The sequence below is a fragment of the Bradyrhizobium sp. WSM4873 genome (assembly GCF_055811355.1).
This window is the reverse complement of sequence record NZ_JBVVPS010000023.1, coordinates 55,240-110,031: the sequence shown is the minus strand read 5'-3', so window position 1 is coordinate 110,031 and position 54,792 is coordinate 55,240. Positions and strand designations below refer to the sequence as shown.

At 63.5% G+C, this 54,792-nt stretch carries 53 protein-coding genes and 1 tRNA gene (1 of these 54 only partly in view); 23 read left to right on the top strand and 31 right to left on the bottom strand.

Going from position 1 to position 54,792, the window contains the following annotated elements; genetic code table 11:
• A partial coding sequence (locus AC0L21_RS26670; protein ID WP_473264705.1) for a Hint domain-containing protein occupies positions 1–1,944 on the top strand: 1,944 nt, incomplete at its 5' end.
• Between the two features lie 712 nt (positions 1,945–2,656).
• Here AC0L21_RS26670 and AC0L21_RS26665 read toward each other — a convergent pair.
• Complete coding sequence (locus AC0L21_RS26665) at positions 2,657–2,893, bottom strand: helix-turn-helix domain-containing protein (RefSeq protein WP_473264704.1); 237 nt, start codon at positions 2,891–2,893, stop codon at positions 2,657–2,659.
• A 409-nt stretch (positions 2,894–3,302) separates the two neighbouring features.
• On the opposite strand from AC0L21_RS26665, the gene AC0L21_RS26660 reads away from it, so the two are divergent.
• The 5 genes from AC0L21_RS26660 to AC0L21_RS26640 all read left to right on the top strand — a co-directional run bounded on the left by AC0L21_RS26660 (position 3,303) and on the right by AC0L21_RS26640 (position 7,790).
• Positions 3,303–3,530, top strand: a complete 228-nt coding sequence (locus AC0L21_RS26660; protein ID WP_473264703.1) for a hypothetical protein — start codon at positions 3,303–3,305, stop codon at positions 3,528–3,530.
• A gap of 1,056 nt (positions 3,531–4,586) precedes the next feature.
• Complete coding sequence (locus AC0L21_RS26655; RefSeq protein ID WP_473264702.1) at positions 4,587–5,237, top strand: hypothetical protein; 651 nt, start codon at positions 4,587–4,589, stop codon at positions 5,235–5,237.
• 1,131 nt (positions 5,238–6,368) lie between these two features.
• Positions 6,369–6,734: a hypothetical protein gene (locus AC0L21_RS26650; protein ID WP_473264701.1), complete on the top strand. Its 366-nt coding sequence runs from the start codon at positions 6,369–6,371 to the stop codon at positions 6,732–6,734.
• Entirely contained in the window at positions 6,731–6,895 is a 165-nt protein-coding gene (locus tag AC0L21_RS26645; protein ID WP_473264700.1) for a hypothetical protein, read from the top strand. The genes AC0L21_RS26650 and AC0L21_RS26645 overlap by 4 nt, the downstream gene beginning before the upstream one ends.
• Positions 6,896–7,199: 304 nt before the next feature.
• Entirely contained in the window at positions 7,200–7,790 is a 591-nt protein-coding gene (locus tag AC0L21_RS26640) for an ATP-dependent DNA ligase (RefSeq protein ID WP_473264713.1), read from the top strand.
• 47 nt (positions 7,791–7,837) lie between these two features.
• Here AC0L21_RS26640 and AC0L21_RS26635 read toward each other — a convergent pair whose 3' ends face one another.
• The 6 genes from AC0L21_RS26635 to AC0L21_RS26610 all read right to left on the bottom strand — a co-directional run bounded on the left by AC0L21_RS26635 (position 7,838) and on the right by AC0L21_RS26610 (position 11,501).
• Entirely contained in the window at positions 7,838–8,083 is a 246-nt protein-coding gene (locus AC0L21_RS26635) for a PilZ domain-containing protein (RefSeq protein WP_473264699.1), read from the bottom strand.
• Between the two features lie 545 nt (positions 8,084–8,628).
• Entirely contained in the window at positions 8,629–8,955 is a 327-nt protein-coding gene (locus AC0L21_RS26630; protein ID WP_473264698.1) for a hypothetical protein, read from the bottom strand.
• Positions 8,904–9,320 carry a hypothetical protein gene (locus AC0L21_RS26625; RefSeq protein ID WP_473264697.1) on the bottom strand — a complete coding sequence of 139 codons (417 nt, stop codon included), beginning with the start codon at positions 9,318–9,320 and terminating at the stop codon, positions 8,904–8,906. The genes AC0L21_RS26630 and AC0L21_RS26625 overlap by 52 nt, the downstream gene beginning before the upstream one ends.
• A gap of 44 nt (positions 9,321–9,364) precedes the next feature.
• On the bottom strand, positions 9,365–9,592 hold the full coding sequence (locus AC0L21_RS26620; protein WP_473264696.1) for a hypothetical protein: 228 nt from the start codon (positions 9,590–9,592) through the stop codon (positions 9,365–9,367).
• Between the two features lie 814 nt (positions 9,593–10,406).
• Complete coding sequence (locus AC0L21_RS26615) at positions 10,407–10,865, bottom strand: hypothetical protein (protein ID WP_473264695.1); 459 nt, start codon at positions 10,863–10,865, stop codon at positions 10,407–10,409.
• Between the two features lie 414 nt (positions 10,866–11,279).
• Entirely contained in the window at positions 11,280–11,501 is a 222-nt protein-coding gene (locus AC0L21_RS26610; RefSeq protein WP_473264693.1) for a helix-turn-helix domain-containing protein, read from the bottom strand.
• Positions 11,502–12,273: 772 nt separating this feature from the next.
• Here AC0L21_RS26610 and AC0L21_RS26605 point away from each other — a divergent pair.
• Positions 12,274–12,828: a hypothetical protein gene (locus AC0L21_RS26605; protein WP_204511240.1), complete on the top strand. Its 555-nt coding sequence runs from the start codon at positions 12,274–12,276 to the stop codon at positions 12,826–12,828.
• Between the two features lie 316 nt (positions 12,829–13,144).
• On the opposite strand, the gene AC0L21_RS26600 is transcribed toward AC0L21_RS26605, so the two are convergent.
• From AC0L21_RS26600 to AC0L21_RS26590, 3 genes are all read right to left on the bottom strand, one after another.
• The gene (locus AC0L21_RS26600) at positions 13,145–14,374 is read right to left on the bottom strand and encodes a tyrosine-type recombinase/integrase (RefSeq protein WP_473264692.1); all 1,230 of its coding nucleotides are present in this window, start codon (positions 14,372–14,374) and stop codon (positions 13,145–13,147) included.
• Positions 14,375–14,534: 160 nt separating this feature from the next.
• Positions 14,535–14,624, bottom strand: a tRNA-Ser gene (locus AC0L21_RS26595).
• 281 nt (positions 14,625–14,905) lie between these two features.
• Positions 14,906–15,232 carry a hypothetical protein gene (locus AC0L21_RS26590; RefSeq protein WP_275172536.1) on the bottom strand — a complete coding sequence of 109 codons (327 nt, stop codon included), beginning with the start codon at positions 15,230–15,232 and terminating at the stop codon, positions 14,906–14,908.
• A gap of 530 nt (positions 15,233–15,762) precedes the next feature.
• Between AC0L21_RS26590 and AC0L21_RS26585 the strand changes: the two genes are divergently transcribed.
• Positions 15,763–19,173: an autotransporter outer membrane beta-barrel domain-containing protein gene (locus AC0L21_RS26585; RefSeq protein ID WP_473264691.1), complete on the top strand. Its 3,411-nt coding sequence runs from the start codon at positions 15,763–15,765 to the stop codon at positions 19,171–19,173.
• 1 nt (position 19,174) lies between these two features.
• Here AC0L21_RS26585 and ilvD read toward each other — a convergent pair whose 3' ends face one another.
• The 12 genes from ilvD to pncA form a co-directional block, all read right to left on the bottom strand.
• A complete protein-coding gene (ilvD, locus tag AC0L21_RS26580; protein ID WP_473264690.1) occupies positions 19,175–21,025 on the bottom strand; it encodes a dihydroxy-acid dehydratase in 1,851 nt (616 codons plus the stop codon).
• A gap of 143 nt (positions 21,026–21,168) precedes the next feature.
• On the bottom strand, positions 21,169–22,029 hold the full coding sequence (locus AC0L21_RS26575; protein ID WP_473264689.1) for an ABC transporter permease: 861 nt from the start codon (positions 22,027–22,029) through the stop codon (positions 21,169–21,171).
• Positions 22,030–22,042: 13 nt separating this feature from the next.
• Positions 22,043–22,972 carry an ABC transporter permease gene (locus AC0L21_RS26570; RefSeq protein WP_456764320.1) on the bottom strand — a complete coding sequence of 310 codons (930 nt, stop codon included), beginning with the start codon at positions 22,970–22,972 and terminating at the stop codon, positions 22,043–22,045.
• The gene (locus tag AC0L21_RS26565; RefSeq protein ID WP_473264688.1) at positions 22,972–23,964 is read right to left on the bottom strand and encodes an ABC transporter ATP-binding protein; all 993 of its coding nucleotides are present in this window, start codon (positions 23,962–23,964) and stop codon (positions 22,972–22,974) included. The genes AC0L21_RS26570 and AC0L21_RS26565 overlap by 1 nt, the downstream gene beginning before the upstream one ends.
• Positions 23,961–24,944, bottom strand: coding sequence for an ABC transporter ATP-binding protein (locus AC0L21_RS26560; protein WP_473264687.1), 984 nt, complete (start codon positions 24,942–24,944; stop codon positions 23,961–23,963). The genes AC0L21_RS26565 and AC0L21_RS26560 overlap by 4 nt, the downstream gene beginning before the upstream one ends.
• 3 nt (positions 24,945–24,947) lie before the next feature.
• Positions 24,948–26,585, bottom strand: coding sequence for an ABC transporter substrate-binding protein (locus AC0L21_RS26555; protein WP_473264686.1), 1,638 nt, complete (start codon positions 26,583–26,585; stop codon positions 24,948–24,950).
• Between the two features lie 30 nt (positions 26,586–26,615).
• Positions 26,616–27,431, bottom strand: coding sequence for a sugar phosphate isomerase/epimerase family protein (locus AC0L21_RS26550; protein ID WP_473264685.1), 816 nt, complete (start codon positions 27,429–27,431; stop codon positions 26,616–26,618).
• 463 nt (positions 27,432–27,894) lie between these two features.
• On the bottom strand, positions 27,895–29,160 hold the full coding sequence (locus tag AC0L21_RS26545) for a DUF1236 domain-containing protein (protein ID WP_473264684.1): 1,266 nt from the start codon (positions 29,158–29,160) through the stop codon (positions 27,895–27,897).
• A 109-nt stretch (positions 29,161–29,269) separates the two neighbouring features.
• Positions 29,270–29,656 carry a GrlR family regulatory protein gene (locus AC0L21_RS26540; RefSeq protein WP_473264683.1) on the bottom strand — a complete coding sequence of 129 codons (387 nt, stop codon included), beginning with the start codon at positions 29,654–29,656 and terminating at the stop codon, positions 29,270–29,272.
• A 14-nt stretch (positions 29,657–29,670) separates the two neighbouring features.
• Entirely contained in the window at positions 29,671–31,704 is a 2,034-nt protein-coding gene (locus tag AC0L21_RS26535) for an NAD(+) synthase (protein ID WP_473264682.1), read from the bottom strand.
• 140 nt (positions 31,705–31,844) lie between these two features.
• Positions 31,845–32,960 (bottom strand): alpha/beta fold hydrolase, encoded by a 1,116-nt coding sequence (locus tag AC0L21_RS26530; protein ID WP_473264681.1) that lies wholly within the window; start codon positions 32,958–32,960, stop codon positions 31,845–31,847.
• A 16-nt stretch (positions 32,961–32,976) separates the two neighbouring features.
• The gene (pncA, locus tag AC0L21_RS26525) at positions 32,977–33,615 is read right to left on the bottom strand and encodes a bifunctional nicotinamidase/pyrazinamidase (RefSeq protein WP_473264680.1); all 639 of its coding nucleotides are present in this window, start codon (positions 33,613–33,615) and stop codon (positions 32,977–32,979) included.
• Between the two features lie 254 nt (positions 33,616–33,869).
• Here pncA and glk point away from each other — a divergent pair, with 254 nt between their 5' ends.
• The 3 genes from glk (at position 33,870) to AC0L21_RS26510 (ending at position 35,494) form a co-directional block, all read left to right on the top strand.
• Entirely contained in the window at positions 33,870–34,841 is a 972-nt protein-coding gene (gene glk, locus AC0L21_RS26520; RefSeq protein WP_473264679.1) for a glucokinase, read from the top strand.
• Positions 34,842–34,983: 142 nt separating this feature from the next.
• Positions 34,984–35,187 (top strand): hypothetical protein, encoded by a 204-nt coding sequence (locus tag AC0L21_RS26515; protein ID WP_018457896.1) that lies wholly within the window; start codon positions 34,984–34,986, stop codon positions 35,185–35,187.
• Positions 35,188–35,329: 142 nt separating this feature from the next.
• Positions 35,330–35,494: a hypothetical protein gene (locus AC0L21_RS26510; RefSeq protein WP_473264678.1), complete on the top strand. Its 165-nt coding sequence runs from the start codon at positions 35,330–35,332 to the stop codon at positions 35,492–35,494.
• Between the two features lie 61 nt (positions 35,495–35,555).
• Here the strand turns inward: AC0L21_RS26510 and AC0L21_RS26505 are convergent, their stop codons facing one another.
• A complete protein-coding gene (locus tag AC0L21_RS26505; protein ID WP_473264677.1) occupies positions 35,556–35,933 on the bottom strand; it encodes a response regulator in 378 nt (125 codons plus the stop codon).
• 112 nt (positions 35,934–36,045) lie between these two features.
• A complete protein-coding gene (locus tag AC0L21_RS26500; RefSeq protein WP_473264676.1) occupies positions 36,046–36,837 on the bottom strand; it encodes a Spy/CpxP family protein refolding chaperone in 792 nt (263 codons plus the stop codon).
• Between the two features lie 484 nt (positions 36,838–37,321).
• Here AC0L21_RS26500 and AC0L21_RS26495 point away from each other — a divergent pair, with 484 nt between their 5' ends.
• From AC0L21_RS26495 to AC0L21_RS26470, 6 genes are all read left to right on the top strand, one after another.
• The gene (locus tag AC0L21_RS26495) at positions 37,322–38,662 is read left to right on the top strand and encodes an ABC transporter substrate-binding protein (protein ID WP_473264675.1); all 1,341 of its coding nucleotides are present in this window, start codon (positions 37,322–37,324) and stop codon (positions 38,660–38,662) included.
• 148 nt (positions 38,663–38,810) lie between these two features.
• Positions 38,811–39,749 (top strand): carbohydrate ABC transporter permease, encoded by a 939-nt coding sequence (locus tag AC0L21_RS26490; protein WP_354047776.1) that lies wholly within the window; start codon positions 38,811–38,813, stop codon positions 39,747–39,749.
• Positions 39,749–40,660 (top strand): carbohydrate ABC transporter permease, encoded by a 912-nt coding sequence (locus AC0L21_RS26485; RefSeq protein ID WP_018457902.1) that lies wholly within the window; start codon positions 39,749–39,751, stop codon positions 40,658–40,660. Before AC0L21_RS26490 ends, AC0L21_RS26485 begins: the two co-directional genes overlap by 1 nt.
• Positions 40,661–40,666: 6 nt before the next feature.
• Positions 40,667–41,767 carry an ABC transporter ATP-binding protein gene (locus AC0L21_RS26480; RefSeq protein WP_473264674.1) on the top strand — a complete coding sequence of 367 codons (1,101 nt, stop codon included), beginning with the start codon at positions 40,667–40,669 and terminating at the stop codon, positions 41,765–41,767.
• Positions 41,768–41,800: 33 nt separating this feature from the next.
• Positions 41,801–42,790: a hydroxyacid dehydrogenase gene (locus tag AC0L21_RS26475; protein ID WP_473264673.1), complete on the top strand. Its 990-nt coding sequence runs from the start codon at positions 41,801–41,803 to the stop codon at positions 42,788–42,790.
• Positions 42,791–42,976: 186 nt separating this feature from the next.
• Complete coding sequence (locus AC0L21_RS26470; RefSeq protein WP_027517997.1) at positions 42,977–43,474, top strand: hypothetical protein; 498 nt, start codon at positions 42,977–42,979, stop codon at positions 43,472–43,474.
• 33 nt (positions 43,475–43,507) lie between these two features.
• Here the strand turns inward: AC0L21_RS26470 and AC0L21_RS26465 are convergent, their stop codons facing one another.
• Positions 43,508–44,005, bottom strand: coding sequence for a DUF1993 domain-containing protein (locus AC0L21_RS26465; protein WP_473264712.1), 498 nt, complete (start codon positions 44,003–44,005; stop codon positions 43,508–43,510).
• A 138-nt stretch (positions 44,006–44,143) separates the two neighbouring features.
• Between AC0L21_RS26465 and AC0L21_RS26460 the strand changes: the two genes are divergently transcribed.
• The 3 genes from AC0L21_RS26460 (at position 44,144) to AC0L21_RS26450 (ending at position 46,543) form a co-directional block, all read left to right on the top strand.
• Positions 44,144–44,926, top strand: coding sequence for a transporter substrate-binding domain-containing protein (locus AC0L21_RS26460; protein ID WP_473264672.1), 783 nt, complete (start codon positions 44,144–44,146; stop codon positions 44,924–44,926).
• A gap of 172 nt (positions 44,927–45,098) precedes the next feature.
• The gene (locus tag AC0L21_RS26455; protein ID WP_473264671.1) at positions 45,099–46,013 is read left to right on the top strand and encodes a DUF2147 domain-containing protein; all 915 of its coding nucleotides are present in this window, start codon (positions 45,099–45,101) and stop codon (positions 46,011–46,013) included.
• A 179-nt stretch (positions 46,014–46,192) separates the two neighbouring features.
• The gene (locus AC0L21_RS26450) at positions 46,193–46,543 is read left to right on the top strand and encodes a hypothetical protein (RefSeq protein ID WP_007590916.1); all 351 of its coding nucleotides are present in this window, start codon (positions 46,193–46,195) and stop codon (positions 46,541–46,543) included.
• A 62-nt stretch (positions 46,544–46,605) separates the two neighbouring features.
• On the opposite strand, the gene AC0L21_RS26445 is transcribed toward AC0L21_RS26450, so the two are convergent.
• Complete coding sequence (locus tag AC0L21_RS26445; protein WP_473264670.1) at positions 46,606–47,010, bottom strand: (R)-mandelonitrile lyase; 405 nt, start codon at positions 47,008–47,010, stop codon at positions 46,606–46,608.
• A gap of 25 nt (positions 47,011–47,035) precedes the next feature.
• Positions 47,036–47,734, bottom strand: coding sequence for a ribonuclease activity regulator RraA (locus AC0L21_RS26440; RefSeq protein ID WP_007590912.1), 699 nt, complete (start codon positions 47,732–47,734; stop codon positions 47,036–47,038).
• Between the two features lie 247 nt (positions 47,735–47,981).
• Between AC0L21_RS26440 and pxpB the strand changes: the two genes are divergently transcribed.
• From pxpB to AC0L21_RS26425, 3 genes are read left to right on the top strand one after another with little or no spacing between them, the layout of a single operon-like run.
• Positions 47,982–48,713, top strand: a complete 732-nt coding sequence (gene pxpB, locus AC0L21_RS26435) for a 5-oxoprolinase subunit PxpB (protein WP_473264669.1) — start codon at positions 47,982–47,984, stop codon at positions 48,711–48,713.
• Positions 48,710–49,747, top strand: a complete 1,038-nt coding sequence (locus AC0L21_RS26430) for a 5-oxoprolinase subunit C family protein (RefSeq protein ID WP_473264668.1) — start codon at positions 48,710–48,712, stop codon at positions 49,745–49,747. The genes pxpB and AC0L21_RS26430 overlap by 4 nt, the downstream gene beginning before the upstream one ends.
• A gap of 32 nt (positions 49,748–49,779) precedes the next feature.
• Positions 49,780–50,550 carry a LamB/YcsF family protein gene (locus AC0L21_RS26425; RefSeq protein ID WP_473264667.1) on the top strand — a complete coding sequence of 257 codons (771 nt, stop codon included), beginning with the start codon at positions 49,780–49,782 and terminating at the stop codon, positions 50,548–50,550.
• Here the strand turns inward: AC0L21_RS26425 and AC0L21_RS26420 are convergent, their stop codons facing one another.
• From AC0L21_RS26420 to AC0L21_RS26405, 4 genes are all read right to left on the bottom strand, one after another.
• Positions 50,551–50,703, bottom strand: coding sequence for a hypothetical protein (locus tag AC0L21_RS26420; RefSeq protein WP_007590908.1), 153 nt, complete (start codon positions 50,701–50,703; stop codon positions 50,551–50,553).
• Positions 50,704–50,903: 200 nt separating this feature from the next.
• Positions 50,904–52,523 (bottom strand): sulfite reductase subunit alpha, encoded by a 1,620-nt coding sequence (locus AC0L21_RS26415; RefSeq protein WP_473264666.1) that lies wholly within the window; start codon positions 52,521–52,523, stop codon positions 50,904–50,906.
• Complete coding sequence (locus AC0L21_RS26410; RefSeq protein ID WP_473264665.1) at positions 52,520–54,298, bottom strand: NirA family protein; 1,779 nt, start codon at positions 54,296–54,298, stop codon at positions 52,520–52,522. The genes AC0L21_RS26415 and AC0L21_RS26410 overlap by 4 nt, the downstream gene beginning before the upstream one ends.
• Before the next feature lie 332 nt (positions 54,299–54,630).
• A protein-coding gene (locus AC0L21_RS26405; protein WP_473264664.1) for a CmpA/NrtA family ABC transporter substrate-binding protein crosses the window boundary here: on the bottom strand, positions 54,631–54,792 show its final stretch. Its footprint extends 1,002 nt past the window's final position; only the last 162 of its 1,164 coding nucleotides appear in the window; the start codon falls outside the window, past its right edge — the gene reads right to left on this strand; its stop codon occupies positions 54,631–54,633.

Genomic DNA, 54,792 nt, shown 5'->3' with positions numbered 1-54,792 from the left:
ACGGCCTTCCAGATCGCTGGGGGAGCTGGACATGACACCTTGGTCGCCCAAGGCTTCACCTTCACGGCTGACCAGCGAGCGGCCATCTTTAAAACGAGTTCAGTCGAGACCATCACGGATCAGAGTGGCACCTACATCGCACCACCACCCTCACCGGGCGACGCAACGCTTACCACCGGCAATGACACGGTTGTAGCGCCAGCGTCGGGCGCAACCGTTTATGGCACGGCGGCGACGCTGAACGCCGGCGACAATCTGACCGGCAGTATCGGAACAGACGTCCTGAATCTGGTCGGTAGCGGGACCTTTCGCATCGATCAGCTGGCGGCCTTTACCGGCTTCGAGCGGATCGTGCTCAGCAACCCGACCAACGGCGGCGCGCAGCTAACGCTGGGCAGCTTACCCATCGAAGTCGACGGCACCGGCAATCTCATGGTGATGGTCTATACGCCTTCGAACTGGAACGGCAACGACGTCATCAAAGGCGATGCCACTCTTAGCTACTCCACGACAAGCCTCCAGTTCTTCAGCAACTGGGTCTATCCCCAGACCGACGCAACTTATGACCTGACCGCCAACACATTCTCCAAGATCGCCACGGTCTACGGTAACGGCGATAACCTCACGCTCAACATCAATAGTGCCGACACGGCCAACATTCAGTCTTTCTTGGGTTTCAGCCAAAACGATCGCCTGGCGACCTTCAGCTCGGCCCTGGACCTGTCGCATACGACCGTCAGTGGCTTCACCATCGTCAGCACCAACAACACAGGTACCACGTTCACCGTCGGCGATGTCGGGACGGCCTTCCAGATCGCTGGGGGAGCTGGACATGACACCTTGGTCGCCCAAGGCTTCACCTTCACGGCTGACCAGCGGGCGCAAATCTTCAACACGAGCTCAATTGAAACGATCATCGATGCGAGCGGGACTTATCCGCCGCCTTCGGAAGCGTTTCAGTACATGTATCTGTGCAGTTTCGACGTGGTGTCGACTGGAGGCACTTCCTGGGAATTGCATGATGGAAGCCCGGCAGTCGGTATCAACCCCGTTTTGATTACGTCCGCAACGGCAAGCGACACAATCTCGAACGGCAGTAGCGACAGTGGGACGCTTTTAGGCGACGTGCCGAATGATCGATTTTCGATTACGAATGGGTCGCCTTCCAGCCTGAATGGCACATATCAATTCGTATCTCTCGCTACAAATAGCGAAGGCATAAATGGCTTCATCGCAACCCGTCTGCTACCTGACGGGACGACGCTCGGCCCATCCTACTTTTTCACAGACACAGCGTTTGCAAGCGGAGAAGATGAAACCGCGCGTAAGCTTTATCTCTATTCTGGCAATCAGACCATTTGCTTTATGGCCGGCACCTTGATTCGAACTGTCGATGGAGAAGTTCCGGTCGAAAAGATCAAGGGAGGAGATTTGGTGATGACCACGCAGGGCCGGCCGGCGCCAGTCTGTTGGCTCGGAAGACAAACGGTTTCTACTCGTTTCACCGATCCGATGAGAGTCCTGCCTGTCCGCATCAAGGCACACGCGCTTGACGACAATGTTCCGTCACGCGACCTTCTGATCTCTCCGGACCATGCGATCTTGGTAAGTAACGCACTTGTTCAAGCAAGTGCCCTGCTCAATGGCACCTCGATAATTCGCGAGTACACTGTGCCCCAGACTTTTACCTACTATCATATAGAACTCGAAGATCATTCGCTCATCCTCGCCGAGAACACGCCAGCCGAAACCTTCGTCGACAATGTCGACCGGCTTGCGTTCGATAATTGGGCGGAGCACGACACTCTTTACCCCGAGGGACGACAAATCCAAGAAATGCGATATCCAAGAGCGAAGGCATACAGGCAAGTCCCCCGCGCGACTCGTGAAGCAATCGCAAGGCGCGCTACAGCACTTTTTGGCGAGGTTTGCTCAGTCGCATAGTTGCGTGTGAATATCTTTTTGAGGAACCAAATATGGCGAAGTCTCGACCCGACGCGAGTCTCAATCGGCAATTACTGATCTTTGGGAAATTAATCTGCTCGGAAGGCCCATTACGAGGCTTGGCGCCGCAATCGCGACTGGATGGAATGGAAGCATGGGATGCACGCTCTCGCACTTCCGCTTCCCACCCAGAGGCCCAGACGGGCTGCTGCTCCTCTGGTGATTATTCATCGCGCTTTACGAGCAAATTCAAGCACGTCGGTCATATTCGGCGACGCCTTGCGTCGACCTCATATAACCGACTGATAATGAAAAGAAAAACTCTATTCTGCGATCATAGAGATCAAACGTGCAGGCGCTATAGCGACTTCCGACAGCTGACACTAGGGTGCTGGAAAGCAGAAATGTCCAAGAGGCCGAACACTGGACAACCGGGCAGTGTGAGCGTTGCTCGTGGCTCGCATGTCTCGTTTCCTGTCTCATAGCCTCGAACCGGCCGTAAGTCATGGAAATCAGAGCGGGATCGCTCATCGGCGTCGCGGCCGACTGTCTCATGAGACAGGTTGAGTCAGCGCGGCGACTCACTGTCTCACGCCGGAACGATGGGGCTTTCGGACGAGGCGCCACAGTGAGTCATATCGGCTAGCCTGCTGGTCAATCGATCGTGGCCTCAAGGCTCTACAGGACTGCGCAACTCACGAAAAATCTCTTTTTATGCTCCAGAACTGTCATCCAGGAGCATCCATGGCTTCACCCTGAGTCCTCGGGCAATGCGCGCAATGTTGTCGAGCGAGACATTACGCTCGGACCGTTCGACTCCGCTCAGGTAGGTCCGGTTGATGCCGCACTCATGCGCCAGCGCCTCCTGGCTTAGGCCACGCTCAGCGCGCAGCCGGCGCATGTTTCTTGCCAGAACATCCCGAAGCGGCCCCTTGTGCGTCTTTTTCACAAGGCCGATCCAGCCAACTGACCGCTTTTAAGGCTACCGCTTTTAAGTTACAATCGTTTTGCGATCCGCTCAAAAAAACGACGCCTTCATGCGCTTGGGTGAGGTTATTCTAGGACGACACTGGTGGACCATTGGTGAATAGTGAGGAGGCACAGGATGACGAATGTGGAGCGTACCTCAGCTGGATTGCAGATTGTGATCCCGGGCTGCGAGCGACGGACCTTACCGCGGTCGACAACGCGCAGCGACGACACCGGCCAAGGACTGCTCAGTTTCTACAGGCCGCCAACCATGCATGAGCAGCTCAGTAAACGAGCAGATACACCTTTGCGAGCCAGCAAGGGGCAGAAGTCACCGTCACAAGCTGGCCTGTTCGGTGTCCAATCTCGGCCTGAGTGAGGGAAGCCGCTTGTCCGGTCAGCGCGACGTCCGCGACTATTTCGCGCAATACTATGGAGCCGTTGAAGCATACGAGCGCGAACTAAACCGTGCGTTCGGTTTCGCCTTTTTGCCTGAATTGGATGAGCAAGGGGCAGAGGCGCCGCCCGGATCCGAACTGCGACGTACCTACGATGCGATGATGGACGCAAGGAGAGCGCGTGACGAGCGCCACCCGCCAGGAACATGGATGGGTTGAAGCGCGATGACTCAGCGGCTGAGCGCCTGATTGCTAGGGCAAAGGTTTGCATCACCGCCCCGGTGTCTCACCGGCCTGCCGGTGGGGTGTCTCCCGCTAAGTCTCTCTTCCATATTGGTTTCCTAACCGGGCCCCCCCCTGAGACACCTGTCTCATCTGAGTCAGCGCGATGACTCGCGTCGTCTCACGAGGCGGATTCGAGGCAGATTGCCCTGCTAGTGCGCGCTCAGGCCCATCATCCCGTTGTTGGGGGTATCGACCTCAGGCGCGAGTGTCTTTCCGTGCTGCTAGGAGCCGTAGCAGTGAGACACTCTGCTAATTCTTAAGATGTCTCACCAGCAGTCTCAGCTCTCTCGGAGGCTGACTCGCCTTGCCTAGTCAGTCCGGGAAAAGACTTGAAGCTCCTGACGAGGGAGAAGGCCCACTCGGCCTCGCGTACTTGGCTGCCCTCCGAACTCTACTGGAGTTCGGGCGGCGTTGACCCCGCCGCGTCCGCCCGTCGCGCCTTGTGGAGGGGCGTGACGATTGGGATGATTTTTTCGGCTCATCCCGCAAGTCGGCCGGTTCGGGTTGTCATCCCGCTGACGGCTGCGACTTGCCTTCAACCGCTCCCGGGGTTGCCGGGCACCTGAAGGCCGCGGGGAGGGATGGGCACACCGTGAACCCGCGCATTTTGTTTCCGATCGCCAAAGCGGCGTCTGCTTGAGCTCGCGGCGGGCTGGCGGTAATTCATCGCCGGGGGAAAGGGCTGTGCTCTTCCCTCCCCGGCGACGAGATCATGGCCGATCTCGACTCGTCGCAATTCTCGCGACGGTCGGCCGATGTACCTTGATTGAGGCGGGAGCCACCGAAGCCGACCCGCAATCGCGGAGCCAACGGCCGACCGAACGCGGCGGTTCGGTCAGCGCGTAAGCGCCGTTTCTTGGAACTCCTCCTCGCCTCCGGCGGCAGGAGAGCGCACCAACACGAGTTGGGCACGATCAGAGGGGATCGGCGGCTGAGCCGCCGTGACGCCCGTGACGGTATCGATACCGTCACGGTCAACGAAGCTCCTCGGTGGGTCACATTGCCATCGCCTGCGGTACGGAGAGGCTATTTTCTGCAACCGACGCCAAACAAGCGGGCTTGGGCTTTGTCGCGGCGGCAGGTATGATCCGTTCTCATATTGCATTGAGTGCCGCCGCGGGGTTTTACCATGCCCACAAACCGGTCAAAGAGATCCAATTTCGAAGGTATGCTTCTTTTCTGGAAGCAATTGTTATCGAGGGTGCGCCCGCCCATGGTCGCACGCCGGCATTCGTATTTGTGGACGAGCTTCACCTCCGGAAGAATCGGACATCGCTTACGTCAGCGCTTGCAAAAAACCAAAATTCCATGATGGCGTTCGCGATGCCCGACGACCTCACCATGCGCCGCACCGTAATTGGCGGCGAGACCGCACCCGACGATTACGAGGTGATCTGGGACGAGCTCGTCATCGGGCGGATCTTCCACGGCGTGGGCGTCGGCGGAACCGGCGGGTGGTCATGGTCGGTCTTCCTGCCGAACGTGCCCCAGCGCGACCAGCACCGCGGCGGCGCCGGCAGCCTTAACGAAGCCAAGGCGCGCTTCCGGACCGCGTGGGACGATCTGCACGGGCAGACCAGCTACGATGAGATCAGGAAGGCCCGCGAGATCCAGGGCCGCCGGCGGCCATGGCACCGGTAGCGCACCGCTTGCGCGTTTAACTTGCGTGAAGGCACCCATCGGACGCGCGTTGTATACATGCGCAGGTTGGGGACCGAATCAATGCTGAAGCGAGTGGCCAGAGCCGAGCAGCATCCACGCTGCGACAACTGCGACGTCCCGACAATCGTGAGAACCTTCGTTCTCGATACCCAGTCCGGTCGCGAAGTCGGGGTGTATCAATGCCCCAACTGCGCCAAGCTGCACTGGAAAGAGTGAAGCGAACCGGGACATGCGGTCGAGAAGAGGCGCGCCCCACTCGAGGCGGCCTTACTCGCTCTGGGCTTGCGATATTGCGCGTTTCAGTTCGGCTGCGCGCGTCCCCATCATTGTCTATTCACTGCCGTCTAGTGCCCGGTTACGAGATCTGTGGCGTCGAACGAGCCAGTACACACCATACCCAATAGCTAGCAACGGAAGGCCTGCGCCAGCAATTGGCCCCGGTGCACCCCTCACCTGGCCGGGGGCGTTTGAGCAATTGCCGTTGCCGTTACACGCCAGAGCGGGAGCAGAAATTCCGAAACCAAACGATAGTGCCGCAGCGACTAAAGGGATCATCATCGTTTTCATGGCTACGCTCCTGCAGGCGTTTGATAATTCTCACATTTAATTAGATTATTCAGTCGCGACATCGGGCCGAAACAATAAACCTATATCTTTCATAGGAACGCAGCCATATCGTATGTTACAAAACTGGTTGAGCAGCGATTTTTAAATGACGATCAGTTTGCATTATTCAACGCGCGGCCGCTCAAATTAACTGATGCGCCAGCGCTGGGGTTCGCGGTACTCGCCTGCTTTTACCGTGAAACACGTCGAAGGCTGCCCCTCGGCAGGTCCGGAAGCCGCCGGACGCAAGCTGGCCGAGAAGGCGGGATCGGGCCGCCAATGGCCGCATCCAAATCAAGGAAATCAATTACGCCGTAAAAGCAGCGGTCCAGATAGGTCGCCGGCATGAGAATTTATTGGTCGACTCGGAACCCCCAAAAGGGACACCCACTTGAATCCGCGCCGGCTCGCCGCCCGAGCTGGCGGAGCGGCCCCGGCCACCCTCAAAAGCCCCCCTGAAGCCGGGGCCGTGTCTCCGCCCGGTCGTTTGTATGGAGTAAGCGTATGCGTTCCTCGCCCTCGATCGTGCCGGCCGATCGGCTCGATCGCGACATCTACCTTGTCCTCGAAGACTTCGGCGCGCGTGCCGGCTGCGCCTGGCGCGAGACCGACGAAGCCGAGACCGACCTTGAGACCGTGCTGCAAGGGCTCCTCTCTGGCCAGTACGCTTATCCGGTCCGCATCGTGTGCTTCAACGCGATCGAGGGATGGTCGCGCGACGCGACCTCAGACGTCGCCGACGCGCTGGCCCAGCGCGCGGTCGACAACGACGATGAAGTCTCCCCCGCCCTCGAGGGCTTCATCAGCGCCAACGCGACCAGGCGCTTCGACATACAGCTCACGCTGCCGCTGAAGGGCGCCGCAGCATGATGTACCGAGAGGGTAAGCCGGCAGGCCCCGCGCCGCAAGACGATCGCGAGCACTTCATCCGATGCCCGGTCTGCGGCAAGATGCTGGATATGCGCGACCTCGGTGACGTGCTCGACCATCTGCACGGCCAGGAGATCGAGGAAGAGCCCACGGCACATTGACGGAGGACCGGACGTGGCATGCGCCCGCTGTGACGGCACCCACTGGGTTTGCGAGAACCATCCCGATCGCCCGTGGGACGGGCCAAACGCCTGCGGCTGCGGCGGCGCCGGGGAGCCCTGCCCCGACTGCAATGATGCCGCGCCGGACGAGCTGCCGGTACTGCCGAAGGGCTTCGACCCCGCTCTCACCAGCATCGAGGTCATGCGGCCGCTGGTAAGGAACCCGGCTGGAAAGCCGCGCCGGAAGCCACTGAAATAGGCCGGCCGACTCCAAAAAGGCCGCGTTAGGCCCTATCTGTTGGCCATGCTGAAAGCGTTCGAGTTCTGCCTGCCCACGGCAGCGAAGACGGTGCCCGTCGGTCCCGACTGGATCCACGAAATCAAATATGACGGCTACCGCCTGCGCGTCGAGCGCCAGGGCAAGGCCGTGCGGCTGATCACCAAGAACGGCCACAACTGGACCACCCGATTCCCATGGATCGCGCAGGCCGCGCTGGAAAACCGCGAGCAGCACTTCGTGATCGACGGCGAAGCAGTGGTGCTCGGCGTCGACGGCGTCTCGGACTTCAACGCGCTGCATTCGCGCAAGCACGACGACCAGGTACAGCTCTACGCCTTCGATGTCCTCGCCCTCGGCGGCGAGGATCTGCGCCAGCTGCCCCTGAGCATGCGCAAGGCCAATCTGGCGCGGGTGCTGCGCGGCCGGCCCGACGGCATGTTCGTCGCGCCATTCGAGGCAGCCGGCATCGGCCCGGATCTGTTCGGCGCCGCCTGCCGCATGGGCCTCGAGGGCCTGGTGTCGAAACGCAGCGATCGCCGGTACAGCGGCGGCAGGTCCAAGGACTGGATCAAAGTGAAGAACCGCACGCATCCTGCGATTGCACGGGAATTTTGACCAGCGCGATTAATCGCAACGAAGATCTGCGGATAGCGCTAGCCGATTCAATCTGTTTTGAAGACAACGCCGATGCGAGTGTCACTGCACCAAACAAGACGACAATCTCTGATGATACGGTCTCTTTCCAACATCATCTTGAATGTGGCACGAATGTGCAACTTCGACTTCAACTCGATCCCCGCCCCGTCCTCCGAGATGTTGAACACGCGGCAACGTTGGCTGCCGCCATCTCCGAAAATATAAGCGGCTAAGTCGACGTCCGCCCGTTCGATCTTCCGGCGATCCGACATTGTTATCCTTGAGTTGAGGCGCCTGTCTCATGTCCTTCACTAGCCGATGCTATTTCGAGCAGCCGAAACTGCCTCGCGATCCGAGTTGCCAAGTTCGACCGCTCTCTGGCTAGCTCTCTCCGATAGTCGGATACCTCGTGTCCGTCCCGCTCAAGGACATCGATCAGGATTGTCTGATTCTGAACATAGGTTGCCTTATCAGCGATCTCCCGCGTCAAAACGGCCAGTTCTTCACTCTCATCTGAGGTCATGGCAATCTAAATTGTAAAATTACTGAGGCTCGGAAAGACCCTATTTTACATGCACAATACCTTACGAATAGTTACGCAAGCGCGCTGAACCGCCAGCTTGGGCCGACGAAGGACTGGATCAAGGTCAAGAACCGAACGCGGGTGATGGACGCACACAAATAGAAAAGCCCGGCGCGAGGGGCACCCCGCACCGGGCTCAAAGTCTGGGAGGTTTGACACGAGAGGACGTCGAGCTCCCCTCACTCTTGCTTGCGGCGAGAGAGGTAGCGCAGCCCGGCGGACTTGCCCCCGCTCCTACGCCCTGCTCTGCTCGATCAGCTCCTGGATGCCCGCACCGGTGAAGGCCGCAAACGTCTCACGCAACCAGGCGCGGACGTAGCTGACCAGAATCCGCGATTCGGCCTTCTCGATGAAGCTGCCGAACGCCAGGCCCTGCCGCTGCACCTCGGTGCAGGCGCGCGCCTCCAGATGCGGGATGGTGAGGATCTGGCCAGCCCGGCTGGAGAGGAAGCCCGCAAAGCGCGGATCGGCATCCCATTCCTTGTAGCCGGCCTCGTTGACGTAGTTCTTCACCAGCAGATGATGCGCGCCGGCGCCGAGTTTCTCCGAGATCGCCGCCATCTCCGACAGGCTCGCCGCGCACCGAGCACGTGCAGCAGCGCCAGATTGGAGCGGCCTGCGCGCACGTCGTTGAGCAGCCCGGTGCGGCTGAGCTGGTCCAGCACCTCGGTGAACAGGCCGGCCTTGATGTCGATCAGCGTGACGCCCGTCAGCCGATCGAACACGCGCATCTGGTCGTCGACCGACTGCATGTCGACCACTTCACTGGCGGCCGCGAACTGGCGCAGATCTCCGGCCGGCCACTCGGCATCGTAGATCCTGCAGCCGACCTGCCGGTACCGCATGTAGTCGTCGAGCGCGCGGCTGACGGTTGTCTTGCCGACGCCGCCCTTGTCGGCGCCAACCATGATGACCAGTGGCTTCATGTCAGGAGGTCCTTCGGTTATGTCGTGATCAACTGTGCCGGGCTCTAATCCAGCCGCTCGACGCGCACGAAGCCGAGACCGCCGATCCCGAGCGCATCGGCGCCGGCGCGGCCGAGATCGACGCAGCGGCTTGCGATAAACGGGCCGAGGTCGGTCGACAGCGCCTCGATCGACGCCCCGTTGCGCAAATTGGTGATGCGGAAATGGCGGCCGAGATCGGCGCGCAACGGCCGCGCGATGGTGAAGGGATTGGCCGCGTAGGTATCGAACACGCGGCCCGATGCGTGCGGCGGCCGTGATAGCCGTCGCCGACGCCATATTGCGATCAGAGCTGGATCGCTCGTTAGCGTTGCTGCGACTGTCTCATGAGACAGGCGAGTCAGCGCGGTGACTCACGACCCCCGATCGCGGGTTTTGAACCTTGAGTGACCTCGAACGGCTTGAGGCGAGCGCGTCGTGTGGCCGAGCAAGCAGGTGCATGCCAAGGCGACGCGGTTGCCGTACCAGGTGCGTGTTGTGCCGATGGGCACGCACGGCTCCGAGCCCGTCGGTGCTCGTGCCTGTCTGGCTGTGAAGCCGTCAGGCTGCTCGTGAATTTAGGACATAGCTCCTCCTCCGTCGTCCTCCCCTCCCCGCTACCAGGGAAGAGACACGGTCTCGGACCACGATTTCCACTCGCTTTATCCGGGCATCGCGTGACGTGCGATCAGTCGGTCCTCCGAATGGGGGTCGGACCCATTCGACAGGGGGATATGAGTTGCCTCGGTATATCGCGCGCCGATCGTGATACTGCGCGCAGGGCCGGAGAACCTGACATGCGGCTTCGTCGTCCGTTCCGCCAGGGTGAGAGCCCGCGAGATTGCCGGTGAAGCCGGCTCTAGCTCAGAATTGAGCGCCCAAGCGCGCTGCGGTCATTCATCGGCGGGCGAGAGAGCTGTGCTCTTCCCGCCCCGGCGACGAGATCATGGCCGATCTCGACTCGTCGCTATTCTCGCGACGGCCGGCCGAAGTACCTTGATTGCGGCGGGAGCCACCGAGCAGACCCGCAACCGCGGTGCCTACGGCCGACCGAACGCGGCGGTTCGGTCAGCGCGCAAGCGCCGTGTCTCGGACCTCCTCCTCCTCGCCCTCCTCAGCATGAGAGGGCACGAGGACGAGTTGGGCACGATCAGAGGGGACCGGCGGCTGAGCGGCCGTGACACCCGTGATAATTTGGGCATCGTCACGTTCAGAGTCACGGTCGTCACGCAGCTTGCTGCGCCGCCGACGCTGGCGTTCCGCGGCAGTGGCGTCCTTGGCGCTTGACGAGCTGCCGATCGCCGGGCTGCCAATCGGGACCAGCGCAAACTGCAAGCCAGCAACTTCGATGATCCGGCGGACGATCACTTCCGCATATTTGGGAAGGAAGACAATGGACTTGTCGTCTTCCGGATACGGGACCTGCTCCCGCACAACAACGTTGCCGCGAAGGTTTTCATAGACGGCGATCGCTCCTTGCGCCGGGACGATAGTATCGCCGTCATCCCAATCATAAGCATCGCTCATGAGCGCCCCCCATGCGTGACGACGCTTGAACGAAGCTCCTCGTTCGGGTATGCAGAATTAGCAGCTGCCCAAGTACCAAAGAAAGCCGGCGCCTCCCGATTTGCCCTCGGGGGGCGCTTTCTTTTGTCCGGCGGATCCGGTTCAGGAATAGCTACGGCGAACTCGTGTTTAGTCGGGTCGGAACCGGTGGCTGGAGACGAGCCAACCTTACCTTCAGCGGTAAGGCATTTGGGCGACGAAGTTGAAACGCCTTGAGTTTCAATGAAGCGGGCTTGACCCAAACTCCGGCGTAAGTGCCTTGAAATGCCTAAAATCCTCCCTTCGCTAGGAAGAGGCACCTGCTGAGTCACGGCATCCATACGCCGGCTCGACGACGTCACCATTGCGGGAGATCCAATCGCGGGCTGCATGATGCTACTCAGTGCCCCGGCGCTCGGATTCTTCCGCCAAACGGCGCTCGACGTATGCGTCGATGCTGCGCCAAGTAATCTTCCGAGAAGCCCCTTCCAGGTAACTTTCCAGCGCTCCGGAGTTCAGAAGCTCATAGAGCTTGGCGCGGCCGATGCGCAGCGCTGCCATTGTTTCATTAACAGTCGCGACGATAGCGGGACCGCTTGCAGTTTTCGTTCCGAACATTGATGCACCTAGTTGTTCATCGCTATTCGACTAAACAGCAAGGCACTCGATTCAGAACAGACCTAAGTTGATGTAACGCGGCCTATCACCGCAACACACTGAAAGTGCCCCTCCTGGCACGCTTTTCGCGGGGGAGTTACCCTGAAAGTTGTTCTGCGTATTATCCAACATTACCAAAGTTTTGCAGGAGCATTGACGATAAGTACTTGAAAAATTCGCCCGCATGTCGCGCGAATCGCCCTGAAACGATCCACAGGCGGCCTGCATCTGTACTAGTTCGTGTGCCGAAGAGATGGTGTGGATCTTTGCAGATCAGCGGATACTCCATCCTCCACATGCCGTTGACCGGTCATTGCTTTTCGGCGCATCCAACGGAAGCTACGGTTGCGATCTACGATTTCCGTTCGAGACAACCCCACGCGGCTGAAACGCCTTGATGGCGATGGGCGTTTAGGCTCTCGTCTGCTTGCGACCCAGGCTGTGTAAAAATGGTGCTCACGTAACGTGGACCTATAGGCGACGTGCGCAGCATGTGGGAGACTCGGTCATATGGTTGCTGAACTCGCGACCGTCCACATATGGATTCAATGCAGTCGCATCGAAGGTCGGGGGAGAGCATTGAGGCGGTCGCCGCGCCGATGTTCGCTTCGGCGCGAGCAAGTTGTCGCGGAGGTTGGCGACACAGGTCGTAGCAGCGCGTCGGTGCGTGCGGGTGTCTCGCGGCACATGCGGATTGAAACGAATGGTCAGGCGATTACCGGAAACCCTCAGAATGCAGACAGACACAATGGCTAATTCATTGCCCGATAAAGATCAGTGGGTCCTAGTCGAGGGCCCTGGCCCGGGTGAAGCAGAGTTTCTCGGCCGCTGGTTGTTGGCCGCGGCAGCTGCCGATCGAGCCTTACAGGAGCGTTTCGAGCACAACACAACGTTGAAGAAACAAATCAGCTCCCTTGAAATTATCTATGCGATCCGCTTCTCGTCAGGGGCTACCAAATTTTTGGAGCTGCTGATGAGAGATCTCACAGCATTCAGCCTTTCAGTAGAAGATGAGTGGATCGAATTGTTTGCCGTCATGGCGGACTTAGGCTTTTTCCGTTTGACCGGCGAGCGCTATCAGATGACTCTCCCCTCCGTGGCTTCGGGCTGCGCCATCGAGGCTTCGCTTTTAAAGCTGGCAGCCACAGAGCATCGTTTTTGCCTACATCCGGAACACATGATTCACTGCATCACCAAGATCGATGCGCACACATGGCATTCGAGGCTCGAAAGCATCTCTTGGATGCAGAGAGTGGCCGATCGCGACCTTCTGCTGGGAGAAGGCTGATCTTGTCGTGGGCCGTGACAGCAACACCTAAACACCAAGTTCTTGTTTCCACTCATGGCACGCCGCGAGCGGGTCTCATTCATCAGCTTGGCAATCCTAGCGAGTCACCGCTAGCCCAACTGATTGCGGAATCCATCAATCAAAACCGCTCCGGTCAGCAGTCCTCGCTTGAGCCGGATATCTGCCTGTTTTCGTCAGCTGGCAGGCAATCACGACAAACGCCGTTCACTGGCTATCACAGGCCGTCGACTAGTAGATCAGTGCCGAAACGATAGGCCGCCGCGGGGCCCGAGTAGATCGCGCTCCTTCCAGGCGCCTACCCTGCCCTGCGATCGTTTAATTGGGCCACATTAGCGCCCGTGAGGAATACGGCCCAATCCTTCATCAACGACCGGCGCTTTTCTAATTTCTGGCCTCGCTGATAGGCAGCGGTCGTCTCGCTCTTGTACTTGTGGGCCAGCGCAGCCTCGCGCACACCGTCCGGATAGTCGGTGCATTCCTCAGCCCAAGTTGCGAAGGTTGACCGGAAACCGTGCACCGTCACATGCCCGTAGCCGAGCCGGTCAAGTACCGCGAGCATCGCATTTTCGGAGAATGTCCCACCCTCGGGATTGGCAAAGATAAGTTCGCCTTGACGGCCGTCTCGCATCTCGTCGAGGACTGCCAACGCGGGCTCGGTCAAAGGAACGTAATGGTCTTGATCCATCTTCATTCGCTCGCCCGGGATCTTCCAGGTCGAGCTCGGGCGATCGATTTCCAACCAATGCCCTTCGACCGCCTCGTTCGTGCGGCAGCCCGTGAAGATCAGGAATCGTAGCATTGCGGCAGCAGTCCCGGACGCGCCGGCAAGAAGTTTCATGAAAGCTGGCGCCTCGGTATACGGCAATGCCGGATGATGGCGGACAACCCGCTTGGGACGCTTTGGTAGCTTTTCACGCAACTGCCTCGTAAGCTCGGCCGGATTACGAAAGTCCGGATCGTCGATATCAACGTTCTTCGCGATAATCGTTTCAATCCGGCCGCGAACCCGGTTCGCAGTCTCGCGCTTCTCCACCCAGATCGGTTCGAGCAAATCGTGGATGTGGCTCGGCTTGATCTCCGCGATGGTCAGCTTACCGATGCTATCGTAGGCGTAACGCTTGAGAGAAGACGGCCACTGGTCGCGATGTTTCTCGCTCCAACTCGACCAGTTCGCCCGGATGTAGGCTTCTGCGCACTCCTCGAACGTCGGCAACGCAAACTTCGCCTCGACGGCTTTCGCCTCTTCCCGCGCTTTTCGCCTCTCGCGCACGATGTCGACGCCCGCGGTGCTACGATCGCCCTTCACGCGCAGGCGGGCCGCGTCGCGCGCGAGCCGTGCGTCCTTAAGCGACACGTCCTTCAAGGAGCCGAGGCCGTGCCAGCGCTCTTTGCGATCTTTCCAATATCTGTATGACCAGCTTTTCGATGTTGGTCCGGTGACGATCAAGTAGAGCCCATCGCCATCGGCGTACTTGCCGGGCTTCGTTTGACGCTCCACGTCGAGCGGTTTGAGCCTTCCCGCCATTGTTCCTCCAGAAAACCGTCCTCCGAACCCACGGGCAAAAACTACGGTCAGTGACTGGATTAGGAAGAACACCGGCGAACTGCGATGTACAGCTCTTCGGCTCAAGTCACTGATTTTGCTGTGGAGTTCGAACGACTGCGAACAGTGGAGAACAATATACTGGCGGAAGGGGTGGGATTCGAACCCACGGTACCCTTGCGGGCACGCCGGTTTTCAAGACCGGTGCCTTAAACCACTCGGCCACCCTTCCAAACCCGGAGTGGCTGTCGCTTAACGTAGTCGACGGCGCATGGCAACGCGAAGTTGGCGCCCGTCCCCTTCTCCGGCATCGGATCTGTCAGGCGAGCGTCAGCCTGTTCCCTTGCCCTATGCCCTCTCGGCAATCCCGGACACTGGCGACATCTCCCAAGGCGTCGCCGGTTGCGAGGCCCGGTTTGGAGTCGCTTCCGTTTCCGGGCATCATTTGCCGACTGCAAAGAAAAGCGGCGCCCCCGAGGGAGCGCCGCTTGAATTCTGCGTTGTTGCTCTAGCTCAGTAGCCGCCGCAGGACGCACACCCCATCTGCACCGGAGCGTAATACGAATACCCCGGCTGGACCATCTCGACGCGCTGGCGCGTGGCGTATTGGGGCGGAATGCGCTCGTACTGGACGCTCGGCGGCGCCACCATCACGGTCTGCGGCACCATCACGGTGCGGTACTGCGCCGGCGCGCGGTGCGCCACGACGGAGCCCGGCGACACCATCACAGTCTCGTCGACAGTTCGGTATTGCGGCTGCACGTATTGCTGCTGGTAGCAGGTCGTGCACGGCGGCGGCGTGTAGCAATTGTAGCAGCCGGCGGAAGCCGCACCGGTCATTGAAATCGCAGCGACGACTGTTGAGAAAACGACAGCGAGAGTGCGAGACATTGTTGTGGTGCCCCAATTGCCCGAAACGGATTTGCGAAGGTAGCTGGCAGTATACGCCGCAAAATTCTGAGCTGCCGAAGTTCGTCGGGGCATCCTTAATGCAAACGGCCGGCCTGCGCCCGCTGCTAAGGACTCGTTGACCATTCGGGCGCGCCTGTCGATCCATCGACCAATGGTCGCGGCTCGCGATCGACGATCATGGCGCCCCGGCGGATCCGCAACGCTCGACCAGGCGCCTGCTGGTGCCGCTCGCACCCGACGGTGGCGCGGCCCGCCGCTGTCGGTGCGGGTTGGCGTTGCCGCCGGATCACACTCTCCGGAAAATCCGCCAACAGCCCCGGGGTGTGACCGCATCTTGTGCATTTCTCGCGCGCTGATTGCATCGCGTCCTGCTGACGCCCGCAGCCGGATTTGCCATAATTCATGGTTGGGAATCACTGCCAGTTACTTAAGCGAACCCGCCGGCAGGGGATGGAAGGATGCATCATCGACCAGTGTCACGGCGCCACCAGCGCGCCTTGAGCGGGAAGCTCGCCCTCGGCCACAGGCGCGCCCTGCTCGCCAGCACGGCCTTCACGGGCGCATTCATTGCCGTCATTGCCGGGCATCCCGGCAGCGCGCTCGCCGCCTGCGCCGTCACCGCTGGTCCCAACACGGTCACCTGCAACAGCACCGTCACCACCAACACCACGAATACCGACGCCGCAACGGCGTCGTCAGTCGATCGCTCGCAGGCCTTCAGCGCGGGGGCCGTGAGCGCCACGATCAATACGGGCCAGACGGTCAGCGGTTATGGCCTTGCGATCAGCGCGAACGGTGCCGGCATCAACGTCGTCAACAACGGCGCGGTGACCACCACCCAGGCGGTGCACGCGCTCGACATCAGCACCAGCACCGGGAACATCGTCTATTCGGGCAACGGCAGCGCCAGCAATACGGCCGGCTCCGGCATCGGCCTCAACATGAACACCAACGGGCCCGGCACCATCACGATGGGGACGAGCGGAACCCCCGTCACCCCGAACTTCCAGGGATCGACGGCCATGCAGCTCATTGCTGCCAGCTCGATAAACATGACCCTGAACGGAGGCTCGCTGACGACGCTGTCGTCCTTCGGCGATGGCGCCCTGATCAGCGGCGGGGACGTCTCCGTCGCACTGACCGGCAACGGCGCCATCGTCAACGCCAGCGGCGCCACCGCGGCCAGAGGTCTCGACGTCTTCGGCACCGGGACCATGACCGTGACGTCGAATGCGACCATCGGCGGCGCCAGCGCCGCCACGTCGTTCGGCACCGGCATCCTCGCGATAGCGACCGCCGGCAGCGGCGACGTCACAGTCAACCAGACCGGTGGCACGATCTTCGCGACAAACTTCGGTATCAACGCGAGCAGCGGCGCCACGGGATCGGGCTCCGTCATCGTCAACACGGCGTCCGGCAGCGCGATCACACTCACCGATCCGGCGGCGAGCGGCATCGACGCCAGCACGAACGGCACCGGTGCCGTGACCGTGCACCAGGCTGGCGCGATCACGGGCGGCGCCCTCGGCATCAATGCCGTGATCTTCAACGCCGCCAATTCTCGCGACATCACCGTCACGAGCAGCGGCACGGTCGATGCTACATTCACAGGCATCAACGCCGTCACCGCGGGAACCGGCAACATCAACATCACGACCTCAAGCACGATCAACGGCCCCTTCGGCGGCGGCATTGTCGCAAACGCGGTAGACGGCCGCATCACCGTGAACGTGAACGCCGGCACCGTCCGCGGCAGCGCCGCCGGCTTTCTCGCCCCAGGCATCGCGGCGACCGCATCCGGCAGCGGCGGCGCCACCATCAACATCGCGGCGGGCGCGACCGTCGCCGGGTCTCAGTTCGAGGGCATCACGGTCAGCGGCACGAACAACTTGATCAACAATTTCGGCACCATCAGCGGATTCGGCGGTGTCCGTGCCACCGGCGCGACCACGATCGTCAATGCCGGCACGATCGCGAGTTTTTCCGAGGGGGTCCGGTTCGATAGCGCCGGCAGCACGTTGGAGATGCAAGGACCCAACGCCACTCTCACCGGCCAAGTCGTCGGCAGCGGCTCCGATACGATCCGTTTCTCCGGCACCGGCTCCAACACATTCGATGCGAGCCAGATCGACGCCGGCTGGGGGCTGATCGACAAGACAGGCTCCTCGAATTGGGCGCTGACCGGAACGTCGACGACAACCGCATTCGTGACGGTCAACGGCGGCACCTTGTCGGTCAACGGCGACATCAGCTCGACCGGCGGCGTCACGGTGAATGCCGGCGGCACGCTGGGCGGCATCGGCACGGTGTCGTCCACCATCATCAATGCCGGCGGCTCGCTCGCGCCCGGCAACTCGATCGGCACGCTCACGGTGAGCGGTAATCTCACCTTCGCCGGCGGCGGCAATTACGTGGTCGAGGTCTCGCCGGCCACGGCGGATCGCACCAACGTGACCGGTAACGCGACGCTCGCCGGCACGCTCCGCGCCATCGGCACCGGCGGGACCTACACGCCGGGCACGCACTACACCGTCCTGAACGCAGCAGGCACGCTCAGCGGCAGCTTCGGCGCGCTGGCGATCTCGGGCAATTTCGGCGTCACGCGGCCGCACGTCGAATACGACGCCAACAACGTCTATCTCGTGCTTGATCAGGCGCTCGTCTCGCCGTTCCTGATCAACGGCACCCGCAACCAGGTCGCGACGGCGGGAGCGGTCGATTCCGCTTTCCTCGGCGGCAGCGGCGCATTCTCGGCGCTGATTGGCTTGACCTCGCCGCAACTCAACGCCGCGCTGGATCAGCTTTCGGGCGAGGTGCACGCCTCGACGGTCGGCACGCTGGCGAATGACAGCCTAGCGATGCGCGGCGCGATCCTGGGGCGGCTGCGGCAGGCCTCGTATGGAGGCGACATCGACTCCATGGCCGCGCTGTCGTTCGGCGGATCGCAGGCCGCGTTCGCGGCATACGCGATGGAGAGCGCACTCGCCTACGGCAAATCGCCGATTGTGACGAAGGCCCCGATGGCGCCGCCGCGAGCGATCTCCGACACCGTGTTCTGGGCCCAGGGCTTGGGCGCCTGGGGCACTTTCAATGGCGATGGCAATGCAGCCGGCGTGCGGCGGGATCTTGCCGGCTTCATCACCGGCTTCGATACGCGCGTCGGCGGCGCTGGCCGTCTCGGAATGGCCGCAGGCTATACTGGCACCAAGAATATGCTCGACGGTCGTGGTTCCTCGAATGTCGATACCGCGCACATTGCCGGTTACGGCGGCTGGCGCTTCGGCAACGTCAACCTGCGGGCGGGCGGCGCGTATGCGTTCCACACGATCGACACCGATCGGCTGGTGAACATCGTCGGCTTCGCTGATCGCCTGACCTCACGGACTGACGGCAGCACCGGGCAGATCTTCGGCGAGATCGGCTACGGAATCCCCTTCGGCAAGGTTGCGTTGGAGCCGTTTGCCGGGGCTGCCTGGGTGCGTGTGCACACCGATGCCACCGCCGAACTCGGCGGCCCGGCGGCGCTGAACGTTGCGGCGCAGACCTTCGAAACCGGCTATGCGACGCTCGGCGGGCGCGCCGCGACCTTCGTGCCGCTGGCGCACGACATGACGCTGATCCCCCGCACGACCGTCGCCTGGCAGCATGCATTCAACAACGTGACCCCGGCTGCCGTGATGGCGTTCCAGGTCGCCCCGGCCCCGTTCACGATCGCGGGTGTGCCGGTTGCGCGCGACTCGCTGCTCGCGGAGGCGGGCTTCGATCTTGCGATCGGCCGACACATCACGGTCGGCCTCTCCTATGTGGGTCAGATCGGCAACACGGTCACCGATCACGCCGCCAAGGGCAAATTCTCCTGGGCGTTCTGACCTAGCGCGCGCGCCGCTTCACCTCGCGCACCGCGCCGCGCGCGGCGCTGGTGGTGAGCGCGGCGTAGGCCTGAAGCGCGGTCGAGACGTTGCGCTTGCGGCCGATCGCCTGCCAGGCGGCATCGCCCCTCGCCTCTTCCGCGGCGCGGCGCTTGGCCAGCTCCTCGTCGGAGACCTCCAGCGTGATGCTGCGGTTCGGGATGTCGATGGCGATGCGATCGCCGGTCCTGACGAGACCGATGTTGCCGCCTTCGGCGGCTTCCGGCGACAGATGTCCGATCGACAGGCCCGACGAGCCGCCCGAGAAGCGTCCGTCGGTGACGAGCGCGCAGGCCTTGCCGAGGCCCATCGATTTCAGATAGCTGGTCGGATACAGCATCTCCTGCATGCCGGGGCCGCCGCGCGGGCCTTCATAGATGATGACCACGACCTCGCCGGCAACGACCTTGCCGCCCAGAATGCCTTCCACGGCCGCGTCCTGGCTTTCGAACACGCGGGCGGGGCCGGAGAATTTCAGGATCGAGGCGTCGACGCCGGCGGTCTTCACGATGCAGCCGTCCTGCGCGAGGTTACCGTAGAGCACGGCAAGACCGCCGTCCTTGCTGAAGGCGTGCTCGAGGTTGCGGACCACGCCCTTCTCGCGGTCGGTGTCGAGCTCGTCGTAGCGACGCTCCTGGCTGAAGGCGACCTGGGTCGGGATGCCGCCGGGCGAGGCACGGAAGAAGGTGCGGACGGACTCGCTCTTCGAGCGCTTGATGTCCCAGCGCTCCAGCGCGTCGTTCATGGTCGGCGCGTGCACGGTCGAGACCGACGTGTCGATCAGGCCGGCGCGGTCGAGCTCGCCCAGGATGCCCATGATGCCGCCGGCGCGATGCACGTCCTCGACATGGACGTCGGCGACCGACGGCGCGACCTTGCAAAGGACAGGCACGCGCCGCGACAGTCGGTCGATGTCCTGCATGGTGAACTTCACCTCGCCCTCATGGGCGGCGGCGAGCAGATGCAGCACCGTGTTGGTCGAGCCGCCCATCGCGATGTCCAGCGTCATCGCGTTCTCGAACGCCTTGAAGTTCGCGACATTGCGCGGCAGCACGCTAGTGTCGTCCTGCTCGTAGTGGCGGCGCACGATATCGACGATGGTGTGGCCGGCCTCGACGAACAGGCGTTTGCGGTCGGCGTGGGTCGCGACCACCGTGCCGTTGCCGGGGAGCGCAAGGCCAAGGGCTTCCGTGAGGCAGTTCATCGAATTGGCGGTGAACATGCCCGAGCACGAGCCGCAGGTCGGGCACGCCGAGCGCTCGATCACCTTGACGTCCTCGTCGCTCACCTTGGAATCGGCGGCTGCGACCATGGCATCGATCAGGTCGACCGCCTTGGTCTTGCCCTGCAGCGTGACCTTGCCGGCCTCCATCGGTCCGCCCGAGACGAACACGGCGGGGATGTTGAGCCGCAGCGCGGCCATCAGCATGCCGGGCGTGATCTTGTCGCAATTGGAGATGCAGACCATGCCGTCGGCGCAATGGGCGTTGACCATGTACTCGACGCTGTCGGCGATCAGCTCGCGCGACGGCAGGCTGTAGAGCATGCCGTCATGGCCCATGGCGATGCCGTCGTCGACCGCGATGGTGTTGAACTCTTTCGCCACGCCGCCGGCCTGCTCGATCTCGCGGGCGACGAGCTGGCCGAGGTCCTTCAGATGGACGTGGCCGGGCACGAACTGGGTGAACGAATTGACCACCGCGATGATCGGCTTGCCGAAATCGCCATCCTTCATGCCGGTCGCGCGCCAGAGGCCGCGGGCGCCCGCCATGTTGCGGCCGTGGGTGGTGGTGCGGGAGCGATAGGCTGGCATGGCGGTTTCCGTCCTCGGGTTTGGCTGGCCGGGCGCGGCAAAATTTCGAAGCCGCCTCAGGCCTTTCCGGCCGGATAGCGCACGGGGGGAACGCGCGCAACGGGAACTTGGGCCGGACAGGGCTCCCCTGCTCCCGGCGCGGGCTATTGCAGCTCGGGATCGAGCCGGTCGCGCAGCCAATCCCCGATGACGGAGACCGCCAGCGTGGTCACCACGATGGTGGTGGCCGGCGCGAGCATGATCCAGGGGGCCCGGGTCAGGTACTCGCGGCCGTAGCCGACCATGTTGCCGAGGCTGGTCATCGGCGGCTGCACGCCGAGGCCGAGAAAGGACAGGCCCGACTCCATCAGGATCACCTCGGGAAAGACCAGCGTAGTCGAGACGATCAGGGTCGAGGCGATGTTGGGCAAGATATGCCGGAGGTAAATCCGCGCCGGCGTCGCGCCGAGCTGGCGGACCGCGGCTGCGTAACCTTGCGCATTGGCCGAGATCGCTAGTCCGCGCGCGATGCGGGCGTAGCGCTCCCAGCCGAAAAATCCCATCAAGCCGATCAGGAGTGGCAGCGAATTGCCGAAGAAGGCGAGCACCGCGAGCGCCATGATCAGGAAGGGCATGCTGGCCTGGAAGTCGGACAACATCAGCACCAGCTGCTCGACGGGCCCGCGGAAATGCGCGGCGAGGAAGCCGAGCATAGTGCCGACGATGGCGGAGATCGCCGTGGCGCCAAAGGCGATCAGGAGCGAGATGCGGATCGAGACGAGCAGCCGCGACAGTACGTCGCGGCCGAGCTCGTCGGTGCCGAGCCAGTGCGCGACATTGCCGGGAGCAGCGAGACGATTGCGAAGGTCGAGCTGGGTGTAGCCATACGGCGCGATTTTCTCGGCGAAGGCCGCGATCACCAGCATCGCGACGATCCAGCCGATCGCGATAGCGACCGAGACCGGGATCGCCGGGAGGCTCATGCGGCGGCGGGCCGACGCGTCCTTCAGCGTTGCGTCAGTCATGCATGCGCTCCCTTCATGCGTGCGCCCCCTTGGCGCGCAGGCGCGGGTCGAGGAAGCCGTAGAGGAAGTCGACGATCAGGTTGGAGGTGACCATGGTCATCGCCACCAGCAACAGGATGCACTGCACGACGGCGAGGTCACGGTTGGCGACGGCGACGACGAGCAGGCGCCCTACTCCTGGCCACGAAAACACACTCTCGACCACGACCGCGCCCGCGATCAGCGTGCCCACCATGAAGCCCAGAATGGTGACTGTCGGAATCGCCGCGTTCGGCAGCGCATGCGACGTCACGACTTTTCGCCACGGCACGCCCTTTGCCGAGGCGGTGCGGATATAGGGCTGGCCCAGCACCTCCAGCATGGCGCTGCGGGTGAAGCGCGCCAGCACCGCGGCGCCGCCAAGGCTGAGTGTCACGATCGGCAGGATGGCGTGACGCCAGCTGTCCTGCCCGCCCGAGGGCAGCCATCCGAGCTGCACGGCGAAGACGAGCACGAGCAGCAGCGCCAGCACAAAACTCGGCACGGTGAAGCCGGCGACCGCCGTCATCATCACCGCGCGGTCGATGCCGGAGCCCCGGTGCAGCGCCGCGTAGATGCCGGCGGGAATGCCGAGCGCGACCTTGAATGCGAAGGCCGGCAGCGTCAGCGCCAGCGTTGCCGGTATCCGCTCCAGCACAAGCTCGATCGCAGGCCGCCCGTCACGCATGGAACGGCCGAGCTCGCCTTTGGCGATCGCTCCAAAATAGTCGAGATACTGAAACCAGATGGGATCATCGAGGCCCCACGCCCTGCGGAAGGCGGCGAGGACTTCCGGCGGCGCTTCCGGTCCCAAAATCATCAGCGCGGGATCGCCCGAGAGACGCAACACCACGAAGGCGAAGGTGACGACGAGCACGATCGTCAACGCCGCGCGTCCGATCCGAATGGCGAAATAGCGTCCCATCACGCCGCATCCCGCGTCTCGACGTGCGGCCCCGCCACAAGGTGGCAGGCGACCTGCCTGTCGCCACCGACGTTGGACAGCGCTGGCACCTCGCTTGCACAACGCGCGATCGCGCGCGGACAGCGCGGATGGAAGGCGCAGCCTTGAGGACGGGCCGCCGGGTTCGGCGGATCGCCTGCCAGCACAATGCGGCCTGCGCTGCGGCGGCCCGGCGCGGGCGATGCCGAGACCAGTGCTTGCGTGTACGGGTGCTCCGGCCGCGCGAACAGATCATCGGCGCTGCCGATCTCGACGATGCGGCCGAGATACATCACGGCCACCACATTGCTGATCTGCCGGACGACCCGCAAATCATGGCTGATGAAGAGCAAGGTCAGCGCAAGCTGAGCCTGGAGATCGGCGAGCAAATTCACCACCTGCGCCTGGATCGAGACGTCGAGCGCGCTGACCGGCTCGTCACAGACCAGGAAATCCGGCTTTGTCGCCAGCGCCCGCGCCAGCACGATGCGCTGGCGCTGTCCGCCGGAGAGCGCGCCCGGATAGCGTGCACCATGTGCGGGTGTCAGTTCGACCGCGCGCAGCAATTCGCGGACTCGCTCCTCGCGCTCGAGGGGCGTCCCGAGGCCGTGAATATCCAGGGGTTCACGGATTTGCGCGGCGACCGGCAACCGCCGGTCCAGTGCTCCCAGCGGATCCTGAAAGATCATCTGCATGTGCGCGCGTTGCGCACGCCATGCGGTCGTTCCGGGCGCGGCCATCGGCTTGCCGTCGAACCGAACCTCGCCATGGTCCGGCGGCTCGAGGCCAAGTACGATGCGGCCGGTGGTCGACTTTCCCGAGCCGGACTCGCCGACGAGGCCCAGCGTCTCGCCCTTGCGGATCGTCAGCGACACGCCATCGACCGCATGAACGGCGGTACTTCGGCCGAACATCCCGGAGCCCATGCTGTAGCTGCGCGAGATCGAGGCCACGTCGACGAGCGGACGGCTCATTCGGCAGCCATCCCGAGCAGCGCGCGACGCGAAGCCTCGGCGCGAACGCAGGCAGCGGCGCGATCCGCCGCGATCGGCGCGAGGGTTGGGGCTACAATGCCGCACGGCGCTTCTGCGAGCGCACAACGCGGCGCAAAGGCGCATCCATCAGGCATCCTCGCGGGATCGGGGACCGTTCCGGGAATGGCGGTCAGGCGGCGCCTCGGCCCGTCAAGCGGCGGCAGCGCGCCGATCAGGCCCTGCGCATAGGGATGGACGGGATCGGCGAAAAGCTGGTTCGCCGGCGCCTCCTCGACAATGCGGCCCGCATACATCACGGCCACGCGGTCGCAGTTTTCGGCGACGACGCCAAGATCGTGGCTGATCAGGACCATCGCCATGCTCATCTCGCGGCGGATGGTCGAGAGCAGTTCTAGAATCTGCGCCTGAATCGTGGCGTCGAGCGCCGTAGTCGGCTCATCCGCGATCAGCAGGTCGGGATTTCCGGCGAGCGCCATCGCGATCATGATGCGCTGGACCTGGCCGCCGGAGAACTCATGCGGATAGGCTTCGAGCCTGCGCGCCGCGTCGGGAATGCCGACGAGATCGAGCAGCCGCCGCGCTTCCGCTTTCACCGCGCCGCCCGAGATATCGCGATGCAGCGCCAAGGACTCGCAGAGCTGCCTGCGGATGGTCAGCACGGGATTCAGTGCGCTCGCGGGATCCTGGAAGATCATGGCGACGCGCCCGCCCCTGATACGATCGAGCTCGGCGGCCGCCGCACCGAGGATCTCGCGACCGTCGAGACGAACGGAGCCCGAGACGCGGGCATTCCGCGGCAAGAGGCCGAGTGCCGCAAGCCACGTCACCGACTTGCCCGACCCGGACTCGCCGACGAGGCCCAGGGCCTCGCCCTTGTTCAAGGCGAGATCGACACCACGCAAGACCGGCACGCCGTGGAAGGCGACGCTGAGGTCCTTAATGCTGATCAGCGGCGCCACCGATCAGGCCTCGAAATTGCCGGCGCGGAAATCCATCGCGAAGGCCGGCGACGCCTTCCACTTGATCGACTTCGGCTTGGCCGTGAAGGTCGCGTTCTGGTGCAGCACCGTATAGGCCGGGTCTTCGCGCTCGGCGATCTCCAGCATGCGGCGGAACGCCTTCTTGCGGGCGGCCCGATCGATCGAGGTTTCCAGGAACTCCGAGAGCGTGTTCAGCTCGGCATTGGTCCACTCGCCGATCTGTTGCTGCTGGCCGTTCGGTCCGTGCTGGGCAACCAGCGACGATACGGGATCGTTGAAGGCGGCCGAGTTCGACCAGTCGCGGACCGCGCGCGTCGGCGCACGTTCCATGATCTGCGACCAGTTCTCCTTGGTTTCGATCTGGACGTTGAGACCGACCGACTTCCACATCTCGACCAGCACCTGCGCGGTCGCGACCTGGTTGGTGTAGTAATTGTTGAGCAGGCGATAGGGAATGGGATCGCCCTTGTAGTTGGCCTGCTTCAACAAATCCTGCGCCAGCTTCGGATCGTAGGTCGGTACGCTCCAGTCGGCGTTGAACATGTCACCGTAGAACTCCCACTGCAGGCCCTTCGGGACGCGTGTGCGACCGGCCCACAGGCTGTCGACGATCGCCTGACGGTCGATGGCATGAGTGAAGGCGCGCCTTACAAGTGGATTGGCGAGTTGGGCGTGGTTCTTGTCGAATACGGTCAGACGGTGATTGAGGATGGTGCCGCCCTGCACTTCGAAGGCCGCGTTCTTCTCGATGCCCGCGATCTGGTCCGGCGGGATGTCGCAGGCGAACTGATACTCGCCCGAGAGCAGCCCGTTGATGCGGCTCGCGACCTCCGGGACCTCGAGGAAGCGAATGCGCTTGAGCGGTGGACGGCCGCCCCAATATTCGTCGTGGGCTTCCAGCGTCAGCGACACGTCGGGCTTGAGCTCGACGACCTTGTAGGGCCCGGTGGTAACAGGCTTGCGCGCCCAGTCGAGATAGCTCGCGGATTCAGCCCAGGCGCGACGGTTCGCGATATCTGAGCCGTAGCGCGACAGCCGACCCTCGATCGTGACGTCGGGCGTCGCGTTGTAGAAGCGCACGGTGTATTTATCGACGGCATCGACGCGGACGAGATCCGGCCAGATCCGGCGCGCAACCGCCGGAACGTCCGGCGGCAGCTCCTTGCCCGGCCGCGGCGTCGGAATTTTCTCAAAGGCCTGGATGGTGCTGCGGCTCTTGGCCTCGGTCTCACCGAACATGCGCTCGCGGCTGAACGTGAAGACGACGTCCTCCGCCGTCAGCTCGTCGCCATTGTGGAATTTGACGCCCTGGCGCAGCTTCACCTCGACAGTCTGGTCGTCGATACGGCGCCACTCGGTGGCAAGCCCCGGCACGGCCTCAAGGCTGCCGCGCCAGTTCTTGGAGATCAGGCCTTCCCAGATCGACGAGAAAAAGACGCGCTCGCCGACATTGGACTGCTCGCGCAGCACGTCGAGCACGTTCGAATTCGTCACCTTCTGCACCGCGATGGTGACCGAGGGACGGTTGTCCGCCTGCCCGATCGCAAAGCGCGGCAGCAGCAGCGTGCCTGCGGCAACGCTGCCGGACTTCAGGATGGTACGACGCGTGAGCTTGCTCATGATGATAACCCCTGCCGGTTTTTTGGTCGGCTATTCGGCGAGACCGAGCGCGGCCAGATGGGCTGCGCCAGCGCGGACGTCGTTGTGATTGCGAAGTTCGAGGATCAGCCGGGGGTTGGAATTCAGCCGGCCCAGCGCGCGGAACACGGTGACCCACGGGATATTGCCTTCGCCCGGGGCCCAGTGCCGGTCGGCAAAGCCATCGGTGTCCTGCAGGTGGACATGCGTCAGCATGTCGCCGGCGGTTTCGACATAGTAGTCGACCGGCGGCGCGCCGGTGGAGATGTGCGCGTAGTTGGCGTGGCCGGTGTCGAGGGAGACGCGCACCTTGCTGCTTTCGAGCGCCTTGGCGAGACGCACGCGATCGCGCGGATCCTTGTCCTCGATGTTCTCGATCACGATCTCGCAGCCGATGGTTTCGGCGCGCACGATCACCTCGGCGAGTGTCGCCTTGACGCGTTCGACGAGATTGCCGCGATTATCTGGATAGAGGTCGAGGTTGTTGTGGTCCCAGGTCGTGAACGGCGAATGGATCACCATCTGCGTCGCGCCGAGGAACTCGGCGGCCTCGAGGCCCTGAAGCAGGCGTTTCGTCACCACTTGGCGGATCATCGGGTCGTGGCTACCGATCGCGAAGCCCCAGAACGGTCCGTGGATGCCGAGCCGGCCGGTATGACCTGACAGCATCTGCTTGATTTCGCTAGCAGCACTTCGCCAGTCGCCGTCGAGCAAGTCCGCGCGAAAGAAATCCTGAATCTCGAGGTCGCGCTGCCGTTCGAGAAGCCAGTCGCGATGCGCAGGGATCGATTTGAAGGACAATGCGGCGCCCAGTACCGGCTTCGACATGGCTTGCTCCTCGGCCGTCAACAATGACGGGAGCAGCGCTAGACCAGTTAAATGACAGGCCGGTGAAATGCAGGTTCCGAGGCGCTGAGGAGATGTGGACATCCCCGCGATCGCGTGCATCGAATAAAGGCAACGCGAGTGCGGCGTGCAGACGCATGCATCCGCGCGCGGATCAAGCGCGTTCGAGTCCGTAGTGATCCGGAATGGAATCCTATTCCGATGTCGCGTACATCGCGGGACATCGATCGGCGGCCTTCCAAGGGCATCACCCTCTGATCGCGCACCACGGGGTTGGGGGACCACATGGGGCGGAGGGATCAAAGGCTGGGGCAAGGTTAACGAGGTCCGGACTCCTAGGCACTCCGGACCTCGGGACTTTCTAGATTGAACGTGATTTCGCGCCGCCGGCTTGATCAGCCGCGCGGCGCGAGGTCGTTTTGGCGTCGTTGTGCCGACACGGGCGCTATCGCGTCTGCGGCTCGATCGTCACCGTGCAGTCGCCCTGCCCTTGTGTCGCGACCACGATGTTGCCGGCGGGAGCGCCGAGGGCGATCGGCGCGGACGAGCCGCCGCCGGGCATCTGGACAGTCACGCTCAAGGAATCGGTTCGCGCGGTCGAGCCTACGGTCGAGGGCTCTGCCTGGGCCACATTGCCCGAGGCGTCACGCCGCATGATCTGGCAATTCACGTTGCTGGCGCCGGCCGCCGCCATGCTCGACGAGGTGCCGCCGCTCATTTGGGCGCGGGCGCGCGACGGATCGCGAGGCACCTGGCTGACGATGCGATGCGTCCGCGGCTCCACAATGACGACGTCGTCACCCGTCGTAAAATATTCGTAGTCCCGATATTCGGGCTCGATCGAGACGATCTCGGGCGGAAGCCTGTGGAGACGCACGCGCGAGGGAATGGTCTCGCCGACCCGGATCGAGATGTTCAGATTGCGCTCCGGCTCCGCCAGGCGTGCATGGCTCACCGTTTCGGAGATCCGCACCTGCTTCTCGGACGAGACCTGGGTCTGCTGATTGGTCTGCGTGTTGGTCTGGTTCGTCTGGTTGGCTTGATTGGTCTGCGTGCCCGAATTGGCAGGCGCGGTCTGCGCGTTGTTGGTCGGGGCCGTCCGGTTCGTGTCGGTCGCGGTTGCCGGTCGGTTGTTCTGCTGTGCCGGCTGCTGCTGCTCAGCCGCGTTGCGCGGCGGCTGGGTCTGGTTGCGCTCGTTCTGGTTGGCCGCGGCACCCGTGCGCTCGTTCTGCTGACTAGACGTACCGGACTTGGACTTGTCGGACTCGGCCGTTGTTTTCTGCGGCGCGGTCTTGTCCTGCTTCGTCTCGGCGCTGCTCTTGCCGTCGCGCCCCGGCTTCGTGTTCTCGGCGTCGCGGCTGCGATCGCGTGAAGGCTCGCGGGAGTCTTGTGCCTGATCCCTCGACTTCGGCTGGTTGCGCTCGGCCGAACTGGCCGGCTGGCGCTTGTCGTCACTCGCGTCCTGCCTGGCAGCGCCGCCCTTCTCCTCGCGGTCAGCGCCGTGCAATCTCTCCTGGGCGCCCTGCGCCCGCTCTTGAACGTGCTCTTGAACACGTTCCTGGGCGCCGCCGCGCTGCGGTGCGGCGCCTTTCGCCGGCTCCTCGGTCCGTCTCGGCTCGTCTCTACGCTCACCGGGCGCCTGGGCGTAGGCGATGCCGGAAGCAAGCATCAGTCCGATAGCTGCGGTCGATAACATCAAGTGCTGGCGCATGGTCCCTCTCCTCGAAATTCGCAACAACAGACGCGAACGCTCTGTGGGTGCGAAGGTTCCTGATCAGGAACGAGGACCGATTACGCCGGTCTCACATCTCAGGCGGGTCTCACATCGGGTTCTTCAGCGTGAGCCGCGCCGTGAATGTCACACTGGTCTTGCCGACCAGCGCCATGCCTTCGACCTCGGCGCCGTCGGCGGAATAGTCGCCTGAAAAGCCGCAGGTCACTTCCCTGCCGCCGAACGCAAGCGGCTTGCCGACGGCCTCGGTGTGCTGATTGACGGTCATATCGCCGCGCCATTTCCCGTTCCGGAAAGTGTAGCCGCCGGTGTAGTAGAAATAGCTGTCGCCGCCCATGATGCGGCCATCGCAGAGCACGACGACGCCTTTGGCCTGGCCGCGCTTGCCGTCGCGCATCTCGATCTCAAAGATGTAGAGGCCGTTGAGGACGTTCTGTGGGTTGCCGCCCTGCTCGGGCCCATCGCCGGCCGACATCGCTCATCTCCCGTTCAAACCGGCACGTTCCGTTCGAGATCTTCAAGCCAAGCCGCCGCGCTCGAATCCGACGGCGCGCGCCAGTCGCCACGCGGCGACAACGAGCCGCCGGCCGACACCTTGGGTCCGTTCGGCATCGCCGAGCGCTTGAACTGGCTGAAAGCGAAGAAGCGGCGCAAGAACACCTCCAGCCAGCGGCGTATCTCGGGAAGGTCATAGGCCTTGCGCCGATCGTTCGGGAACGCCGGCGGCCATTCGCCTCGCGCGACGTCCTTCCACGCCTGCAGCGCCATGAAGGCGATCTTGGACGGCCGCATGCCGAACCGCAGCGTGTAGAACAGGTTGAAATCCTGGAGCTCGTAGGGACCGACGGAAGCTTCCGTGCTCTGCGGCTTCTCGCCAGGCTCGGCCGGAACCAGCTCCGGCGAGATTTCGGCCGACAGGATCGATCCAAGCGTTTGGTTGACGTCGTCGCTGAACTGCTTGGAAGCAATCACCCAGCGGATCAGATGCTGGATCAGCGTCTTCGGCACCCCGGCGTTGACGTTATAGTGCGCCATCTGGTCGCCGACGCCGTAGGTGCACCAGCCCAGTGCGAGTTCGGAGAGATCGCCGGTGCCAATCACGATGCCGCCATGATGGTTGGCGAGCCGAAACAGGTAGTCGGTGCGCAGACCCGCCTGTACGTTCTCGAATGTGACATCGTAGACCTTCTCGCCCTTGCCGAAGGGATGGCCGATGTCCTTCAGCATCTGCGTCGCCGTGGTGCGAATGTCGAGCTCCTGCCAACTCGTCTGCAACGCCTTCATCAGCGCCAGCGCATTGGTCTTGCTCTCGCTGCCGGTGGCAAAGCCCGGCATGGTGTAGGCGAGAATGTTCTCGCGCGGCAGGCCAAGGAGGTCGACGGCCTTGGCGGCGACGATCAAAGCGTGGGTGGAATCGAGCCCGCCCGAGACGCCGATGACGACGCGCTTGGTGCCGGTCGCGCGCATGCGCTGGACGAGGCCCGCGACCTGAATGTTGTAGGCCTCATAGCAGTCCTGCTCGAGCAGGCTCTCGTCGCTCGGCACGAACGGAAAGCGCTCGATCTTGCGCAGGAAGCCGATATCGGCGGCCGGCGGCTTCAGGGCGAAGCTGACTTTCCGAAAGAAGCCTTCGCGCTGCCGGCGATTGTCGTCGAAGGTTCCCATCAGCGCGCGCTCCTGCCTGAGCAGGTCGAGATCGACATCAGCTAGCGTGATCTGGCCGCCCTGCCGGAACCGCTCGCCCTCGGCCAGCAGCACGCCGTTCTCGTAGATCGAGGTCTGGCCGTCCCAGGCCAAATCCGTGGTCGATTCCCCTGCCCCGGCGGCGGAATAGACGTAGGCAGCCAGACAGCGCGCCGAAGTCGATTGGCACAAGAGCGCGCGCGAGCGGGCGCGGCCGATCGTGATCGGGCTGCCCGAGAGATTGATCAGCACGCTCGCGCCCGCAAGCGCGAGCTCGGAGGCCGGCGTGACCGGGATCCACATGTCCTCGCAGATCTCGACGCCGATGGTCAGGCCCGGTACGTCCTCGGCCGCGAACAGGAGGTCGACGCCGAACGGGGCGTGCAGCCCGCCAAAGGCGACCATCTCTCCGACGATGCCGGCGCCGGAGGCGAAATGCCGTCCCTCGTAGAATTCGCGATAGGTCGGCAGATAGCTCTTGGGCACGACGCCGAGGATTTTGCCGCGATGGATGACGACCGCGCAATTGTAGATACGATTGCCAAAGCGCAGCGGTGCGCCGACGATCAGGATGGTCATCAGGGCCGAGGATGCCTCGACGATGGCCACGAGCCCGCGCTCGACCGCGTCGAGCAGCGGATCCTGCTTCACGAGATCTTCGATCGCATAGCCGGACAGGCACAGTTCGGGAAACACGGCGACTGCCACCGATTGCGCGTGACAGTCCTTCGCTGCCGCCAGAACCGCAGCCGCGTTTGCCGTGGGATCAGCCACATGAGAGGTGGTGACGCAGGCCGCCACGCGCGCAAATCCGTGGGCATAGATCGAGTGGAAACTCATCGAGCACAGTCCCTTTGTCTCGTCGCGACCGGCCTCCGCCAGCTCTGGACTCCATTTAACCCATCGATATCGCCCCGTGCAGGCCATTCGACGGCATGCATAACGGATTTGCAGCTTCGCTGCCCGGCCCTTGGGTCGTCTCAGGCGCTGCGCACCAGCATGCCGGGCAAATCGTCGCGCAGCCACTCGGCGATCCGGGGCCAGGCATGGGTGTGGGTCCGCGCGCCCATGAACAGGCCAAGATGGTTGCTAGGCTGGGAGGCCGCCGCAATGAAAGCCGGTGGTATGCCGAGCAAGCCGGCGGTGGCGAGCGCCTGCGCAGCCGGCACGACGTCGTCATCGAGCCCGGCCAGCAGGAAGACCGGCGCCTTGACGTCCTTCAGATCAATCACGCGGCCGAGTGCCGTGAATTCGCCGCGCGCGATCCGGTTCTCCCGGAAAATCCAATTGACGATCTCGAGATAATAGGTGCCGGGCAGATTAAGAGGCTCGGCGTTCCAGCGCTCGAACCGTGCCAGCAGCGCCGCACCCTCTTCGCCGCAGAGGTCGCTCTGCAGCGCCGTCGCGATATCGTCGCGACTCGGCGATCTCGACCAGACCCGCAGCATCTCCTCGCCGCTGACATTGCCGCCACCGCGGGCGACGAGCTGGTCATAGACCATCTCCGGTGCGTTGCGGGCGAGCTGCGACAGCCTGGAGTCGATCGAGAGGTCGACGGGCGCGCCTGCCAGCACCAGCCGCCGCACCTTGGCGGGAAAGCGCGCCGCATAGAGCAGCGACAGCCAGCCACCCTGACACAGGCCGACGAGATCGACCGGCGCGCCGATCTCGTCGATGGCGACGTTGAGATCGCCGAGATAGCTGTCGATCGAGAGATAGCGCATGTCGGGTGCGGCCGAGCGCCAGTCGGTGAGATAGACCCGGTCGATGCCGCCATTCTGCAGGGACTGCACCACGCTGTGGCCGGGCGCGAAGTCGGCGATCAGGGCCCGGTGCAGCGCATAGGGCGCGCAGACCAGTGCCGGCTGGCCGGACCCCGTCCGCGTGCAATCGCGCAGGCGCATGGTCGCAAGCTCCAGCGCGACGGAGTTGGGCGTGGTCCACGGCAGGCTGCTGTCGAGCTGCTCCGGCGGACCGCGCTCGAGCCATCCGAAACAGGCGTCCATGGCCAGCCGAGCCGCAGCGAACGGCCACAGCAGCGGGTCATCCGGGACCGGGCCCGGTGCGCGCTGCTGTTTGCCGGTCTTCTCCGCCATGGCTATCTCGCGGTCCTCACAGGAAGCCCTCGAAGCTGACGAGCGAAATACCGCGCTCCCGAAAACTCTGATGGGTCGCGGCCACCGAGCCGTCGAGATCGATTCCGCGGCAAGCGTCCTCGATGACGGCGACCTCGAATCCCGCCTTGCGGGTATCCTCCGCCGAGAAGCGGACGCAGAAGTCGAACGCGAGGCCGGCGATGAAGACGGTGTTCAGCTCGCGTTCCCGCAAATATCCGAGCAGGCCGGTCGGCGTTTTCAGGTCGTTCTCGAACAGCGCCGAATAGGAATCGATGCCGCGCCGAAACCCCTTCCGCACCACCAGGCTTGCGCGGGTGACGTCGAGATCGCGGTGAAATTCAGCGCCCGCCGTGCCTTGGACGCAATGGCTCGGCCACAGCACCTGGACGCCGTAGTCAAGCACGATGGTCTCGAACGGCTGTTTGCCCGCATGGTTCGGGGCAAAGGAGACATGATCGCGAGGATGCCAGTCCTGGGTCAGCACCACATTGGCGAATTTTTGGGCGATCCGATTGATGGCGGGGACGACCTTCTCGCCGCCGGGCACCGCGAGCGCCCCACCCGTGCAAAAATCGTTCTGCACGTCGATGACCAGCAACACGTCCCGGTCGGAAATCTTCATCGCAAGGTCCATTGCAGGCCATTCCGCGCGACGGGCGCCGAACGCACGCGTCCAGTGTCGATCTTCCCGCGCTGCTTCGCAACCACCCGCAGGTGCGGCCATCTGCGCAAATGCCCCCGTCGGTCCCCGGATGCAACAGTTTGGGCTGATGCGTGTTGACTAGATCCACCCGGGGACGGATTCTGAAAAGCCGTTCGCATCTTGCGATCGGATAGAGTGGAGGAAGCGGTTCCCGCAGCCAAAAGGGCTGCGGCAGCCATATGCACATGACAATCGGCAAGACAGGACAGATTCTTCTCGCCGATATCGGCGGCACCAATGCGCGCTTCGCGCTCAGCCAGGGCGACCAGACCGGACCGATCGACTACGTGAAAGTGGCAGACTTCCCAACCGTCCGGGAAGCCATTGCCGATGTTCTCGCGCGTCGCTCCGGCGGCAAACCGCCCCCAAGAGCCGTGCTGGCCGTCGCGGGCCCGGTGACCAACAACCGCTGCGTCATGACCAACAGCCCGTGGGTCATCGACGGCAACGAGCTTCAGTCGGCCCTCGGCTTCGACAGCGTCCATGTTCTCAACGATTTCGAGGTGGTGGCCTGGTCGCTGCCCGCGCTGCAGCCCGCTGACCTGATCCCGCTCGGCGGACAAGATGGCCTTCCCGGAGAGCCGTTGCTGGTGGTCGGACCCGGAACCGGCTTTGGCGTTTCCTGCCTGGTCGAGCGCCACGGCTCTCGGCTGGCCGTCGTCACCGAGGCGGGCCACGCGACCCTGCCGGCGGAGGACGAGCGCGAGGAACGCGTGATCGCGTCCATGCGCCGACGCCTCGGCCATGTCTCCATCGAGCGTGGCGCATTGTCCGGTTCGGGTCTGCAAAGCCTCTACGAGGCGCTGGCCGAAGTGGAAGGCGCGCAGGTGCCGCATCGCGATGCTGCCGCTATCACGAAGTCGGCCCTGGAAGGCAGTTGCGAGCTCAGCCGCAAGACGCTGGAGATGTTTTGCGCCATTCTCGGCTCGGTCGCGGGCAATCTCGCGGTCACCTTCGGCGCCCGCGGCGGCGTCTATATCGCCGGCGGAATCGTGCCGCGCTTTCCCGACTTCCTCGCAGCCTCCGCATTCCGGGCGCGCTTCGAAGCCAAGGGACGCTTCCAGGACTATCTCCGCGACATCCCGACCATGCTGGTCACGAAACCCGATGCGAGTTTCGTCGGACTGACGATGTTCGCGGAGCACAACCAGCCTTAACGGCGCGCGCTTCCGGCCGCGGGTTCCAGCAATTCACAACTGATTAACGAGCACGCGCGCGCGACGCGGGATCGTGCTTGCGCGCACGTCCCGGATGAGAAACAATCCTGGCTTGTGTGTGGCGTAATTGCGGGGGCGTGACATGCGTAAGCAGGATCTGGGTTTCGACTATCACCGCTATCACCGCCTGCTGCTCGAGGCGGACGACGAGGGCAAGCGGCTGGCCCTGATCGAGCTCTTGATCGAGGAAAAGGCGCGTGACCGGCTCGCCGCCCAGCGCGCTTCGGACCGTGCGGCCATGACGGCCCACACCATCGCTACGGTGCTGAAGAACGGGCGCCACTGAACGAGTGAACGCGCTCCAGTGCCCGAAAACGCGGCATCAATTGCCATTTCGTTAACGATCCCTCGAAAGCTCGCGTCAAACTTTTTGCTCTAGGAGTTCCCTTACCTGATGCAATTCAGGGGCAACAAAGGGGGGAATGAACATGAGCATGATTTCGATCGGCGCAATGCCGGCCACCATCGAAACGCGTTTGGCCGATTCTTCGTTTTCTTCGTTCAAGACCATCTTGCTGTTTTGCTGCACGGGCCTGGTCGCCTCGTTCGGCCTGATGGCGCGCGGCATCGATCTCGGCGCCGGCCTGATGTGAAACCGCGACGCATTCCGTCGCGAAATGGCCGCCCTGACGGGCGGCCATTTTGTTTTTGGTCTCAGTGCGGCGTCTTCGCTAGCGATTCCGGAAACATCGAATCGATCATCGCCTTTAGCTGATCGATCGAAATCGGCTTGCGCAGGATCGGCCGACGTCGGAGCAAGGACGGCAGCAGCTCCGGACCATAGCCTGTGGCGAACAGAAACGGCTTGCCGCGACGCTCGATCAGGTCCGCGACCGGATCGACGTAGACGCCCTTGAGATTGATGTCGAGGATCGCAAGATCGTACTGTGCGGTCATGGCGAAAGCACTGGCGTCCCGGACATTGTCCGCTTCCGCGGCGACGTGGTGGCCGAGTTCCCCCACCATGTCCGCCATCATCATCCGGATCAACGTCTCGTCTTCGACCAGGAAAACGGAGAGTCCGTCCGCCATATCAACCCCGCCATCAGCTTTCCGAAGCTAATCATAACCGAATCTCGAAGAGGATTCACGAATTCGTGGCGGGCGCCGTTAATTCAGACGCGCCCGATCCGATTCAACTTGATCAATCCAGTCCGCGTTCGTGGCTGAGCCGCACCATCTCCTGTACGAACACCTGCTTCTGCTTGTCATCGAGGCTCGAATAGAGGGGCTCGGCGGCGTCGGCTACATTGCGCTGGTCGGCAGCGCGGTCGATGAGGAATTGGGCCTCGTTGCGCATCTGCTCGACGATGTCGTCGGGTGGATCCCGCTTGGCGCGCGCGACCCGCAGGTTGAGCCGCTCGGCACCGTTATGCCCGAGGTAGTGCATGGCGCTCGAGAAGCCGTACCAGTGCTTCTCCTGGTCGGGCGTGAGGTTCAGCTCGGTCTTGATCCGCTCGATATAGGAGTCGCTGTTGGTGACGATCTGGTCGGCGGTCAATTGCGGCGCGCCGGTCTGGGTGAGGACCGTGACATCCTTGTCCTGCGGCGCGTTCTTCGCCTCCTTGCTCGCCTTGGCGCCCTTGCCAGCCTTGGCGCTCTTGGCATCCTTGTCCTTGCCGGCGCCCTGCTTGGCGTCTTTGGCAGCGTCCTTGCTCGAATCCTTGCTCGGATCCTTGGCGGCGGGCGCCTGATTGCCATTATTGCCAACACCGAGCACGCCGGTGAAAACGCCGACCACACCACCGATCGCGCCGCCGAGCACGCCGCCGACCGGACCTGCCGCCTTGTTCCCGGCTGCCGCTCCTTCCTGAACCCCTTTGACCAGGCCTTGAGCGTTCGCCACCGCGGCTGCGCCGAGCAGCAACACGAAAACGGATCCCAGCGCGAACCATCGTCGCAGGTTAAGCCGCGCGAGCGGCGCCGGGTTGATCATTCTGGTCTCCATCTCGATCTGATTAGGCCGTTGGGGGTGAGAACCACCCGCCAGTTGCAACTCTATCGTTTTCACCGCTTCGAGGTCTAGCCACCGACAATTGCTATCCACGCCCGAAAAGTGTTTGGCGCGAGGCGCTTATGCAGGCTTATTCGAAACTGCGGCGTAATTGCGCATGCATCGACCGGGCGGGTCGGCGCAAAGTGTGCGTCGCAAAATGACCGATCGTGATTCATGGCCCGCGCAAGACATCGAGGGCGCTGCCGCCTTCCCGGACACAACGTTAGTTCTAGGCGCAAGCCGTTCGGTTTTCTCGACAGACGCAATCAATCATGATCTGATCGCGCTACCAATTTGCCTTCGAAGCCGACGGCATCAACAAGAAACGTCGAACAAGAAACTTTCAAAAAGAAAATCAAAAGTAGAACTCGGAAGAGTTCAGAGGAAACGCCAGAACAATAAAACACCCAAGCGAGGAAACGAGATGTCACGCAAGACACTGACGCGACGTCAATTTGTGGCTGCCACTGCAATGTCCTCCACGGCGCTGATCGCGGCGCCCTATGTCCGAGGCGCTTACGCCGCCGGCAAGCTCTCGATCGGCTTCTGGGACCACTGGGTGCCCGGCGCCAACGATGCCTCCACCGCGCTCGTCAAGGAATGGGGCGAGAAGGAGAAGGTCGAGGTCTCGATCGACTACATCACCAGCAACAACAAGAAGATCGAGCTGACGGCAGCGGCCGAGGCCCAGGCCAAGTCCGGTCACGACATTCTCCAGATGCCGAGCTGGTGGCCGCACGCCTATTCCGAGAATCTCGAACCGCTCAACGACGTCATGGAGCCGCTCATCAAGCAGAACGGCGAGGTGAACGACACCGTCAAATATCTCGGGCGGTCGGGCGGCAAATGGCTCGCAGTGCCCGCGACGCCGGGAAGCCAGATCAAGGGCCCCTGCTCCCGCATAGATCTGATGAAGAAGCACGCCGGCATCGACGTGCAGGAGATGTATCCAATCGGCGCTCCGCCGAAGGCGGACAACTGGACCATGGAGACGTTCCTGAAGGCGGCCGAGGCCTGCCACAAGGCCGGCTTCCCCTTCGGCATCGGTCTCGGCGAGACCACCGACAGCGTCGACACCGCCGGCGCGATCTTCCAGTCGTTCGGCGCCGAGCTCGTCAACGCCAAGGGCGATATCACCGTCAAGACCGACGCAGTGCGGCAGGCACTCGAATTCTACAAGAAGCTGATCGCCGTCCTGCCCACGGATGCACCGTCCTGGGACGATGCCTCCAACAACAAATGGCTGATCTCGGGCCGCGGGGCGATGATCCTGAATCCGCCGAGTGCCTGGGCGGTCGCCAAGCGCGACGCACCGCAAGTCGCCGAACAGTGCTGGACGCACGGCTTCCCGTCCGGTCCGAAGGGACGTTTTGCGCCCTTCCTGCCGTACTTCTGGGGCGTCTGGGCCTTTGGCAAGAACAAGGAAGCGGCCAAGAGCTTGCTCGTTCACCTGTCCTCGCCAGCGGCGATCGAGAAGTTCGTCGCGGCGAGCGGCGGGTACGATCTGCCGGCCTACGCGAACATGACAAAGTTCAAGACCTGGGCCGAGGAAGGGCCGCCGAAGGGCACGCTCTTCCACTATCCGGATCCCTACAAGCAGCAGACGATGTCGATCGCCGCGTCTCCGGCGCCGCCGAAGATCGCCCAGCAGATCTACTTCCAGGCGACGCTGACCAAGATGGCGCTGCGCTTTGCGCAAGGAGAGAAGTTGGAAACCGCGCTCGCCTGGGCCGAAGGCGAGTGCGAAGGCTTCATGCGGACCTGAGCCGGGTATGCGCCATGGCGGTTCACGCTTCGCGCGTGAGCCGCCGAGGCACTCCTCGCTCGATCCGCTTGCCGAATGAAGCCGACGGCTGCGCCGGCTTCGCCGTTCTAGATATCCCGCTACGTGTCCTGCAAAAGAGGCTATCGTCATGGCCGATGTCGTCGTTGAGCAAGGCCGTCTCGCTCGAGCTGCAAGCCCGCGCAAACGGGCGAGCCTGCGCAATGCAATGGGACGGAAATCGACCGTCGCGTTCTTTCTGACGCTGCCGCTGATCCTCCTGATCGCCCTGCTCGTGCTTTATCCCGCCTTCTATTCGGTCTACCTGGCGACGCTCAACAAGGCGATGACCAAGTTCGTCGGCCTCAGCAACTTCACCTTCCTGTTCAAGCGCGAAACGTTCTGGATGGTGGTGAGGCAGTCCTGCATTTTTGCGATTACCGCCGTGGTCTTCAAGGCGCTGATCGGCTTCATCGTCGCGCATTTCGTCCACAACATTCCCGGCAAGAAGCAACGTAAATGGCGCGGCATGCTGCTGGTGCCCTGGGTGATCCCACCGGCGATGAGCACGCTGGCATGGCTGTGGCTGTTCGACCCTTCCTACAGCGCCTTCAACTATACGCTATCGTTCTTCGGCATCGGTCCGATCCCGTGGCTCGGTGACACCTTCTGGGCGCGCTTCTCCGTCATTCTCGTCAACGTCTGGTACGGCGCGCCGTTCTTCCTGATCATGTACCTGGCCGCGCTGAAATCCGTACCCGACCAGCTCTACGAAGCCGCAGCGATCGACGGCGCCAATTGGTGGCAGAAGATCTGGCACATCACCTTGCCGATGATGCGCAACATCATCGCCATCACCACGTTGTTCTCGCTGATCGTCACTTTCGCCAATTTCGACATCGTGCGCATCCTCACCTCCGGCGGTCCGCTCGACCGGACGCATCTGTTCGCCACATGGGCGTTCCAGGTCGGCATCCAGAGCAGCGACATTCCGCTCGGCGCCTGCGTCTCGCTGTTCATGGTGCCGATCCTCGCCGTCGCAGCGGTCTTCATCCTGCGCGATGTCAACAAACGTGGGAACGAAGCCTGATGAGCACCCTCGCAATCGACAAGGCCGGACCGACACGCAAGGTCAAGCTTCGGAGTATGAGCCGCGACCGCACCTGGGCGCTGCGCTGGTCGTACTTTTTCCTGGTGCTGTTTGCGATCTTCTTCCTGATCCCGCCGATCTACATGCTGATCACCTCGCTCAAGAGCAGCGCGGAGATCTCGGCCGCCACCAATCCGTGGTGGGTCTTTCATCCGACCCTGTCGAACTATGTCGAGCTATTGACCTCGAACCAGTTCCTGCGATTCTTCTGGAATTCGTCGATGATCTCGATCGTGGTCGTGATCGTGACGATGCTGATCAGCATTCCGGCGGCGTTTGCACTGGCGCGGATGAAGTTCTGGGGCTCGGCGACGCTCGCGACCGGCGTCTTTCTCACCTATCTGATCCCGGACAGCCTCCTGTTCATTCCCTTGTTCAAGATGCTCGCGGTGGTCCAGGACGTCACCGGCATCACTCTTCTCAACCGCTGGTACGTGCTGGTGTTCATCTATCCGACGCTGACCGTGCCGTTCTGCACCTGGATCATGATCGGGTATTTCGCCTCGATCCCGAAGGAGCTGGACGAGGCGGCGCTCATCGACGGCGCCTCATGGCTCCAGACCCTGACGCGGATTTTCATCCCCGTCGCGCTGCCCGGCCTGATCGCAGCGACCATCTTCGCCTTCACCGTGTCCTGGGCGCAGTTCCTCTATCCCCTGGTGTTCACGACATCCATCGACCAGCTGGTGCTGCCGGTCGGTATCACCACCACGCTGATCAAGGGGGACGTCTTCAACTGGGGTCAGATCATGACGGGCGCGCTGCTTGGCGCTGCCCCGCCGCTGGTCATCTATGCCTTCTTGATGGACTATTACATTGCCGGCCTGACCGCCGGCGCGACAAAGGGTTGATGTCTTATGGCTGAGGTTGCGTTGCGGAAGGTGGTCAAGCGTTACGACGACGTCGAGGCGGTGCGCGGCATCGATCTCGACATCTCCGACCATGAGTTCATCGTGCTCGTCGGCCCCTCCGGCTGCGGCAAGTCGACGACGTTGCGGATGATCGCGGGGCTCGAGGACATCACCGACGGCGACATCATGATCGGCGGGGACGTCGTCAACGATGTGCCGCCGAAGGACCGCGACATCGCGATGGTGTTTCAGAACTACGCGCTCTACCCGCACATGACGGTCGCGGAGAACATGTCGTTCGGGCTCCGGCTCAAGCACTATCCCAAGGCCGAGATCAAGGCGCGGGTGACGGAGGCCGCCCGCCTCCTCGACATCACCGACCTGATCGACCGCAAGCCGAAGCAGCTCTCCGGCGGCCAGCGCCAGCGCGTCGCCATGGGGCGGGCCATCGTGCGCAACCCGAAAGTCTTCCTGTTCGACGAGCCGCTGTCCAATCTCGACGCCAAGCTGCGCGTGCAGATGCGGATCGAGATCAAGAAGGTGCACCAGAAGGTACGTACCACGACGGTCTACGTCACCCACGACCAGGTTGAGGCGATGACGCTGGCCGATCGCGTGGTGGTGATGAACAAGGGGCGGATCGAGCAGATCGGTACCCCGAACGAGCTCTACCACAAGCCGGCGACGCGCTTCGTCGCGGGCTTCATCGGCTCGCCGGCGATGAACTTCATTCCGTGCCGGCTCGAGGACGTCGGCGGCAAGCTCAACGTCCGCCTGACGGACCGCATCTCATTCCCGTTGCCGCCGGCCCGCGCCGCCCGTTACAGCGCACTGCCCCGAGCCGAGAACCTGTTGCTCGGCATCCGTCCCGAACATCTCACGGAATCGCACGCGCATCTCGAGCCGGGTGTCGAGACCTTCGACACGGTGCTTGATGTCACCGAGCCGATGGGAATGGAGACGCTGGTCTATTTCGGACTGGACGGCACGCCGATCTGCGGCCGTGTCGATCCCAATGCGGGCGCCAAGGACGGCGGCCCCATGCGTTTGGCGATGGACCTCAACAATATGCACCTGCTAAACGAGGCGACCGGCGCCGTCTTGTGACGGCCGGCCAAGAAACTCGCGCAGGTAGGGACGATGTCGACCAATAAGAAGAAAATCTTTGTCACGCAAACTTTGTCGCAAGGGGCACGCGTCCTCCTCACCCAGCGAGATGACATCGAGCTCATCGAGTTTCCGAACCTGATATCCGCCAGGGATTTCGAGGCTTTGCTGAAGAGCCACGCGCCGGTCCATGGCGTGGCGCTCGGCGCCACCGCTTTCGGCGAGACCGAGCTCGAAGCCTCGAAGGACATGAAGGTGGTGACCCGGATCGGGGTCGGCTACGACGCCGTCGACGTCCCGGCCCTCTCCCGCCGCAAGGTGCCGCTGATGGTCGCGGGCAGCGCGAACTCGCCCTCGGTCGCCGAGCAGGCGCTGTTCATGATGCTGACACTGGCAAAACGTGCGCAGGAGATGCATTCCTGCGTCAAGGACGGCAAATGGGCCGACCGCCTCGGCATGCTGCCGTTCGATCTCTACGGCAAGACCGTCCTCATCATCGGCTTCGGCCGCATCGGCACCCGCACCGCCAAGCGCTGCCTGGCGATGGACATGAATGTGCAGGTCTATGATCCCTACAAGGCAGCCGCAGAGATCAAGGCAGCCGGCTGCGAGCCGGTCGCCGATCTCGATGCCGCACTGCCGCACGCCGATTTCGTCACCATCCACTGCCCGAAGACGCCGGAGACCGTCGGCCTGTTCGATGCTGACAGGATCGGCCGGATGAAGCCGAAATCCTATCTCATCAACACCGCGCGCGGCGGCATCGTGAAGGAAGCGGCGCTGTACGACGCACTGGTCTCGGGCAAGCTCGCCGGTGCCGGCATCGATGTGTTCGAGGTCGAGCCGCCGCCGGTCAGCAACGCGCTGTTCGCGCTACCCAACGTCATCATGGCCCCGCATGTCGCCGGCGTCACGGTCGAGGCGGTGAGCCGGATGAGCGAGCAGACCGCGCGCAACATCCTGAGTGTGCTGGACGGCGATCCCATCCGGCAGAACATCATCAATCAGGATGTCCTGGGCTGAGCTGCTCTCCCAGGCGGGCGGTGCGCATTGGCGGGCGATCAACCGCCCGCCTTCGGAACGCCAGAATCAGTCCCATTTTGGTGCAGATCGAGCCCTCACTCAGCCTTAATCAAACCCGCGTAATAGGTCCGGCCGCGGCGGCAGTGGGACAGACTTGCCGGCCGCGTCGAGCTGGAGGATGGACCCTTGTCAGAGATCGACCCGACCGACCACGCGTTGGCGACCATCGCCAGCATCCTGGAGCACCCTGAACCCGTCCTCGTCGTACGCGAGACCGAGACCGTGCGCGAGACCGAGACGGTCACCGTGACCGAAATGGTGGTTGCCGGTGAGCATGGGGTCACCGACGAGCACCCTGTGGTCGACGAGCATCCGGTGGTCGAGGAGCAGCCCCTGGTGCCGGAGCACACCGACGCCGACGGCTACAGCAAGGTCGGCCCCGGGCCGATGGTGGCCATCCGTCTGAAATGGACGGTCCATCGCGGCGACGACGGCCAGTTCTACGTCCACGAGACGATCGGCGAGCAGTCGGTACCCGTGGTCAGCGGCCCGATGACCGGCGAAGCCGCGGTGCATTTCGTCGACGCGCATGAGGACGAGGCCCATCGGCGCTTCGAAGAGCTGCGCAGCGAAATCGCCGGCCGCAGCTCGCTCGCCGATTACGAGCGCAAGGGCGAAGCCTAGCGCGCTTTCGCGCGAAGGGGATGCCGGTTCGGCTTATCGTCGTCCGAGATAATCCTTCTTCACGAGCTCGACGCCTGCGTGCCGCAACAGGTCGTAGGCCGTCGTGACGTGAAAGAAGAATTGCGGGACGCTGAAGGTCAGCAGCAGCGTCCGCCCGGTGAAGGGCAACTCGGTCCCGTTCTTCAGCTTGAAGAAGACATTCCGGTCCGCCGCAGCATTTATCTCCGCGCGCGGCAGGCTTTCGATGAACTCGATCGACGTCGCGATGCGGGCCTGAAGCCCGGCCATGTCGTGCTCCAGCACCGGCAGCGTCACCGGCTCGCGGTCGGCCAACAAGGCCGCGGCGACGGTGGCATGGCGGCAGGCTTCGCCGATCTGTTGCGCCAGATCGTACATGTCGGGCGCCATGCGCATGCCGAGCAGGACGGCCGGGTTGAACTTCCGGGCTTCGGCATAGGAAACGCCCTTGTCGAGCAGTGCGGACAGATTGCGCAGATACGGCACGAAGAGTCCGACCGAGGCGTCATACATCGAGATCGTCACTTCAAAATTCCCTTCACTTCCGCCTCGCCAGCGACGGGCATCTGGTCTAAATCCAGCCCTCAAGACAGGCATCGAGTGCCGTACAATGACAGCTTGGGCATGGGTGGAAAAGAGATGATCGTTCGAATGACCAGTCGAATTTTGGTGACCTTGGCCGTGCTCCTGCTGGTAAACCGTTCGGCGCAGGCACAGCAGGCGGCGCCGTCCCGCCTCGACGAGATCGTCAAGCGCGGCACATTGCGCGTCGGAATGACCGGCGACTACAAGCCCTTCACCTATCTCGACAAGACGACGCAGCAGTTCAACGGCTTCGATGTCGACATGGCGGAAGCACTCGGCAAGGCGCTCGGCGTCAAGGTTGAATTCGTGCCGACGGCCTGGCCGAAGCTGATGAAGGATTTCGAGGCCGATCAGTTCGACATCGCGATGGGCGGCGTCTCGGTCACGCTCGACCGGCAGAAGAAGGGCTTCTTCTCCACGCCGATCATGCGCGAGGGCAAGACGCCGATCGCACGCTGTGCCGACGTCGGCAAATACCAGAGCATCACCGACATCGACAAGAAGGGCACCCGCGTGATCGTCAATCCCGGCGGCACCAACGAGCGCTTCGCGCGTGCCAACATCAAGGACGCCGACATCACCGTCTTCCCGGACAATACCGTGATCTTCGACGAGATCGCCAAGGGCAATGCCGATTTGATGATGACCGACGCCTCCGAGACGCGCTACCAGCAGAAGCAGCATCAAGGCGTGCTCTGCGCGGTGCATCCCGACAAGCCGTTCGATTTCTCCGAGAAGGCCTATTGGCTCCAGCGCGACATGGCGCTGAAGGCGTTCGTCGACCAATGGCTGCACATTTCCATGCAGGACGGCAGCTACAAGAAGATCTACGCCGCCTGGTTCGATTAGGACCGCGTCCTCCTGTCGCTTGGCCCGGCCAAACTTTGGACCGGCTCCGGTGTTATTGAACCCGCAACCGCCGGAGCACGACTCATACGGTGACAGTGATCTAGATCACTTTTTGCGATCGAACCGGGGCGTAAGCGTCGGTGCGGGGACCACCTGTTTCAGGAGATGCGAAATGAGGAAGCTGTTGGCCACGGCCGCATTCCTTTTGGCGAGCACCGCTGCGCAGGCGCAGTACACCTTCGACTATGGCGGGCGTACCATCCGCATCGATCCCGACCGCGGCACGGTGCAAATCCCCGGCGTCTACGACAACACCGGCCAGGGCAAGGCGAAGAAAACCAAGAACGATGCCAAGGGGGCTCCAAAAGCGGACCCGCAGGCACCGCAACAAGCCAAGGCTGACCCGCAGGCGCCCGCCAATCCAGCGCCGGCCCCGGCGCCGGTCACGGCGGCTCCGGCGGCGGAGCAGGCTCCTGTCCAAGCTCCCGTCCGAGCCCCCGTGGCCGTCGCTCCTCCGGCCCCGCCGGCGCCTCCGGCCACCACGGCTAATAACGCTCCGGCCGAAGACGCGCTGGTGCCGCCGCCTCAGCCGGCCCCGAGTGCTGCCCCGACGGCAGCCGCAGTACCGCCCGCACCGCCGCCGCCGCCCGCCCCGACCGTCGCAGCCGCGCCTCCGGCGCCATCTCCGCCTCCCGTCCCGGCGCCTGCGCCCGCCCCCGTTCAATCGGCTGCCGTCGCGCCGCCGGCTCCCGCAACCGCGCCCACGCGCGACCTCAATTCGCCGCTCGGCGTCTGGCTCACCGAGGAGAAGGAGGGCAAGGTCCGGATCGAGCAATGCGGCAGCAATCTCTGCGGCTACTCGGTCGATTCGAAATCGAACCAGAATGGCGAGCAGGTCCTGATCAACATGAAGCCCGGCAAGGACCAGAACAAGGACCAGAAATGGTCCGGCCGCATCCTCGATCCGAACTCCGGCTCGACCTATGATTCAACCATCGCGCTGAAGGGCACCGATCGCCTGCGCGTGCAGGGCTGCGCCTTTGGCGGCATGTTCTGCGGCGGCCAGACGTGGACGCGTGTGAACTGACTTCGGGGCGACACTCCGACCGAGACAAAGGGCCCGCAACGCGGGCCCTTTTGCTTTGGCCGCCAAATCGATTGCGGCGTGCGCGACATCACAGAGCCCGTCGCGCGCGTGACAGCCCTCACATCGCCAGTTCCGGGGCCGTGACACGATACCCGCATGATCAACCCCAGGGGCGTGTCATGAACGGATTTCGCAAGGCTCTCTTCGCCACCATCATTGTCATCGCGTTGCCGGCCGCACAGGCCAGCGCCAGCACTTTTGACGGCGCATGGAACGTCCGTATCTCGTCGTCGAGCGAGACCTGCGGTAACGGCTCGACCGTCGCAATCGGCATCAACAACGGTCAGATCGCCTCGAGCAGCGCCATGGTGACGGCGTCAGGCCGCGTCGCGGACGCCGGCAGCATCAACGTCACCTTGAGCACCGGCATCAAGCGCGCCGTCGGCTTCGGCCGGCTCAGCGGCACTTCGGGCTCCGGCACCTGGCGCGGCAGCATGTGCACGGGCACGTGGACGGCGGAGCGGATGTAAGCGCTCTTGTTCCGGACGAGCAGCGACGCAAAGCGTCGCTGCGCAAAGCCGGGTCACGCAAACTAGCCGACCGCTGCGCCATATTCCGCGTCGGTCACGGGCTCCAGCCAGGTCGAGAACACGCCGTCGAGCGCTTCCTGCATGGCGATATGGGTCATGCCGTTGGTCGGCGACCCGCCGTGCCAGTGCAGCTCGCCCGGTGGAATCCAGACGGTGTCGCCGGGACGGATCTCCCTGATCGGCCCGCCCTTGGACTGCACCCGGCCAACCCCCGAAATCACATAGAGCGTCTGCCCGAGCGGATGGTGATGCCAGTTGGTACGCGCGCCCGGCTCGAACGAGACGCGTGAGCAGTTCAGCCGCGCTGGGGCGGGCGCCATGATCACGGGGTCCTGCCACACCGTGCCGGTGAAGTGTTCCCCGGGCGCACGGCGTGTCGGCCGCGTGCCTGCAACAGTGATCTCCATTGGATTTACCTCGCTTCTTTCCCGATTACTTCTTGCTTGCGGCGTAGCGCGCCTTGGTCTCGGCGTTCATGGGATAGAGGCCCGGGAGCACCGCGCCATTGTTCACCTCGTTGACGATCCAGGCTTCCATCCGCTCCTGCTCGACACCTTCGTTGAGCACGTGCTCAAGCATCGCTTGCGGGATCAGCACACAGCCGTCCTGGTCGGCGACCACGATGTCGTTCGGGAACACGGCAACGCCGCCGCAACCGATCGGCTCGCCCCAGCCGACGAAGGTCAGGCCGGCGACTGACGGCGGCGCGGCATAGCCGTCGCACCAGACCGGCAGGTTGGTGCCGAGCACGCCCTCGACGTCACGCACGACGCCGTCGGTAACGAGTGCGGTGACGCCGCGCTTCATCATGCGCGCGCACAGGATGTCACCGAAAATGCCGGCGTCGGTGATGCCCATGGCGTCAACCACGGCGATGCAGCCCTCCGGCATCGCCTCGATCGCGGTGCGGGTCGAGATCGGCGACGACCATGATTCCGGCGTCGCCAGATCCTCCCGCGCCGGCACGAAACGCAGCGTGAAGGCCGGTCCCACCAGGCGCGGAAGACCCGGGCGCAGCGGACGCGCGCCGCGCATCCAGATGTTGCGCAGGCCCTTCTTCAGCAGGACCGTGGTGATGGTGGCAGTGGTGATGCCGGCGAGGGTCTTGCGGGCTTCGGGGGACAGCGACATGGAAACAGACGAGCTCCGGATGGGCGGGAAAGAACGCGCGCATCTTGCGGGGTGCGGGCCTTGCGTCAAGGCCCAAGAGGATACCAATCATGCAGGGCCGCAGCGCAGTTATGCGTCGCGATAACAAGGCTTTATCGCCTCCCCCTGCATTAATTTATTGGACTTGCGGGCGCATTTACGCGAAGCAGGAACAAGCGACGCTCAAGGCCGAGCCCGCGTATCTCCAGAAGCCCGATTTCGACAGCCCATGTCCGCGACGCTTCCCCCGCCCCGCCTGCTGCCCAGTGGCGACAGCGCCGTCACGGTCGAGTTCAGCCGTACCATCGACGACGACGCCAACAAGCGCGTGCTGGCGCTCGACAAGGCGCTCGCAGCAAGCCTGATCGAAGGCATCACCGAGTCCGTGCCGACCTATCGCTCGCTGCTGGTGCATTACGATCCCGGCAAGATCGGCTTCGACGCCCTTGGCGAAAAGCTGCTCGCGCTCGCCAGTCAGCCGCTGCCGCCGGCCACTAAGGCGCGCCGCTGGCGCATTCCCGTCGCCTATGGCGGCGAGCACGGCATCGATCTCGAGGACGTCGCGAAGGCGCTGAACACCACACCCGATGACATCGTCGCGCGCCACGTCGCCGGCGACTACAAGGTGGCCATGATCGGCTTCACGCCGGGCTGGTCCTATCTCAGCGGCCTCGACAAATCCCTGCAGATGTCGCGGCGGCAGAATCCGCGGCTGCTGACGCCTGCCGGCACGATCTCGATCGGCGGCATCCAGGCCGGAATCCAGTGCCTGGCAGCACCGAGCGGCTGGCACCTGCTCGGCCGGACGCCGGTGCGAACCTATCAGCTCCACCGCAATCCGACCTTCCTCACCGAACCCGGCGATCGCGTGACGTTTTTCGCCATCGACCACAAGACGTTCGAGGAACAGGACCGCGCCGCCGAGGCCGGCGAGATCATTGCCGAGCAGGTGGTCGCATGAGCCGGCTCGTGATCGCCAGCATCGGGCCCGCAAGTTCGGTCCAGGACGGCGGACGCCATGGCGCGCAACGCTATGGCCTGACGGTGAGCGGAGCGATGGACCGCCTGTCGCTCGCGGCAGCGAACACGCTTGTCGGCAACGAACCGTTCGCAGCCGTTGTCGAGGTCGGCCCGTTCGGCGCCTCGTTCACCGCGCGCGACGGTGCCGTGCGCGTCGCGATTTCAGGCGCGCCGCGCAATGCGGACGTCGCCGGCAGTCCAGTCGCCATGGACACATCGGTGACGCTGAAGGACGGCGAGACGCTGGCGCTGGGCTTTGCCCGCGGCGGCGCGTTCACTTATCTGGCGATCGAAGGCGGGATCAAGGGCGAGCCGGTGTTCGGCAGTCTCGCGGTCAACGCGCGTGCCGGTCTCGGCAGCCCCTACCCGCGCCCGCTGCAGGCCGGCGACGAATTCACCGTCGATGCCGCAAGCGGTGCACCGGAACTGCGCATCGAATTGCCGAAGCCATCGAGCGGCCCGATCCGCGTCCTGCTGGGACCGCAGGACGACGAGTTCGACGACGCCAACAAGGCGCTGTTCCTCGACAGCGAGTGGAAGATCTCGGCGACGTCCGATCGCATGGGCTACCGGCTGGAAGGTCCCGCGATCAAGCATCTGCACGGCCACAACATCGTCTCCGACGGCACGGTCAACGGCAGCATCCAGGTGCCCGGCAACGGGGCGCCGATCGCGCTGATGATGGATCGCGGCACCTCCGGCGGCTACCCGAAGATCGCGACCGTGATCACGGCCGATGTCGGCCGTCTCGCGCAGACATCGGCGGGAACGGCGTTCCGTTTCAAGGCGGTCAGCATGGCCGAGGCACAGGACGAGGCGAGGAAATTTGTGCAACTGATCCGCAACCTGCCCGATCGCCTGCGCTCCGCCGACACCGTCGCGCTCAACATCGAAGCGCTCAGCGATGCCAACGTCGCGGGCTATGCTGTCAGTGCCGTCGACGCCGGAACCTGGCAGGTTGCGGCCGAGCCGTAAACGACAAGACGACCAGAGATGGAGAGCAGCCCATGAAGACGATCGATCTCAATTGCGATCTCGGCGAAGGTTTTGGCGCGTGGGAGATGGGCAACGATGCCGCCATGACCGAACTGGCGAGCTCGGTCAACGTCGCCTGCGGCTTCCACGCCGGCGACCCTGATATCATGCGCCGCACGGTCGAGCTGGCGAAGGCGCGCGGCGTCTCGGTCGGCGCGCATCCCGGCTATCGCGACCTGCACGGTTTTGGCCGCCACCCGATTGCGGGCCTGAAAGCCTCCGAGATCGAGAACCTCGTCGCCTACCAGATCGGCGCGTTGCAGGCGATCGCGACCGCGGCCGGCCACAAGGTGACGCATGTGAAGGCGCATGGCGCGCTCTCCAACGTCGCCTGCGAGGACGACATGACGGCGAAGGCGATCGCCGCCGGCATCAAGGCGGTCGATCCCAGCCTGATTTTTGTCGTGCTCGCCAATTCGAAGTTGGTGAAGGCTGGCGAAGCCGCCAATCTGCCCATGGTGCACGAGGTGTTCGCCGACCGTGCCTACGAGGACGACGGTAATCTCGTCTCGCGCAAGAACCCCGGTGCGGTGCTGCATGACGCCAAGGCCATCGCCGACCGCGTGGTGCGCATGGTGCAGGACGGCGCGGTGGTCTCGGTCACGGGCAAGGTCATCAAGATGCGAACCGACACGGTCTGCATCCATGGCGATACGCCGGGCGCCGTCGACATCGCGCGCGGCCTGCGGCAGGCGTTAAAGGATGCAGGGATCGAGGTCGCGCCGTTCAAGCGCGGGGCGTGATCAGAACGGGTGCACCGACAGCGTGCCGAACACGATGGCAGCGATGACGGCGAAGGCGCTGTACATCGCGGCATGATGCACGCTCGCCCCGGTCCGCCGCGAGAGCGAGCGCGCGTAGAAGTGCAGCCTGGCTTCCGCCGATAGTTCGCGCATGGTCGATCTCCAACGCCCCATTTGCGGGATTATGAGGGATCAACCGGGGTGGCGGGCAAGAGAGCAGCGGAAATAGCGATGCGGGTTCTCTGAAAACCCAGCATCGCAGGAGCAAATTCTCTTCGCCTGCCAGTTCCGAGAATCTTATTCGTTCAAATCCGAGCCAGTTGGAACCGGCCCGGATGACGGTAGGATGACAGCTAGTAGACGTCAGCCTGGAACCGGCCCGTCTTCTTGAGCTCGGCGACAAAACTGACGGCTTCGTCGGTCGAGCGCGCCCCGAACTGGGCGACGATATCGACCAGTGCGCGCTCGACGTCCTTGGCCATGCGCTTGGCGTCGCCGCAGATGTAGAGATGCGCCCCTTCGGCGAGCCACGTCCACAGCTCGCGGCCGACCTCGCGCATGCGGTCCTGCACGTAGAACTTCTTCTCGCCGTCGCGCGACCAGGCCAGCGACATGCGCGTGAGCAGGCCCGAGGTCTTCATCGCGTTGAGCTCCTCCTGGTAGAAGAAATCGCAATCGCTGCGCTGGTGGCCGAAGAACAGCCAGTTCTTGCCGGGCGCGCCGGTCGCCTTGCGGTCGAACAGGAAGGCGCGGAACGGCGCAATGCCGGTGCCGGGGCCGACCATGATGATCGGCGTCTTCGGATCCTGCGGCAGGCCGAAATTATGCGCCTTCTGCACATAGACCTTGAGCTTCTCGCCCTCGGCGATGCGCTCGCCAAGGAAGGTCGAGGCGACGCCGATGCGCTTGCGCTTGCCGATCATGTAGCGCACGGAATCGACCGTCAGCGACAGCTTTCCAGGCGTCGCATTGTGCGAGGACGAGATCGAATAGAGCCGCGGCTGCAGCGGCTCCAGCGCCTCGACGAACGCTTCGGGATGCGGCCGCGTGCCTGAAAACTTCTGCAGCGCCGCCATGACGTCGAGCGTGGCGGCGTCGCCATCGGGATCCTCCCCCTGCGCCAGTGCCCGCGCCCTCTCGCGCTGCGCGCCGCCGGTGATGAAGGAGAGCAGCTCGAACAGCGTGTCGGGTGCCGGCGACAGCGAGACGTCGTCGATCAGAACCTCGCGCAGCGTTTTGCCGTTGACCTTGGTGGTGTGGGAGGCACCGAGCAACGCGATGACCTGATCGACGAGGCCGAGCTCGTTGCGGGCGAACACGCCAAAACTGTCACCGACGACATAGTCGAGCTTGCTCTCGGAAAGGTCGAACTCGACGTGATAGGTTTCCTTCTCGGATTTTCCCTTGTTGAGAAGACGGCGCGACAGGAAGGTCGCCGCAACAGGGTTGTCGCGCGAGCGGCCGGGCTCGGCGATCGTCACGGTCACGGCGGGGGCCGCGACTGCGTCGACCTTGTCGGACGCCTTGTCGCCAGCCTTGGCCGCCGGCGCCTTGTCCAGCTCTTCGTGCAGCGACTTCAGCATCCGCGCGGTTTCCTTGCCGCCGGGGACACAAAGATTGAGCCGCGCTTCACTGCGGCTCGCGATCGCCTCCGAATAGTCGTGGCAATTGTAGCCGCACTGCCCGCAATCCTGCTGCGCCATCGCCGCCATCATCTTGCGCCGCACGGGGCGCCCTTCGGCGAGCTTCATCCGATCGGCGATCGGCATGGTCTGGTCGTGCCATGGCGCTTCACCGTCGTCGCCGTCACCGGCTTGCATAACAGCGGCGCCCTGCTCGGCCGACAGCGGCGCGGCTGCCTCAGGCGACAGCAGCCCGGCAAAAAAGCCGTTCAGCCAGGAGCGCTGCGCGTCGGAGAACGGAGCGCTCGTGGGAATGATGTCGAGTTTCGGGGGAGGGCTGATCTGGTTCATGCGGACACCTGTGCATCGGCAAGCTTGCGCAGCGTTTCGCCGTCATGGCGGCGCGCAAAGGACAGGAAGGTTTCGTCGGGAGACGAGCGATGCGCGATATAAGCCTTGAGCAGCCCTTCGACCGTCTTCGGTGCGTCTTCGGCCTTGAGGTCGTGGTAGACCTCCTGCCCGACGTCGGCGTCAGGACCGAAGCCGCCGCCGGTGAAGAGATGATAGCCCTCCACCGTGTCCTCCTCGTTGACAGGCACGCGCGCCCCGATCAGGCCGATGTCGCTGATGTAATGCTGGGCACAGGAATGGTGGCAGCCGGTGACATGGATGTTGACCGGCTTGTCCATGTTGACGCGCGCCTCGCACCAGTCGCCGATCTCCGCGGCGTGACGCTTGGTGTTGGAGGCGGCAAAGCGGCAGCCGGCATTGCCGGTGCAGGCGATCAGGCCGGCGCGGATGTGCGAGGCCTCGACCGCAAGCCCGATCTGCTTGATCGCCGCGACGGCAAGCTCGACATTCTCGTCGCGCACCCCTGATATCAGCAGGTTCTGCCAGACGGTCAGACGGACATCGCCGTCGCCGAGGTCCCGCGCCACTTTGGCGAGGCCCCGCATCTGATCGCAGCTGATCTTGCCGAGCGTCAGCGACACGCCGATCCAGTTCAAGCCGTCCTGCTTCTGCCTGTGCACGCCGATATGCGCCATGCGGTCGGCGGCCGGCCGCGGCGCAAACGCCTCTTCCGGCACACGCGTGAATGGTGTCTTCAGCCGTTCCTCGACCAGCTTGAGAAAGCCGTCATGGCCCATGGCGTCGAGCACGTATTTCAGCCGCGCCTTGTTGCGGTTGGTGCGGTCGCCGTGCTCGATGAAGACGCGCACGATGGCGTCCGCAACAGCGGTCGCCTGCTCCGGCTTGACGATAATGCCGGAGTACTTTGCGAAATCCTTGTGACCGGTGATGCCGCCGAGGCCGAGGCGGAACCAGACCCCGGGCTCGACGCCGAAACCGTCCTTCACCTCATACGCCGTGAAAGCGATGTCGTTGGTCTCCTCGAGCACGGCGATCCTGCCGGCACCGTCGAAGGCGACGTTGAACTTGCGCGGCAAGCCATACAACGAGCGATCGTTCAGGATGTGGTAGTGCCACTCGCGCGCATAAGGCCGTGTGTCGATCAGCTCCTGCGGATCGATGCCTGCCGTCGGCGTTCCCGTCACGTTGCGGATGTTGTCCGCGCCGGAGCCGCGCGAACACAGGCCGAGGTCCTGAATGCCCTCGATCAGATTCACGGCGTTCTTCGGCGGGATCTCGCGAAGCTGAAGATTGGCGCGCGTCGTGACGTGGCTATAGGGCCCGCACGTTTCATCGGCGAGATCGGCAACGCCGGCCAGCTGCCAGTGCTTCATGATGCCGTTCGGAATGCGCAGACGGCACATGTAGGAGTCCTGCGTCGGCGCGACATAGAAGATGCCGTAATAGCGCCAGCGGAAATTGTCTGCCGGGCTCGGCGGCGTATTGTCGAGCGCCTGCTGGCGGAGACGCGGATAGGCATCGAAGGGATGCTCGTCGCGCTTGACCTTCTCCTGGTCGGCGAGCTTCTTGCCCGCGGCGATGACCTTGTCCTGCGCCTTGATGTGCACGGCATCGGGACCGGTCGGCTCGGCGCTCGCCTTGCCGGCGCCGCCGAGACCGCGACCGACGCGGCTGATCTGCAGACCGGTCGTGAAGCCTTCGAGGTAGCGTTTCTGGTCGTCGGTAAAGTCGACTGAGACAGTGTCGAGTTTCATGGTCAGTAACGAAGCTCCTGCGGCCACCTGGGTGGTATCGACGGAAAGGGCACGACCCGCGAGGAGCTCGGCTGGCTCGAGAGCCGGCTGTGCGCCCAACGGTCCGATCAGCTTCATTGCTGGGGACTTGGCTCAGCAGGCATCTGTGACAGGCTGGCCGCACTGCAACATTCAAGTTGCGTGCCAGCTTTGACCGAATGAGAATGTTTGTAGTATCAGGTAATTAAGGGCGCCCTGGGGAACTCTGGGCTCTGGAACTCCTATGAAATTCGAGCAGTCGGCCTAAAATTTGGACTCGGATCTCCAGCGCTCATAAACGATGCAGGCCCGAATCACGCCTTCCAGCGGCCCACCTCGAAGGCCTCGAGATGCCCCCGGATATTGGCGGGATCGAAGGCCGGGCCGGCGAATGCGCCGAACGCCGCGGGGGCTTGGGCGGGCGGCCGGCGGCCGAGGGCGCCGTCGTAGAGATCGGGCCTGAACACGGCCATCGC

Bases quoted from the DNA above. Each gene is read 5' to 3' on its own strand.
- AC0L21_RS26650 (WP_473264701.1), top strand. From the start codon at position 6,369: ATGCGTTCCTCGCCCTCGATCGTGCCGGCCGATCGGCTCGATCGCGAC.
- AC0L21_RS26645 (WP_473264700.1), top strand. From the start codon at position 6,731: ATGATGTACCGAGAGGGTAAGCCGGCAGGCCCCGCGCCGCAAGACGAT.
- AC0L21_RS26640 (WP_473264713.1), top strand. From the start codon at position 7,200: ATGCTGAAAGCGTTCGAGTTCTGCCTGCCCACGGCAGCGAAGACGGTG.
- AC0L21_RS26635 (WP_473264699.1), bottom strand. From the start codon at position 8,083: ATGTCGGATCGCCGGAAGATCGAACGGGCGGACGTCGACTTAGCCGCT.
- AC0L21_RS26630 (WP_473264698.1), bottom strand. From the start codon at position 8,955: ATGGCGGCGATCTCGGAGAAACTCGGCGCCGGCGCGCATCATCTGCTG.
- AC0L21_RS26625 (WP_473264697.1), bottom strand. From the start codon at position 9,320: ATGAAGCCACTGGTCATCATGGTTGGCGCCGACAAGGGCGGCGTCGGC.
- AC0L21_RS26615 (WP_473264695.1), bottom strand. From the start codon at position 10,865: ATGAGCGATGCTTATGATTGGGATGACGGCGATACTATCGTCCCGGCG.
- AC0L21_RS26610 (WP_473264693.1), bottom strand. From the start codon at position 11,501: ATGTTCGGAACGAAAACTGCAAGCGGTCCCGCTATCGTCGCGACTGTT.
- AC0L21_RS26605 (WP_204511240.1), top strand. From the start codon at position 12,274: ATGCAGACAGACACAATGGCTAATTCATTGCCCGATAAAGATCAGTGG.
- AC0L21_RS26600 (WP_473264692.1), bottom strand. From the start codon at position 14,374: ATGGCGGGAAGGCTCAAACCGCTCGACGTGGAGCGTCAAACGAAGCCC.
- AC0L21_RS26590 (WP_275172536.1), bottom strand. From the start codon at position 15,232: ATGACCGGTGCGGCTTCCGCCGGCTGCTACAATTGCTACACGCCGCCG.
- AC0L21_RS26585 (WP_473264691.1), top strand. From the start codon at position 15,763: ATGCATCATCGACCAGTGTCACGGCGCCACCAGCGCGCCTTGAGCGGG.
- ilvD (WP_473264690.1), bottom strand. From the start codon at position 21,025: ATGCCAGCCTATCGCTCCCGCACCACCACCCACGGCCGCAACATGGCG.
- AC0L21_RS26575 (WP_473264689.1), bottom strand. From the start codon at position 22,029: ATGACTGACGCAACGCTGAAGGACGCGTCGGCCCGCCGCCGCATGAGC.
- AC0L21_RS26570 (WP_456764320.1), bottom strand. From the start codon at position 22,972: ATGGGACGCTATTTCGCCATTCGGATCGGACGCGCGGCGTTGACGATC.
- AC0L21_RS26565 (WP_473264688.1), bottom strand. From the start codon at position 23,964: ATGAGCCGTCCGCTCGTCGACGTGGCCTCGATCTCGCGCAGCTACAGC.
- AC0L21_RS26555 (WP_473264686.1), bottom strand. From the start codon at position 26,585: ATGAGCAAGCTCACGCGTCGTACCATCCTGAAGTCCGGCAGCGTTGCC.
- AC0L21_RS26550 (WP_473264685.1), bottom strand. From the start codon at position 27,431: ATGTCGAAGCCGGTACTGGGCGCCGCATTGTCCTTCAAATCGATCCCT.
- AC0L21_RS26545 (WP_473264684.1), bottom strand. From the start codon at position 29,160: ATGCGCCAGCACTTGATGTTATCGACCGCAGCTATCGGACTGATGCTT.
- AC0L21_RS26540 (WP_473264683.1), bottom strand. From the start codon at position 29,656: ATGTCGGCCGGCGATGGGCCCGAGCAGGGCGGCAACCCACAGAACGTC.
- AC0L21_RS26535 (WP_473264682.1), bottom strand. From the start codon at position 31,704: ATGAGTTTCCACTCGATCTATGCCCACGGATTTGCGCGCGTGGCGGCC.
- AC0L21_RS26530 (WP_473264681.1), bottom strand. From the start codon at position 32,960: ATGGCGGAGAAGACCGGCAAACAGCAGCGCGCACCGGGCCCGGTCCCG.
- pncA (WP_473264680.1), bottom strand. From the start codon at position 33,615: ATGGACCTTGCGATGAAGATTTCCGACCGGGACGTGTTGCTGGTCATC.
- glk (WP_473264679.1), top strand. From the start codon at position 33,870: ATGACAATCGGCAAGACAGGACAGATTCTTCTCGCCGATATCGGCGGC.
- AC0L21_RS26515 (WP_018457896.1), top strand. From the start codon at position 34,984: ATGCGTAAGCAGGATCTGGGTTTCGACTATCACCGCTATCACCGCCTG.
- AC0L21_RS26510 (WP_473264678.1), top strand. From the start codon at position 35,330: ATGAGCATGATTTCGATCGGCGCAATGCCGGCCACCATCGAAACGCGT.
- AC0L21_RS26505 (WP_473264677.1), bottom strand. From the start codon at position 35,933: ATGGCGGACGGACTCTCCGTTTTCCTGGTCGAAGACGAGACGTTGATC.
- AC0L21_RS26500 (WP_473264676.1), bottom strand. From the start codon at position 36,837: ATGATCAACCCGGCGCCGCTCGCGCGGCTTAACCTGCGACGATGGTTC.
- AC0L21_RS26495 (WP_473264675.1), top strand. From the start codon at position 37,322: ATGTCACGCAAGACACTGACGCGACGTCAATTTGTGGCTGCCACTGCA.
- AC0L21_RS26490 (WP_354047776.1), top strand. From the start codon at position 38,811: ATGGCCGATGTCGTCGTTGAGCAAGGCCGTCTCGCTCGAGCTGCAAGC.
- AC0L21_RS26485 (WP_018457902.1), top strand. From the start codon at position 39,749: ATGAGCACCCTCGCAATCGACAAGGCCGGACCGACACGCAAGGTCAAG.
- AC0L21_RS26480 (WP_473264674.1), top strand. From the start codon at position 40,667: ATGGCTGAGGTTGCGTTGCGGAAGGTGGTCAAGCGTTACGACGACGTC.
- AC0L21_RS26475 (WP_473264673.1), top strand. From the start codon at position 41,801: ATGTCGACCAATAAGAAGAAAATCTTTGTCACGCAAACTTTGTCGCAA.
- AC0L21_RS26465 (WP_473264712.1), bottom strand. From the start codon at position 44,005: ATGTATGACGCCTCGGTCGGACTCTTCGTGCCGTATCTGCGCAATCTG.
- AC0L21_RS26460 (WP_473264672.1), top strand. From the start codon at position 44,144: ATGACCAGTCGAATTTTGGTGACCTTGGCCGTGCTCCTGCTGGTAAAC.
- AC0L21_RS26455 (WP_473264671.1), top strand. From the start codon at position 45,099: ATGAGGAAGCTGTTGGCCACGGCCGCATTCCTTTTGGCGAGCACCGCT.
- AC0L21_RS26450 (WP_007590916.1), top strand. From the start codon at position 46,193: ATGAACGGATTTCGCAAGGCTCTCTTCGCCACCATCATTGTCATCGCG.
- AC0L21_RS26445 (WP_473264670.1), bottom strand. From the start codon at position 47,010: ATGGAGATCACTGTTGCAGGCACGCGGCCGACACGCCGTGCGCCCGGG.
- AC0L21_RS26440 (WP_007590912.1), bottom strand. From the start codon at position 47,734: ATGTCGCTGTCCCCCGAAGCCCGCAAGACCCTCGCCGGCATCACCACT.
- pxpB (WP_473264669.1), top strand. From the start codon at position 47,982: ATGTCCGCGACGCTTCCCCCGCCCCGCCTGCTGCCCAGTGGCGACAGC.
- AC0L21_RS26430 (WP_473264668.1), top strand. From the start codon at position 48,710: ATGAGCCGGCTCGTGATCGCCAGCATCGGGCCCGCAAGTTCGGTCCAG.
- AC0L21_RS26425 (WP_473264667.1), top strand. From the start codon at position 49,780: ATGAAGACGATCGATCTCAATTGCGATCTCGGCGAAGGTTTTGGCGCG.
- AC0L21_RS26420 (WP_007590908.1), bottom strand. From the start codon at position 50,703: ATGCGCGAACTATCGGCGGAAGCCAGGCTGCACTTCTACGCGCGCTCG.
- AC0L21_RS26415 (WP_473264666.1), bottom strand. From the start codon at position 52,523: ATGAACCAGATCAGCCCTCCCCCGAAACTCGACATCATTCCCACGAGC.
- AC0L21_RS26410 (WP_473264665.1), bottom strand. From the start codon at position 54,298: ATGAAACTCGACACTGTCTCAGTCGACTTTACCGACGACCAGAAACGC.